Origin of the sequence: Bacillus sp. SJ-10 (genome assembly GCF_002843505.1) — a bacterium.
Taxonomy (GTDB): domain Bacteria; phylum Bacillota; class Bacilli; order Bacillales; family Bacillaceae; genus Bacillus; species Bacillus velezensis.
In genome coordinates this window covers 875,687-933,357 of sequence record NZ_CP025258.1, presented here as the reverse complement: position 1 = coordinate 933,357, position 57,671 = coordinate 875,687, and the positions used below count along the sequence as shown (strand labels likewise).

The 57,671-nt window shown below is 47.5% G+C and carries 55 protein-coding genes, 3 riboswitches and 1 other annotated feature (1 of these 59 cut by a window edge); of the genes, 30 read left to right on the top strand and 25 right to left on the bottom strand.

Going from position 1 to position 57,671, the window contains the following annotated elements; translation table 11 throughout:
• A protein-coding gene (locus tag CXL14_RS04730) for a S8 family peptidase (protein WP_014419205.1) crosses the window boundary here: on the top strand, positions 1-1,049 show its 3' portion. Its footprint begins 697 nt before the window's first position; only the last 1,049 of its 1,746 coding nucleotides appear in the window; the start codon falls outside the window, past its left edge; the stop codon is at positions 1,047-1,049.
• A 57-nt stretch (positions 1,050-1,106) separates the two neighbouring features.
• On the opposite strand, the gene CXL14_RS04725 is transcribed toward CXL14_RS04730, so the two are convergent.
• Positions 1,107-1,967, bottom strand: a complete 861-nt coding sequence (locus CXL14_RS04725) for a glycosyltransferase family 8 protein (protein ID WP_007407730.1) — start codon at positions 1,965-1,967, stop codon at positions 1,107-1,109.
• A gap of 178 nt (positions 1,968-2,145) precedes the next feature.
• On the opposite strand from CXL14_RS04725, the gene CXL14_RS04720 reads away from it, so the two are divergent.
• Complete coding sequence (locus tag CXL14_RS04720; protein WP_014419207.1) at positions 2,146-2,643, top strand: MarR family winged helix-turn-helix transcriptional regulator; 498 nt, start codon at positions 2,146-2,148, stop codon at positions 2,641-2,643.
• Positions 2,640-2,851, top strand: a binding site (T-box leader). It overlaps the preceding gene by 4 nt.
• Before the next feature lie 45 nt (positions 2,852-2,896).
• Positions 2,897-4,141 (top strand): tyrosine--tRNA ligase, encoded by a 1,245-nt coding sequence (tyrS, locus tag CXL14_RS04715; RefSeq protein WP_088056380.1) that lies wholly within the window; start codon positions 2,897-2,899, stop codon positions 4,139-4,141.
• Positions 4,142-4,197: 56 nt separating this feature from the next.
• Here tyrS and CXL14_RS04710 read toward each other — a convergent pair whose 3' ends face one another.
• Positions 4,198-4,830: a GTP pyrophosphokinase YwaC gene (locus CXL14_RS04710; RefSeq protein WP_007407732.1), complete on the bottom strand. Its 633-nt coding sequence runs from the start codon at positions 4,828-4,830 to the stop codon at positions 4,198-4,200.
• Positions 4,831-4,961: 131 nt separating this feature from the next.
• Complete coding sequence (locus tag CXL14_RS04705) at positions 4,962-5,897, bottom strand: 1,4-dihydroxy-2-naphthoate polyprenyltransferase (protein ID WP_014419209.1); 936 nt, start codon at positions 5,895-5,897, stop codon at positions 4,962-4,964.
• 443 nt (positions 5,898-6,340) lie between these two features.
• On the opposite strand from CXL14_RS04705, the gene CXL14_RS04690 reads away from it, so the two are divergent.
• The 6 genes from CXL14_RS04690 to CXL14_RS04665 all read left to right on the top strand — a co-directional run bounded on the left by CXL14_RS04690 (position 6,341) and on the right by CXL14_RS04665 (position 11,902).
• On the top strand, positions 6,341-6,490 hold the full coding sequence (locus tag CXL14_RS04690) for a teichoic acid D-Ala incorporation-associated protein DltX (RefSeq protein ID WP_003150882.1): 150 nt from the start codon (positions 6,341-6,343) through the stop codon (positions 6,488-6,490).
• A gap of 15 nt (positions 6,491-6,505) precedes the next feature.
• Positions 6,506-8,017 (top strand): D-alanine--poly(phosphoribitol) ligase subunit DltA, encoded by a 1,512-nt coding sequence (gene dltA / locus CXL14_RS04685; protein ID WP_021494731.1) that lies wholly within the window; start codon positions 6,506-6,508, stop codon positions 8,015-8,017.
• Positions 8,014-9,195, top strand: coding sequence for a D-alanyl-lipoteichoic acid biosynthesis protein DltB (gene dltB / locus CXL14_RS04680; protein ID WP_012118762.1), 1,182 nt, complete (start codon positions 8,014-8,016; stop codon positions 9,193-9,195). Before dltA ends, dltB begins: the two co-directional genes overlap by 4 nt.
• A 16-nt stretch (positions 9,196-9,211) precedes the next feature.
• Positions 9,212-9,448, top strand: a complete 237-nt coding sequence (gene dltC, locus CXL14_RS04675; RefSeq protein WP_003150875.1) for a D-alanine--poly(phosphoribitol) ligase subunit 2 — start codon at positions 9,212-9,214, stop codon at positions 9,446-9,448.
• Positions 9,449-10,627, top strand: coding sequence for a D-alanyl-lipoteichoic acid biosynthesis protein DltD (gene dltD, locus CXL14_RS04670; RefSeq protein ID WP_014419211.1), 1,179 nt, complete (start codon positions 9,449-9,451; stop codon positions 10,625-10,627).
• Between the two features lie 183 nt (positions 10,628-10,810).
• The gene (locus CXL14_RS04665; RefSeq protein ID WP_025650062.1) at positions 10,811-11,902 is read left to right on the top strand and encodes a branched-chain amino acid aminotransferase; all 1,092 of its coding nucleotides are present in this window, start codon (positions 10,811-10,813) and stop codon (positions 11,900-11,902) included.
• A gap of 41 nt (positions 11,903-11,943) precedes the next feature.
• Here the strand turns inward: CXL14_RS04665 and licH are convergent, their stop codons facing one another.
• From licH to CXL14_RS04635, 7 genes are all read right to left on the bottom strand, one after another.
• Entirely contained in the window at positions 11,944-13,272 is a 1,329-nt protein-coding gene (gene licH / locus CXL14_RS04660; protein WP_014419213.1) for a 6-phospho-beta-glucosidase LicH, read from the bottom strand.
• The gene (licA, locus tag CXL14_RS04655; RefSeq protein ID WP_003150867.1) at positions 13,269-13,601 is read right to left on the bottom strand and encodes a PTS lichenan transporter subunit IIA; all 333 of its coding nucleotides are present in this window, start codon (positions 13,599-13,601) and stop codon (positions 13,269-13,271) included. Before licA ends, licH begins: the two co-directional genes overlap by 4 nt.
• An 18-nt stretch (positions 13,602-13,619) precedes the next feature.
• Positions 13,620-14,978: a PTS cellobiose transporter subunit IIC gene (celB, locus tag CXL14_RS04650; protein WP_007407740.1), complete on the bottom strand. Its 1,359-nt coding sequence runs from the start codon at positions 14,976-14,978 to the stop codon at positions 13,620-13,622.
• Positions 14,979-14,993: 15 nt separating this feature from the next.
• Entirely contained in the window at positions 14,994-15,302 is a 309-nt protein-coding gene (gene licB / locus CXL14_RS04645) for a PTS lichenan transporter subunit IIB (RefSeq protein ID WP_003150863.1), read from the bottom strand.
• Positions 15,303-15,400: 98 nt separating this feature from the next.
• The gene (gene licR / locus CXL14_RS04640) at positions 15,401-17,356 is read right to left on the bottom strand and encodes a transcriptional regulator LicR (RefSeq protein ID WP_038461685.1); all 1,956 of its coding nucleotides are present in this window, start codon (positions 17,354-17,356) and stop codon (positions 15,401-15,403) included.
• A gap of 146 nt (positions 17,357-17,502) precedes the next feature.
• Positions 17,503-17,637 (bottom strand): hypothetical protein, encoded by a 135-nt coding sequence (locus CXL14_RS20385; protein WP_369719122.1) that lies wholly within the window; start codon positions 17,635-17,637, stop codon positions 17,503-17,505.
• Positions 17,638-17,688: 51 nt separating this feature from the next.
• Complete coding sequence (locus CXL14_RS04635; protein WP_014419216.1) at positions 17,689-18,279, bottom strand: DNA-3-methyladenine glycosylase; 591 nt, start codon at positions 18,277-18,279, stop codon at positions 17,689-17,691.
• 242 nt (positions 18,280-18,521) lie between these two features.
• On the opposite strand from CXL14_RS04635, the gene CXL14_RS04625 reads away from it, so the two are divergent.
• From CXL14_RS04625 to katX, 13 genes are all read left to right on the top strand, one after another.
• Positions 18,522-19,520 carry a FecCD family ABC transporter permease gene (locus tag CXL14_RS04625; protein ID WP_042635747.1) on the top strand — a complete coding sequence of 333 codons (999 nt, stop codon included), beginning with the start codon at positions 18,522-18,524 and terminating at the stop codon, positions 19,518-19,520.
• Entirely contained in the window at positions 19,521-20,534 is a 1,014-nt protein-coding gene (locus CXL14_RS04620) for a FecCD family ABC transporter permease (RefSeq protein WP_101287701.1), read from the top strand.
• A gap of 16 nt (positions 20,535-20,550) precedes the next feature.
• Positions 20,551-21,447 carry an ABC transporter substrate-binding protein gene (locus CXL14_RS04615; protein WP_007407746.1) on the top strand — a complete coding sequence of 299 codons (897 nt, stop codon included), beginning with the start codon at positions 20,551-20,553 and terminating at the stop codon, positions 21,445-21,447.
• 102 nt (positions 21,448-21,549) lie between these two features.
• Positions 21,550-21,900, top strand: a complete 351-nt coding sequence (locus CXL14_RS04610) for an ArsR/SmtB family transcription factor (protein WP_014419219.1) — start codon at positions 21,550-21,552, stop codon at positions 21,898-21,900.
• A 13-nt stretch (positions 21,901-21,913) separates the two neighbouring features.
• Positions 21,914-23,212 carry an arsenical efflux pump membrane protein ArsB gene (locus CXL14_RS04605; protein WP_007407748.1) on the top strand — a complete coding sequence of 433 codons (1,299 nt, stop codon included), beginning with the start codon at positions 21,914-21,916 and terminating at the stop codon, positions 23,210-23,212.
• A gap of 153 nt (positions 23,213-23,365) precedes the next feature.
• Positions 23,366-23,677 carry a PTS sugar transporter subunit IIB gene (locus CXL14_RS04600; RefSeq protein ID WP_032863851.1) on the top strand — a complete coding sequence of 104 codons (312 nt, stop codon included), beginning with the start codon at positions 23,366-23,368 and terminating at the stop codon, positions 23,675-23,677.
• Positions 23,678-23,691: 14 nt separating this feature from the next.
• A complete protein-coding gene (locus CXL14_RS04595) occupies positions 23,692-24,009 on the top strand; it encodes a PTS lactose/cellobiose transporter subunit IIA (RefSeq protein ID WP_003150849.1) in 318 nt (105 codons plus the stop codon).
• Between the two features lie 18 nt (positions 24,010-24,027).
• Complete coding sequence (gene celB / locus CXL14_RS04590) at positions 24,028-25,347, top strand: PTS cellobiose transporter subunit IIC (protein WP_014419222.1); 1,320 nt, start codon at positions 24,028-24,030, stop codon at positions 25,345-25,347.
• 29 nt (positions 25,348-25,376) lie between these two features.
• Positions 25,377-26,777, top strand: coding sequence for a glycoside hydrolase family 1 protein (locus tag CXL14_RS04585; protein ID WP_014419223.1), 1,401 nt, complete (start codon positions 25,377-25,379; stop codon positions 26,775-26,777).
• Between the two features lie 19 nt (positions 26,778-26,796).
• Positions 26,797-27,678: an ROK family protein gene (locus CXL14_RS04580; RefSeq protein WP_014419224.1), complete on the top strand. Its 882-nt coding sequence runs from the start codon at positions 26,797-26,799 to the stop codon at positions 27,676-27,678.
• Positions 27,675-28,619 carry a mannose-6-phosphate isomerase, class I gene (gene manA / locus CXL14_RS04575; protein ID WP_014419225.1) on the top strand — a complete coding sequence of 315 codons (945 nt, stop codon included), beginning with the start codon at positions 27,675-27,677 and terminating at the stop codon, positions 28,617-28,619. The genes CXL14_RS04580 and manA overlap by 4 nt, the downstream gene beginning before the upstream one ends.
• 19 nt (positions 28,620-28,638) lie before the next feature.
• A complete protein-coding gene (locus tag CXL14_RS04570) occupies positions 28,639-29,721 on the top strand; it encodes a glycosyl hydrolase (RefSeq protein ID WP_014419226.1) in 1,083 nt (360 codons plus the stop codon).
• 77 nt (positions 29,722-29,798) lie between these two features.
• Positions 29,799-31,412: a catalase KatX gene (katX, locus tag CXL14_RS04565; protein ID WP_014419227.1), complete on the top strand. Its 1,614-nt coding sequence runs from the start codon at positions 29,799-29,801 to the stop codon at positions 31,410-31,412.
• Positions 31,413-31,451: 39 nt separating this feature from the next.
• Here katX and CXL14_RS04560 read toward each other — a convergent pair whose 3' ends face one another.
• Positions 31,452-32,438 carry a choloylglycine hydrolase family protein gene (locus CXL14_RS04560; protein ID WP_014419228.1) on the bottom strand — a complete coding sequence of 329 codons (987 nt, stop codon included), beginning with the start codon at positions 32,436-32,438 and terminating at the stop codon, positions 31,452-31,454.
• A 316-nt stretch (positions 32,439-32,754) separates the two neighbouring features.
• Between CXL14_RS04560 and CXL14_RS04555 the strand changes: the two genes are divergently transcribed.
• On the top strand, positions 32,755-34,113 hold the full coding sequence (locus tag CXL14_RS04555; protein WP_014419229.1) for a purine-cytosine permease family protein: 1,359 nt from the start codon (positions 32,755-32,757) through the stop codon (positions 34,111-34,113).
• Positions 34,114-34,126: 13 nt separating this feature from the next.
• Here CXL14_RS04555 and CXL14_RS04550 read toward each other — a convergent pair whose 3' ends face one another.
• From CXL14_RS04550 to CXL14_RS04530, 5 genes are all read right to left on the bottom strand, one after another.
• Complete coding sequence (locus CXL14_RS04550; protein ID WP_014419230.1) at positions 34,127-34,957, bottom strand: NAD(P)H-hydrate dehydratase; 831 nt, start codon at positions 34,955-34,957, stop codon at positions 34,127-34,129.
• A 91-nt stretch (positions 34,958-35,048) separates the two neighbouring features.
• Positions 35,049-36,779 (bottom strand): thiol reductant ABC exporter subunit CydC, encoded by a 1,731-nt coding sequence (gene cydC, locus CXL14_RS04545; RefSeq protein WP_014419231.1) that lies wholly within the window; start codon positions 36,777-36,779, stop codon positions 35,049-35,051.
• Positions 36,776-38,479 (bottom strand): thiol reductant ABC exporter subunit CydD, encoded by a 1,704-nt coding sequence (cydD, locus tag CXL14_RS04540; protein WP_014419232.1) that lies wholly within the window; start codon positions 38,477-38,479, stop codon positions 36,776-36,778. The genes cydC and cydD overlap by 4 nt, the downstream gene beginning before the upstream one ends.
• Entirely contained in the window at positions 38,479-39,495 is a 1,017-nt protein-coding gene (cydB, locus tag CXL14_RS04535; protein WP_014722010.1) for a cytochrome d ubiquinol oxidase subunit II, read from the bottom strand. The genes cydD and cydB overlap by 1 nt, the downstream gene beginning before the upstream one ends.
• Complete coding sequence (locus CXL14_RS04530; protein ID WP_007614697.1) at positions 39,479-40,885, bottom strand: cytochrome ubiquinol oxidase subunit I; 1,407 nt, start codon at positions 40,883-40,885, stop codon at positions 39,479-39,481. Before CXL14_RS04530 ends, cydB begins: the two co-directional genes overlap by 17 nt.
• A 501-nt stretch (positions 40,886-41,386) precedes the next feature.
• Here CXL14_RS04530 and CXL14_RS04525 point away from each other — a divergent pair.
• The gene (locus CXL14_RS04525; protein ID WP_012118784.1) at positions 41,387-42,730 is read left to right on the top strand and encodes a citrate/malate transporter CimH; all 1,344 of its coding nucleotides are present in this window, start codon (positions 41,387-41,389) and stop codon (positions 42,728-42,730) included.
• A gap of 35 nt (positions 42,731-42,765) precedes the next feature.
• On the opposite strand, the gene CXL14_RS04520 is transcribed toward CXL14_RS04525, so the two are convergent.
• From CXL14_RS04520 to CXL14_RS04505, 4 genes are all read right to left on the bottom strand, one after another.
• A complete protein-coding gene (locus CXL14_RS04520; RefSeq protein ID WP_014419234.1) occupies positions 42,766-43,608 on the bottom strand; it encodes a polysaccharide deacetylase family protein in 843 nt (280 codons plus the stop codon).
• Positions 43,609-43,707: 99 nt separating this feature from the next.
• Entirely contained in the window at positions 43,708-44,808 is a 1,101-nt protein-coding gene (locus CXL14_RS04515; RefSeq protein ID WP_014419235.1) for an ABC transporter ATP-binding protein, read from the bottom strand.
• A gap of 117 nt (positions 44,809-44,925) precedes the next feature.
• Positions 44,926-45,819, bottom strand: coding sequence for a PucR family transcriptional regulator (locus tag CXL14_RS04510; RefSeq protein ID WP_014419236.1), 894 nt, complete (start codon positions 45,817-45,819; stop codon positions 44,926-44,928).
• Between the two features lie 165 nt (positions 45,820-45,984).
• Positions 45,985-46,821, bottom strand: coding sequence for a YitT family protein (locus CXL14_RS04505; protein ID WP_003150818.1), 837 nt, complete (start codon positions 46,819-46,821; stop codon positions 45,985-45,987).
• A gap of 65 nt (positions 46,822-46,886) precedes the next feature.
• Positions 46,887-46,988: riboswitch (guanidine-I (ykkC/yxkD leader) on the bottom strand.
• Positions 46,989-47,333: 345 nt separating this feature from the next.
• On the opposite strand from CXL14_RS04505, the gene CXL14_RS04500 reads away from it, so the two are divergent.
• Positions 47,334-47,873: a DUF4352 domain-containing protein gene (locus tag CXL14_RS04500; protein WP_119834765.1), complete on the top strand. Its 540-nt coding sequence runs from the start codon at positions 47,334-47,336 to the stop codon at positions 47,871-47,873.
• A 46-nt stretch (positions 47,874-47,919) separates the two neighbouring features.
• On the opposite strand, the gene galE is transcribed toward CXL14_RS04500, so the two are convergent.
• On the bottom strand, positions 47,920-48,936 hold the full coding sequence (gene galE, locus CXL14_RS04495) for a UDP-glucose 4-epimerase GalE (RefSeq protein WP_014419237.1): 1,017 nt from the start codon (positions 48,934-48,936) through the stop codon (positions 47,920-47,922).
• 210 nt (positions 48,937-49,146) lie between these two features.
• Here galE and pepT point away from each other — a divergent pair, with 210 nt between their 5' ends.
• From pepT to CXL14_RS04480, 4 genes are all read left to right on the top strand, one after another.
• A complete protein-coding gene (gene pepT, locus CXL14_RS04490) occupies positions 49,147-50,379 on the top strand; it encodes a peptidase T (protein WP_014419238.1) in 1,233 nt (410 codons plus the stop codon).
• Positions 50,380-50,955: 576 nt separating this feature from the next.
• Positions 50,956-51,123 (top strand): hypothetical protein, encoded by a 168-nt coding sequence (locus CXL14_RS20140; RefSeq protein ID WP_003150808.1) that lies wholly within the window; start codon positions 50,956-50,958, stop codon positions 51,121-51,123.
• A gap of 103 nt (positions 51,124-51,226) precedes the next feature.
• Positions 51,227-51,703 (top strand): LURP-one-related/scramblase family protein, encoded by a 477-nt coding sequence (locus CXL14_RS04485; protein ID WP_014419239.1) that lies wholly within the window; start codon positions 51,227-51,229, stop codon positions 51,701-51,703.
• Positions 51,704-51,786: 83 nt separating this feature from the next.
• Positions 51,787-51,873, top strand: a riboswitch (SAM riboswitch).
• Between the two features lie 77 nt (positions 51,874-51,950).
• Complete coding sequence (locus CXL14_RS04480; RefSeq protein WP_014419240.1) at positions 51,951-53,087, top strand: 5-methyltetrahydropteroyltriglutamate--homocysteine S-methyltransferase; 1,137 nt, start codon at positions 51,951-51,953, stop codon at positions 53,085-53,087.
• 33 nt (positions 53,088-53,120) lie between these two features.
• Here the strand turns inward: CXL14_RS04480 and CXL14_RS04475 are convergent, their stop codons facing one another.
• A complete protein-coding gene (locus CXL14_RS04475) occupies positions 53,121-54,002 on the bottom strand; it encodes a methyltransferase domain-containing protein (RefSeq protein WP_014419241.1) in 882 nt (293 codons plus the stop codon).
• 363 nt (positions 54,003-54,365) lie between these two features.
• Positions 54,366-54,466: riboswitch (purine riboswitch) on the top strand.
• Positions 54,467-54,601: 135 nt separating this feature from the next.
• Here CXL14_RS04475 and CXL14_RS04470 point away from each other — a divergent pair.
• A complete protein-coding gene (locus CXL14_RS04470; protein WP_014419242.1) occupies positions 54,602-55,795 on the top strand; it encodes a NupC/NupG family nucleoside CNT transporter in 1,194 nt (397 codons plus the stop codon).
• Between the two features lie 47 nt (positions 55,796-55,842).
• On the opposite strand, the gene CXL14_RS04465 is transcribed toward CXL14_RS04470, so the two are convergent.
• From CXL14_RS04465 to CXL14_RS04455, 3 genes are all read right to left on the bottom strand, one after another.
• On the bottom strand, positions 55,843-56,517 hold the full coding sequence (locus CXL14_RS04465) for a DUF3298 and DUF4163 domain-containing protein (RefSeq protein ID WP_089072475.1): 675 nt from the start codon (positions 56,515-56,517) through the stop codon (positions 55,843-55,845).
• Positions 56,518-56,657: 140 nt separating this feature from the next.
• The gene (locus CXL14_RS04460; protein WP_046341506.1) at positions 56,658-56,906 is read right to left on the bottom strand and encodes a hypothetical protein; all 249 of its coding nucleotides are present in this window, start codon (positions 56,904-56,906) and stop codon (positions 56,658-56,660) included.
• 74 nt (positions 56,907-56,980) lie between these two features.
• Complete coding sequence (locus CXL14_RS04455; protein WP_014419244.1) at positions 56,981-57,664, bottom strand: hypothetical protein; 684 nt, start codon at positions 57,662-57,664, stop codon at positions 56,981-56,983.
• Between the last annotated feature and the right edge of the window lie 7 nt (positions 57,665-57,671).

The window sequence follows — 57,671 nt, the reverse complement described above, 5'->3', positions numbered from 1 at the left end:
GAACTAACGCAGACAGCAAAATTCTTCACGACGCCGTAGACAAAGCATACAAAAAAGGAATCGTGATCGTAGCCGCCGCAGGAAACAACGGCAACAAAAAACCCGTCAATTATCCGGGCGCCTACAGCAGCGTAACGGCAGTCTCAGCGTCAACTGAAAAAAACGGGCTCGCGGCTTTTTCCACGACCGGAAAACAAATTGAATTTGCCGCACCCGGCACCAATATTACGAGCACGTATCTGAATCAAATGTACGCCGCGGCTGACGGCACATCTCAAGCCGCGCCGCACGTCACCGGCATGTTCGCGCTGCTCAGGCAGAAATATCCCGAGGAAACAAATACACAGCTCCGGCAGCAGATGCAGCAAAACATCAAAGATCTGGGCGCTCCCGGACGTGACAGCCGATTCGGGTACGGCCTGGTGCAATATCACGTAAAGCAAAAGAGTTTCGCCGAACGGGCCGTAATAAAAGCGGAAAAGACGAAAAAACAGGCAGATATCAATCAAGCAAAAACGGCAGTCAGCAAGCTGTCCAAGTCAAAGGGAAAAACCGCTCTCGAGGCGCGGATCAATAAAGTTCAGACGGCAAGAAATGTGACGGACGCAAGAGACAAAGTCCGGACTGCCGAAAAACAAAAGAAAAAAACCGCCGTCAATGCCGCACAAAGCGCCATCCGCAAATTACCGGCCGGTTCAGAGAAAAAAGGGCTGCAAAAGCGGCTTAACGCTGTCAACTCAAGCCTTTTGAAAACAGCTGAGGCCAGCGTCAAGCAGGCGGAAAAAAAGACCTCTGAGGCCAGCACCGCAAAAGCCCAAAAAGCAGTCAGCGAAATCCAGCCGGGAAAAGAAAAAACCGCTCTGGAAAAACGGCTTGACCGGATAAAAGATAAACTCAACCGGCAGCAGGCTAGAGACAAAGTAAAAGCGGCTGAAAAAACCAAGACGAAAAAAGCAAAATCAGCGGCGCAAACGGCAGTCAGCCGGTTGAAGCCGTCTGCCGAAAAGACCAGTCTGCAAAAACGCGTGCGTGCGATTCGGGTGAAATAATAAAAAAAACGCTTGAGAGCCGGATAGCGGCTTCACAAGCGTTTTCATCACACCTGCCTATTGGTTCATGGCCGGGCGGTCAATCGTGTTCCATTTCGTAAAGGACATATATCGGAAATAATGATCACGATACGGGTGCGAGGTGCCTGTATTCCAAGGCTTGTCGCTGCCGCAGAAATGGACGATGGCCGGTTCGGCACGTGTTTCTCTGTAACGGATACGGTCGATCAGTTCAGGAGGCGTTTTCTCATTCATGATAATATGCGTCTGCGCGTTCCAGCGCGGATGCAGTTCATGCCATTGATCATATAAGATCGCGTTAAGCGCGTCCTGATCATGAAACACGAGAAAATCCTCCGAGCTGTTTTCGTTGATAAAATCAATCACCTTTTCGGAAATATTTTGTTTTCTCCAAGGTTCGAAATCTATAATCATAATGCCGGAATTAAAATACTTGGCAGTGTCGCTGATATTCATTTTTTTCAGTCTTTCATGCTGTCCGGCGTCTTCTACCGCCGCAACTATTGCCGGGGAAATATCCAAGTCCCATAAAACCGAAATATCTTCCATCACAATTGCATCGCAATCAATGTAAATCATCCGCTTTACGGACTCATCCTTAATTAAATCAGGGATGGAAATGCGGTAATAAGCCGCTTTTGTAATGTGGCTGCTTTCGACTGCATGCTTGTATTGATCAGCGTCTACTTCTAAAAATTCAAGCGGCGTCCCGAATGACATCGCGGTCTGTTCAAGCTTGTCCTTGTTTTCGGCAGTAATTCCGCCGTCGATCACATATAATTTCGCATCCCTTGTTTTATCCATATTCATCAATAAAGAAGCGAACATCCCACCCAAATGACGAGCATAATGATCATCGGCACATGATACGATATGCATTGTTTCATTCTTTCCCACTGATATTCATCTCCCTTTTTGTTGTACAAATGTCTTTCCCTTTTTTTAAAAAGTAAACCTCGATCTTACACATTTTTTCTGCGGGAATGTGCTGTTTGCGATTTGATATCTTTTGCATTCTCTGTTAAAATTCATTTCATAGCTAATGATTCTGACAATAATAAGGAGCATGACGCCATTGACGAATCGCAACGATGCCGGATCAGACAATAAGAAGCCGAACAGGCCTTTTTCCGATCTATCCGGCCGAAACAAAGAGGCGGCCTATATTGCCGCTGCACTCTATCGGTCCGCCCAGCAGCTCCGTGTAAAAATGGAGAAAGAGGTGCTGTCGGCACACAAATTATCATGGACGGCGTTTTCCATCCTGTATGACCTTTGTGAATGGGAAACGCTTGATACAAGAAGGATAGCCGCTCTATCCGGAATTACCGCGGCGACGGCGAGCAATGTCCTGAACACTTTGGAGAAGAAGGGCTTATGCAGCAGACAAACGAACAAAAGAGACCGCAGGCTTGTATTCGTCAGTATTACCGATGAGGGCAGAAAGGTTATTGAAGACCTTTACCCCGACTTTCATCAGGGGGAAATTGAACTGACGGCCTGTCTGGATAAACAGGAACAAAAAACGCTGTCCGCCCTGCTGCAAAAAATCGCTGACAATTTCATAACATAGCAGCTATGACGGGAATCAGTAACGGATTGTCTCCCTGTTTCAGAGAGCCGGCGGATGGTGCAAGCCGGCACAAAGACAAACGTGAATTACCTCCCTGAGCTTTCTTTGTGAACTTCAGTAGCAAAGAACGGGAAACCGTTATTCGAATGAGCGGAAGACGTCGTCTTCAATCAGGGTGGTACCGCGTGCATACAGCCACGTCCCTTTTGGGATGCGGCTTTTTTGTTTGGCTAAAAAAAGGAGGATGTAAAAGATGGAATCAATCACTTTAACGAATGATCAGGAAAAAGAAGTGCAAAGGCAGCTGGATTTGTACATGACCGGCGCCGCGGACGTCATACCGCCTGAAGAATTGAGAAATAAAATCGCCAAATCAGTGACATCCGGCAAGCCGCTGAATATTAAACTCGGCCTTGATCCGTCCGCACCCGACGTCCACTTGGGCCATACCGTCGTGTTAAACAAACTGCGCCAATTTCAAGAAAACGGCCATATCATACAGCTTGTTATCGGGGACTTTACCGGAAAAATCGGTGATCCGACGGGGAAGTCGCAAGCCAGAAAACAGCTGACTGATGAAGAAGTCCAGCACAATGCCAAAACCTACTTTGAACAGTTTGGCAAGGTGCTGGATCAAGACAAAGTTGAACTTCACTGCAACTCAAAATGGCTGAAGACATTGAATCTGGAAGATGTGATTGAATTAGCGGGGAAAATTACTGTCGCCCGTCTGATGGAGCGCGACGACTTTGAGGAGCGCATCGCCATGCAAAAACCGATCTCACTTCACGAATTCTTTTACCCGCTGATGCAGGGTTACGATTCTGTCGTTCTCGAAAGCGATATCGAACTCGGCGGTACGGACCAGCATTTTAACGTGCTGATGGGCCGCCATTTCCAAGAACGCTACAAAAAAGAAAAGCAGGTCGTCATCCTCATGCCGCTTTTGGAGGGTCTTGACGGCGTTGAAAAAATGTCTAAATCAAAAAACAACTACATCGGTATTGACGAGCATCCGAACGACATGTACGGCAAAACGATGTCATTGCCGGACAGCCTGATGAAAACATATATTCATTTAGCGACAGACTTAGAGCCTGCGGAGAAAAAACAGATGGAGAAGGATTTGGAATCAGGAAAGCTTCATCCGAGAGATGCCAAAATGATCTTAGCGGGTACAATCGTCAGAATGTACCACGGCAGGAAAGCGGCGGATGCGGCAGAACAGCATTTCAAACGTGTCTTCCAGCAAAACAGCCTGCCTGAAGATATGAAAACCGTCATATGGGACGGAGAAAAGACCGTGCCCCTTATTGAGCTGCTCGTCACGATTGGACTCTTTTCTTCAAAAAGCGAAGCACGCCGTATGATTCAAAACGGCGGAGTCAAAGTGAACGGGGAGAAAACGGATGCCCTTCATACCGTCATTACCGCAGAAGACGGCATGACGATTCAGGTGGGCAAGCGAAAATTTGTACAGCTGCGCGTAAACGGATAAATAAACAGCCGGACTGCACATAAAAGCGGTCCGGCTGTTTGTGATGCGTCAATCGTTTAATCGACTTCTTTCTTAATCCCAAGCATCTTTTCGTCTAAATAATGGGCGATGTCCGCTGCTTCCTTCAGCTCGTCGGTCAGATGCTTTGGGACTTCGTTATTTAATTTGTAATAAATTTTATGTTCAAGACTCGCCCAAAAATCCATGGCGATGGTGCGGATTTGAATTTCCGCCTTCACATATTCCACACGATTCGTCAAATAAACGGGAATTTCAATAATCAAATGCAGGCTGCGGTAGCCGTTCGGCTTCGGATGTTTGATATAATCCTTCACCTTTACGATCTTCAGGTCCTTATGCTGCTTCAAAACCTCAGCGACATTATAAATATCGGAAATAAAGGAACAGATAATCCTGACACCCGCAATATCATGAATATGCTCTTTCATTTCCTGCGTCGTCACATCGCAGCCTTTGCGCATCAGTTTATTGACGATACTCTCGAAACTTTTTACGCGTGATTTTGTATGCTCGATCGGGTTATGCCCGTGAATCAAATTATATTCCTGGCTGATGATCGAAAACTTCGTATCCAGCTCATCTAAAGCGAATTTATAAACTAATAATTCATTTTTCCAATCTTCCATGACCGTTTTCAAATCATCCATATGGGCTGTTGACAAGTCCATTTTTTTCATCTCCTTGCTTTGCTGTCCGTATATAAGACGGGTCAGTCCTCAGTCAGGTTCTTTACAAAATCATGAAGATTATTTCATAAAAAAAAGCAAATGCCGGTTATGGCATTTGCCTTTTCATTTGATCAGCGGAAATAACTGATCAGGAGTCCGATTGAAAGCAGGAATCCGAAAAATGTATTGGTTTGCGCCGTTGATTTCATCGCAATAATCATGTTCATCGGCATTTCGTTTTTCACAAAGCCTTTCACGGCCTGAACGGGTTTCGGCACGCTCAGGAAGACCAGGAACAGCCACGGGCTTGTGTAACCCATGATGACAAGACCGACGATCCAGATGTAAGCGATGGCAAAAGATGCGGCCAGTATCATGACGGCTCCTCTATGCCCCATCAAAATGGCCAGCGTTTTACGTCCGCCCTTTTTATCTTCCTCAATATCACGGATATTGTTGGACAGGTTAATCGCTCCGACCAAGATGGCAATCGGGATGGAAATCAAAATGCTCTGTTCATTAATTCTGCCTGTCTGAATGAAGAAAGAAATAAGGACAAATACAGAGCCCATGCAAATGCCGGAGAACAGTTCCCCGAACGGTGTATACGCAATCGGCAGCGGGCCGCCCGTATACAGATAGCCGATCAGCATGCCGGCAAGGCCGATAACCGCAAGCCACCAGCTGCTGCTTATGCAGATATAAACACCGAGCACGAGGGCAATCGCATAAGAGCCGAGCGCCAGCTGCAAAATTGTTTTCGGCTTCATGCCGTGGCGGACGATCGCTCCGCCGATACCGACGGAATCCTCCGTATCTAAACCGCGTTTAAAATCGTAATATTCATTGAATAAGTTCGTGGCGATCTGAATCCAAAGGCAGGAAAACAGCATGGCCAAAAACAGCAGGAAATCAACCTTTACGTAAAACATCGCCAATACGGTGCCGAGAAGTACGGGCACAAACGATGCCGTCAATGTATGAGGGCGGGTTAGCTGCCACAAAATGCGGCCCATGCTTTCTTTCTCGGGCGTCTTTTGGCTGCCCCCCATATTGTTTTGATTCATTTTCCTCTTCCTTTCTATTAAAAGGCTTTCACAGTCAGCCGATAACAGTAGTGTTGAATTGGGGTTTTCACGTTTTCTGCTACCTTATCTATCATAATAATTTCTTCCTCATTTCACAAGATGCGGCGCTTTATCGGCTATCCTGCCGGAAACGGCTTTTCGCCCTTCTCCATTGGGGTTCGGCACAAGCCTGCGTAAGAAAAAGCCGCCAAAATTTTTTTACCTCGTTTATATTTACGATAAGTTAAAAATCCCGCCTGAACAGCGCCTTTTTAGTATGATCATTTGCCAATTTATACATGCGTGTTTTCCATCCTTTTGTTTCTCATTCATTTTTAAGGAAATTTTAAGCTTAGGATATTAGACATATTTTGAAACTTTTTGTTAATCTAATCGTCATATACTGGTGTAATTATTGAATACGCGGGGAAGGAATTTTGAATATGATGCAAAAATTAAAACGTGCTTATGAAAATACATTGATCAAATGGACGTTTCATACGGGCTTTTATTTTCTGATATTAGTATTGCTCTTTTGGATGTATGGATTTCATACAGCGAATACCGGCACTTATATTTACAACGATTTCTAATCGGGGAGGATAACTATGAAACTACTTGATGCTATAAAAACATACGCAGACGCCAAGCCGCAGGCCGAAGCGTTTCGTTCCTTAGATCATTCCCTCACTTACGGGGAATTATGGGATTTGTCGGAGCGGGTTGCGTCCGGCATTCAAAAACATACAGCTGACGGTTCGAAAGCGCCTGTCCTGGTTTACGGACATATGGAGCCGAATATGATCGTTTCTTTCTTAGGAAGCGTCAAAGCGGGCCGCCCTTACATCCCTGTCGATGTTTCCATTCCGGCGGAGCGGATCGTCAAAATCATTGAAAGCTCAGGCGCAGAGCTGCTTATCACCATATCGGGCGATGCAGTCGATACGGGAAGCAATCTGATTAAAACCGTTACGCCCGAAGAGCTTGCAGCTGACGGAGATGCAGACCTCAGCCGTGAGAACTGGGTAAAAGAGCTGGACACATTTTACATTATTTACACGTCCGGCAGCACGGGAAATCCGAAGGGCGTGCAGATATCGGCTGATAACCTGCAAAGCTTCACTGACTGGATCTGCAGGGATTTTCCTGTGGGCGATGGTAAGACATTCTTAAACCAAGCGCCGTTTTCTTTTGATTTATCTGTCATGGACATTTTCCCTTCGCTTCAAACGGGAGGTACGCTGCATTGCGTAACGAAAGACAAAATCAATAAACCGAAAGTACTATTTGAAGAACTGGAGAAATCCAAACTGAACGTCTGGACATCGACGCCGTCTTTCGTCCAAATGTGTCTGATGGACCCCGGCTTTACGCAGGAGCTCCTGCCTGAGACAGAAGTATTTATGTTTTGCGGAGAAGCGCTTCCGGCTGCCGTGGCACAGGAACTGTTAAACCGTTTTCCGAAGGCCCGCGTATTCAATACATACGGCCCGACTGAAACAACGGTTGCCGTCACCTCCGTTGAAATTACGCAGCAGATCATCGATGAACATGAATCTCTGCCCGTCGGTTTTGCAAAACCCGATATGAATATCTTCATCATGGATGAAAACGGGAATAAGCTTCCGGACGGAGAAAAAGGGGAAATCATCATCGCGGGCCCGAGCGTGAGCAAAGGCTATCTCGGAGAGCCTTCTCTGACGGAAAAAGCGTTTTTCCCGATCGACGGCCAGTGGGCATATCACACGGGTGATGCCGGTTATGTTCAGGATGGTCAGATTTTCTGCCAAGGACGCCTTGATTTCCAGATTAAGCTTCACGGCTACCGCATGGAGCTGGAGGAAATCGAAGTACATGTAAGGCAGTCTCAATATGTGCGCACGGCGGTTGTCATCCCGTATCAGCCTAACGGACCTGTCGAATATTTAATTGCCGCCATCGTGCCTGAAAAACATGATTTTGAAAAAGAATTCCAGCTGACAAGCGCCATTAAGAAAGAACTGGCCGCTTCGCTTCCGGCCTACATGATTCCGAGAAAATTCATTTATCAGGATCACATCCAAATGACTGCGAACGGAAAAATCGACCGTAAACGCATTGGCGAAGAGGTTCTTGTATGACGCCTTACAGCTCGTTTTTCTTCTTTATCTTACTTGGAATCCTTCTTTTGCCGACGATTATTTTAGGGCTGAACGGCAAGAGATTCCAAGGATACAACATGTTTATATCCATCATCGTATTGGCTTTGATTTTCGCGCATGATCTGCACGGCGTGATCGCACTATGTATCTTTACGCTGTGGCAGGTGCTTTTAATCAGGGGTTATCTCGCTTACAGACTGAAAGCCAACAGCGGCTTTGTCTTCAGTATGGCCGTGATCGCGTCCATTTTACCCCTGTTTTTATCTAAATTATGGCCGTTTTTCTTTCCGCCGGCGCCTCATCACCCGGTTCATAACCTGATCAGTTTCTTAGGAATTTCTTATTTGACATTTAAAGGCGTCCAGCTGATCATGGAAACGAGAGACGGGCTGATTAAAGAAAAAATGCCGCTTCACCGCCTTTTGTACTTTATTATGTTTTTCCCGACCATTTCTTCCGGTCCGATCGACAGATACCGCAGATTTGCCAAGGACGAACAGAAAGTATGGACAAAGGGAGAATACGCTGATTTACTGTATACCGGCATTCATAAAATTTTTATCGGTTTCTTATACAAATTCATTATCGGATATGCGATTAACACGTATTTCATTATGAATCTGTCCCATATCACCCACAGCAAACTGTGGGGTAATGTGCTGTACATGTACGGATACAGCTTGTACCTGTTTTTTGATTTTGCGGGTTACACGATGTTTGCCGTCGGTGTAAGCTATATCATGGGCATCAAATCTCCGGAAAACTTTAATAAGCCGTTTATCAGCAAAAACATTAAAGACTTCTGGAACCGCTGGCACATGTCCTTATCCTTCTGGTTCAGAGACTACGTATTTATGCGCTTTGTTTTCTGGATGACAAAGAAAAAATGGATAAAGAACCGGATGGCCGTCTCGAACATCGGGTATTTCCTGCTGTTCATGCTGATGGGCGTCTGGCACGGACTCGCCCTGCAATATATTGTATACGGCCTGTACCACGCCGTATTAATGACCGGGTATAACTTTTTTGAGAAATGGAATAAGAAATACAAGTGGCTGCCCGCCAATCGTTTTACGGCCTTTTTAGCCATCGTCATCACATTCCATTTCGTATGTTTCGGATTTTATATTTTCTCAGGAAAACCATTTCATCACTAAAGGAGATTGAAAACACATGGAATTTAAACAGGAAGTATTAGACGTATTAGCTGAAGTTTGTCAGGAGGACGCTGTGAAAGAAAATCCTGATATTGAAATCTTTGAAGAAGGACTGCTTGATTCTTTCGGAACTGTAGAGCTGCTTGTCGCCATCGAAAACCGCTTCGGCATTACAGTGCCGATCACTGAATTTGACCGTGACGAGTGGAATACGCCAAACAACATTGTAAACAAACTGACTGAGTTGAAGTAAATGAAAAAGCGTTTCTTTGGACCAATTATTTTAGCGTTCGTCCTGTTTGTCGGAGCTATCGCAGTTCCGGCTTCATGGCTTACGCGCTTCATTCCTGAAAAACGTGTCGAAGAGTCGGCGGCAGCCTTAAATCCGAATATGTTCCAGGGGCTCTATCTGCAAAATAAAATGTTCGAAGACTCGAAGTATCTGCCGATTTTCGGTTCTTCCGAGCTTTCAAGACTGGATGAGTTTCATCCGTCCAACTATTTCCAAGTGAACAACCAAGGCTTTACGCCTTATCTTGTCGGAAAAGGCGGGGACCAATCCTTGATACACGCCGTAAACTTTGCGGCGCATTATCAGCAGCTGAAAGGCAAAAAGCTGGTATTCATTGTTTCTCCGCAATGGTTTATCAAAAAAGGTTCTGATGAACAGCACTTTGCGCCGAATTTTTCATCACTTCAGGCATTGGATTTAGCATTTAATAACCAGATTGATCCCGCGGTCAAAAAGAACATGATGAAGCGCATGCTCCGTTTTAAAGTCGTTCAGCATGATGCCGTCCTTTCTGAATTGTACAAGGGAATGGTCAACGGACAATCATGGAAAGTGAAAGCGGTCATGCCGGCTGCCAAAGCTTATTATTCTCTGCTTGAGAAAAAAGATCTTTATTATTCAATGGGAGAAACCGAGGGCCCTGAACGGACGATCTCTGAAAACCTGAAAGGGAAATCGTGGTCAGAGTTAAAAACAGCCGCCGCTCAATTAGGAGAACGGAGCTCCAAGTCCAATCCTTTCTATATCGATGACGCTTCTTATAAAAAGATTAAGAAGAAAGTAAAGAGAGTGAAAGGGATCAACAAAGGAAGAACGTACGCCAAATCAGTCGAATATCACGACTTTGAGGATATGCTGGACATTCTGAAAGATGCCGGCGCTGAACCGATGTTCGTGGTTATTCCGGTCAACGGAAAATGGTATGACTACACCGGCTTCCCGAAAAAAGGCCGGACTGATTACTACAAAAAAGTCACTAAGCAAATTAAAGCGAAGGGCTTTCAGGTTGCCGACTTATCCGGGCACGAATATGATCCGTACTTTATGAAAGACACCATCCATATCGCCTGGAAGGGCTGGGTGTACGTCGATAAAGCAATGGAGCAGTTTTACAAAACCGGCAAGGTGACGGTTCACTGAGCACGGTGATGACAGAATACGTAAAAACGAACACGCAGGGGGCATTCTCTCCCCTGCTTTTTATGTGATTTGATTTTTTCACAAATTTGAGGAAAACTATTGCGAATATTTGTTGAAGGTATACAATAGAATATAAATTATTTTCAAATAAGTTTGACAATAACACCAATAGGGAGACAGAACATTATGAAACAAGACATTCGTGTTGAATTGACTTCAGCCAAAAAACCGAAACCGGACCCCCATGACCTTGCGTTCGGCAGAATTTTCACCGACCATATGTTTGTTATGGATTACGATGCCGATCAAGGCTGGTACGATCCGAGAATTATCCCTTATCAGTCCATCTCAATGGATCCTGCGGCCATGGTTTATCATTACGGCCAAACCGTTTTTGAAGGGCTTAAAGCGTATGTAACGAAGGATCAGGAAGTGCTTCTGTTCAGACCGGAGAAAAATATGGAGCGCCTGAACCAGTCAAATGACCGCCTTTGCATCCCGCTCATTGATGAAGAGCTTGTTCTTGAAGGTCTGAAACAGCTCGTAGCCATCGACAAAGACTGGATTCCGAAAGCGGAAGGCACTTCCCTTTATATCCGTCCGTTTATTATTGCGACTGAGCCTTTCCTCGGTGTAGCGGCATCCCATACGTACAAGCTGTTTATCATTCTTTCCCCGGTCGGCTCTTATTACAAAGAAGGCATTAAACCGGTGAAAATCGCCGTGGAAAACGAATTCGTGCGCGCCGTCAAAGGCGGCACCGGAAACGCGAAAACCGCCGGCAACTACGCATCAAGTCTGAAAGCGCAGCAGGTTGCGGAAGAAAAGGGATTTTCCCAGGTTTTATGGCTTGACGGCATTGAGAAAAAATACATCGAAGAAGTCGGCAGCATGAACATCTTCTTCAAAATCAGCGGCGAGATCGTGACGCCGGAGCTGAACGGAAGCATTCTTGAAGGAATTACGAGAAATTCCGTCATCACCCTTCTCAAACATTGGGGACTGACTGTGTCTGAGCGAAAGATTTCGATCGATGAAATCATCCAGGCGCATCGTGACGGCCGATTGGAAGAAACATTCGGAACCGGTACGGCGGCGGTCATTTCTCCGGTCGGCGAACTGATCTGGAATGATGAAAGTCTTGTCATCGGCAGCGGTGAAACCGGAGAGATCTCGAAGAAATTGTACGATACCATTACAGGCATTCAAAAAGGCGCGGAAGCCGACGTGTTCGGCTGGACGACAGAAGTCGCCTCACTAAGCGAATCAAAATAAGCAAAAAACCCGGAAGCGAATCCGGGTTTTTTTTACTGCTCTTATGCTTCAATCGACTTAAAGAAATGAGGCAGATGTTCTTTGTGGGCCTCAAGCATTTCATCCAGAATGGCCTTTGCCACGGAGTCTGACGGGACGAGAGGGTTGATCGTCATCGCAAGTAGCGCCGTTTGATAATCTCCCGTGACGGCTGCTTCAGCGGCGACACGCTCAAATGATTTGATTTGCTGGACGAGTCCGCGGACAGACACCGGCAGATCACCGACGGCGATCGGTTTCGGACCGTCTTTCGTCATGACACAGTTCACTTCGACCGCTGAGTCATTCGGAATGCTGGCGATCGCGCCGTTGTTTATCGTATTGACGGGCTGGATATCATGTTTGTCGTTATAGATGGAGCTGATCAGGTTGCAGGCCGCGTCACTGTAGTACGCTCCGCCCCGTTTTTCAAGCTGCGGCGGTTTGATGGCGAGATTCGGATCTTTGTACAGTTCGAACAGTTCTTTCTCAACCTTCTGCACGACCTCGGCGCGTGTGCCCTCCGTCTGTGACGCTTCTATTTCATGCTCGAGCATTTCTTTCGTTTTGAAATAATAGCGGTGGTAGCCGCAAGGAATCAGATCGAGCGCCTTCAGGAATTCAGGCTCCCATTCCGCTCCTGAAATATTTTTCATCGTCATGGCGTTTTTCGGGTCTCCCATGGCTTCAATGACTTGATCTTTCACGCTGACGCCGTCTAAGAAAACATCTAATCCGAAGACCATGTGATTCAGCCCGGCAAATTGCACTTCGATCCGGCTGACATCCACATCCAATGCTTTTGCGACGCCCATTTTAATGCCGATCGGCACATTGCAGAGGCCGACGACTTTTGTGAGATTCGAGTAGCGGAGCAAGGCCTCGGTAACCATGCCGGCAGGGTTTGTGAAATTCACGAGCCATGCATTCGGACAAAGCTCTTCAATGTCTTTCGCGATTTCCAGAATAACCGGGATGGTGCGCAGCCCTTTGAATAAACCGCCCGGACCGTTTGTCTCCTGGCCGATTACGCCGTATTTTAACGGAATCCGTTCGTCTTTGGCGCGGGCCTCAAGAAGGCCGACGCGGAATTGAGTCGTTACGAAATCCGCATCCTTCAAGGCTTCTCTCCGGTCAAGCGTCAGGTGAATCTCTATCGGAACACCCGCTTTTTCGACCATGCGTTTTGCAAGCGTGCCGACGATATTGAGTTTTTTCTCGCCTTCAGGAATGTCGACGAGCCATAATTCTCTGACAGGCAGTTCCTCATAGCGCTTAATGATGCCTTCCACAAGCTCCGGTGTATAGCTTGAACCTCCGCCGATCGTTACAATTTTAATTCCTTTTGTCATATTTTTGCTCCCCCTTGCAGACTCACTTTTTCATAAATCTCGACTAACTCTGCGGCCAAGTCTTTCACGGTCATGGCATTCATTAAATGATCTTGCGCATGCACCATTAAAAGCGTCATGTCTGTTTTTTCTCCGCCGGCTTCATTTTGGATCAATTCTGTCTGATAATGATGAGCTTCGGTCAGTTCCCTTGCGGCTTCCTGAAGCTTTTCCTCCGCCATGGCTCTGTCCCCCCGCTTTGCGGCGGCAATGGCTTCCATTGATGCGCTTCTGCCGTTGCCGCCATGCAGGATGATCTGAAAAATGGTCTGTTCCATTTTTTCATTCATGTGTTTCACTCCCTTTCTCTACAGCACGGCTTTTTCGTCTCCCTGTACGGCTGGCGCCTGCGATTGTTCAAGTTCGTTTTCTTCTTTCAGCTTTTGCGAATCCCACATTCTGAAGAACGGATAGTACACGATAAAGGCTGTGATGATATTAATCGCCTGCATGACAGCCCCTGATATTTTTCCGCCCGTGGCAAGATAGCCGGAGAAAATCGGCGGCATCGTCCATGGGACGGCAATGCCGGCAGGTTTGGCGACGAGGCCGGTGCTCATACCGATATAGGTAAGGACCAGTGTGACAAGCGGTGTGATAATGAACGGAATGAGAAGCATCGGGTTCATGACGATCGGCATTCCGAAAATAATCGGCTCATTAATATTAAAGACGGCCGGCCCGATGGCGAGTTTCCCAAGCTGCTTCATCTGCTTGCTTCGCGAACGGAGAAACATGGTGACCACGAGCGCCAGTGTCGCGCCGCTTCCGCCGATGTTGATCCAGATTTCAAAGAACTGCTGGGTGAAAATATTCGGAAGCGCATCGCCCGCCTGAAACGCAATCCGGTTGGCATCCATCGCTCCGAACCAGATCGGCGCCATGACGCCGCCGACTATGTTCGCCCCGTGTAATCCGCACGCCCACAAGAGCATTTGAACCGCTTCGGCTATCAGGCTTCCGCCGAGACTTCCCCCAAGAATCGAGAGCGGCGTCCCCAGTACAACGCTTACAATGTTATGAAGGCTTTCAAACGGCGTCGCTTCGACAATTAAACGCGCACCCCAGATCAGAAAGATGACGGCAAAGCCGGGAATTAAGGCGACAAACGATTTGCTGACCGCCGGAGGCACGCCGTCCGGCATTTTGAAGACGAAATTCCGCTGGATGATCAAGCGGTAAATTTCCGTCGACAGCATGGCGATGATCATCGCGACAAACAGCCCTTTGCTTCCCATGAGAGACAGCGGGATGCCGCCGCCCACCATGATTTCCTCTTTGGCGCCGGAAGGCAGAAACGGAACTTTGTACGGCGTTGCCAAGAGAAACGCCGCCAAAGATATCGCACCGGCCGATAATGCGTCCACCCCGTATTTTTCGGCCAGGCGGTAGGCGATTCCGAAAGCGGCGACAAGACCCATGATTTCAAAGGTCGCATCAACCGGATATTGCAGTTTTTGAGACCAAGCGCTTCCGAACGTCTTTGCCATGAAATCCGCATATCCCGGAATCGGCAGGTTGCCGATGATCAGAAAAAACGAACCGATGATGATAAGCGGCATGGTGAGGATGATCCCGTCACGCAATGCTTGCAGATGCCGCTGGGAGGCAATTTTTCCGGCAATGGGCATGACTTTCTCTTCTAAAAACTGGTTCACCTTATTCACACGGCCCGCCCCTTTCTACGATGCGTTTCCGAGCTGTTCTGCTGATTTCAGAACCTCCGCTCCGTTGCAAGTGCCGTAATGGACGGTATTGATGACTTCAACCGGCACTCCTTTTGATTCACCCAATTTTTTCAGCTGCGGAAGCAAATAACGGACTTGAGGCCCAAGCAGCAATACGTCCGCTTTATCAATATGCTGGTTGACTGAATCGCCTGACACCGCCCAGATTTTATATTCTTTTCCTTGTTCCTGCGCGCTTTTTTCCATCTTGGTGACGAGTAAGCTTGTAGACATCCCTGCTGCACAAACGAGTAATATATTCATGTAAAAGACCTCCTGAAAGTTTGATATTTTGTATGTCTCGATGTTAGTACCATCATATTATGAAATCGCTTTCATAACTACTCAGGCTTTTTCCGCTGCTAACGGAAAAAAGGTGTATCCCGGTCTTTCTCTGATCGTTTGTCTCTGAATACTCGTAAAACCTCCTGATAGGTTGTGCATTTTAAGAGACGGCTTACCGCGGCCGGATCATCTAACATGCCGCCGAGCCATTTGTACATATGCTGGAGGTCGGCTTTGCTTTCTTTCTCGACGCAGAGCAGGCAGACAAATTGGACACGCTTATCCGCCCAGTCAATCGGTTTCTTCAGCGTGCATACCGCCCAAAACGTCGTGTCTGTCTGCGGAACGAGCGGGTGCGGAATCGCCGTAAGATTGCCGAAACTCGTAGGAGAAATCGCTTCCCTTTCAAAAATAGAATCGGTCAGAGAATCAGAAGCAAGGCCGGCTTCTGCAACCTGCTGTCCGAGAAAACGGATGACGTCCTCCTTCGTCTCCAGATCCTGCTGCAAAAATACCAGCTCCGGTTTCAGAAAGTTCAATTGTTCCCGCTTTTCTTCCAGCATGGCGTCGATTTTTGTAAAATCCCCGCCGCCCAACAGCGTATGAACCTTCAATACGGGAACGGGCAGGTCTTTTTTGATCGGCACTGTACTGACCACAAAATCAATCGACTCAAAGGAAAGCTGGTCAAGGCTGCAGTAATCAGCCGTTCCGACGATTTCAAGACGCTTTGCGAACCGGGAACGGAGCTTTTCTCTTAAAAGCTGCGCGCTGCCGGCGCCGGACGCACAAACAATCAGACAGCGTTTAGGCGGCCGTTCCGTCTTTCTCCTTTCAATGGCGGCTCCGAAATGAAGCGCCAAATATCCGATCTCATTTTCATGAATATCAATGCCGGTTTGCTCCTTGATCACGATTCCCGCAATCACTCCCGCTTCAAATGCGAGCGGATAATTTTCCTTTATGGCGGAGAGCATCGGGTTTCTCAGGTTCATTCCGTACCGGTTTCGGTTAATCGCCGGCTTGATGTGGAGCGCAAGACCCGCTTTCAGCTCATTGTCGTCCGTGATTCCGAGCTTCAGCTCCCGCTCAATGGCTTCGATCATGGCCTCCGTCAAACGGCTGGTTTCCCCGTCTATCAGCCTTGTAAGCTCTTTTCCTTCCAATTGTGACTGGGTCATGCGCTTTGTCCCGAGCAGGTGAATGGCGATATAGGCGGTTTCCTGTTCGGGAAAGGTGACCGAAAGCGCAGATTCAAGCTCTTTTACGATGGCTTCCGCTGACTGATATTCTGTTTCAAGCTTAATATCATGAAGATCTTCCGGGATGAGAGATACATAGTTTTCTGTCCGGATTCGTTTGCAGGCAATGGCAATATGGATGATGAGATTGTTCAGGCCGAAGAAAGAAAGCGGGATCTTGTGGTTTCGAACCTGCTTCATAATGGCTGTGCGGATCACGTGAATGTCGTCTTTCGGCAGAATACCGGCCTTTTCACTCAGGAGATCAGGCTCAGGCTCGCGGTCGTCCACTAAGTATTCCGCCATACAATAACGGAGGCGGAGCTCTTCGCCGCGCAGCTTAAAGCCGTAGTTCGGCCTTGTTTCCAAAATGATGTCATAGGGGCGGAGCCGTTTTTTGACTTCTTTTAAATCAGATTGAAGTGTGGATTTACTGATGAACAGTTCTTCCGCCAAGTCATCCAGCTTGAGGTAGCCGTCGGCCAGAAGCATTCTTTTCATAAGGTAATCTAACCGTTCACCGGGAAAAATCGGCACGGTGCTGTTCTGCTGGAAATTGTCCTGAAGCCAGTTTTTAAACGGCTGCTCATTCCGGATCAGCAGCTTATAGCCGCTCCCTCTGACAGATTGAATGGATGCGCCGTGTTTTTCTACAATGGTTTGCAGTTCCTTTATGTCATTGCGGACCGTCCGCGTCGTTACCTTTACATTTGCAGCGATGACTGAGCTTGTAACCGGTGTTTCAGCAGCTAAAAGCAAGCGCAGAAGTTCACGAAGCCGCCCATGAAGCATGAGAAAAACCTCCTATCAGATCAGATGCAGACGTGAAAAATGGGCAAAAAGAATGAGGAAGGGGTAAATGTATGTAAATTCTATAATGGGGAGGATTTCAAGTCAATGCGGCAATCCGATGCCAGGCCCGTAAAAAAACAGCCGGATCAGCCGGCTGTTCGGGATGCGGACATGCGGTTCCGCTTAGATGCCTTCCGTTCTTTTATGATTTTTCTGATGATCGGATAGATGACGGGCGCCCATTTGATAATCGTTTTGAAAAATTTTTTCAATGTCTGAATCCCCTTTCTTTTACCTTGTCTTTCCCCTCTTATCAGCGTTTATAAACATGGTCAGCGTGAGACATACCGGTTCCCCGTCACCCAATAGCGCCACGGATAATCCCGGGCTTCTCCGCTGTTGTCAATCCCGATTCTCGGGCCTGTTGATATATGCTCAGGCGTAAAGCCCTCCGTAATATACAGCGGCGGTTCCGTGATCATGCCGCCGTAGTCGTTCATTGAAATGCCCATCGCCTTCGTCAGTTTTCCCGGGCCGTTTGTCCGCTCTCTCGGGGGTCTGCCCGGTCTCCTGCTCTCCATCAGGAACTGTCCTTCATGAGGCTCCGCCGCCCTGATTAACACGGCCTGCGGAATGCCGATGTCCGCGGCGACGACGTTCATTAATGTATGAGTGTGCATGACGTATGTATAAATGCGGCCCGCCTCATGGAACATAATTTCCGTCCGTTTCGTGCGCCGGTTGCCGAAGCTGTGCGCCGCCCGGTCATCCGCTCCCATATAAGCTTCCGTTTCCACGATAAAACCTGAAGCCGTTCCCTCGTCCGTCTCCTTCACCAAGAGACAGCCGAGCAATAAAGGGGCAAGCTCCACTGACGGTCTCTGGTAAAATTCAATCGGCAAAGGCTTTCGTTCTCCCGCCATTTGCCTCCCTCCTTTCTGAATATAGCGATTTCCTCTTTCACGTTTTTCACTTCTTTTTTACAATATAAACATGAGAGAAAAAAAGGACATCATTGTTAAACGCTCTATTGCGTTTTGAAAATCAGCTCGGTATAATATGATGGTTCAAATGAAAATGATTCTCATATTCAATAAATACCGGACAATGATCATAAAAGTAGGTGAATTGATTTTTGAGCGATTCTGTCACGTCCGCAAACCGTCTGATCAGCATCTTAAAAAACGGGGTTTTCTTCCTGATCGCGGTGATCGGGCTGCTTGTATCTATTTTTTTCGCTGTCTCATTCGGCGCGAAAGACATTACTTTACATACGGTTTGGTCGGCTGTTGCTGATTATAATCCGAACATAACGGGCCAGCAGATCATTCATGAATTGCGTCTTCCGAGGGTGCTCGGGGCGGCCGTTACAGGAGCCGCTTTTGCTGCAGCCGGCGCCCTCATGCAGGGTGTCACGAGAAACCCGCTTGCCGATTCGGGTGTCTTAGGCGTAAACGCGGGCGCCATGTTTGTTGTTGCGCTCAGCTTTGCTTTTTTCCCTCATTTGTCATACGCCCTGCTGATGGTGATGTCATTTTTGGGAGCACTGGCAAGCACCGGCTTGATTTTCTTTATCAGTGCGGCGGGAAAAGGCAGCATGACACCTTTAAAGGTGACGCTTGCCGGAGCGGTCGTGGCCGCTCTTTTACATTCACTCAGTACCGGTGTGGCGATTTATTACGATTTAAGCCAGGATTTGGCCTTCTGGTACGCCGGCGGGGTGTCAGGGATCAAGTGGGCTCATTTACAAGTCCTAGTTCCCGTGATTGCGGTCTTCATCATTCTCGCGACATTCATGGGCCGGTCCGTCACCCTTCTCTCAATGGGAAATGACGTGGCGGCGAATTTAGGAGTGAACACGGCTCTGACGCGTGCCGCCGGATTAATGATCGCTGTCGTTCTTGCCGGTGTGTCTGTTTCCGCTGCGGGCGCGATCGGCTTCGTCGGGCTGGTCATTCCCCATATCGCGCGAAAGATCGTCGGCGTTACGTACAGGCTGATTATTCCGATGTCCGCGTTACTCGGCGCGATTCTATTGATTTTGGCCGACCTGGCCTCGCGCACGGTCAGTCCCCCGAGAGAATTGGCGATAGGCATTATGGTCGCACTTGTCGGTGTCCCTTTCTTTCTTTATATTGCCCGCAAGGAAGGGAGAGACTTATAAATGAAAGTGCAGAAAGAAACAAAAAAAGCGGCGGTGGCAGGACTCATTCTGCTGGTCATCGCCGTTTGCATGATTCTGATCGGGCTGCATACGGGCTCATTCCGGCTTTCTCCTCTCACCGTGGGAAAAACGCTGTTCGGATACGGCACGTTTCAAAGCACAACCGTTTTATTCGATTACCGGCTTCCCCGGATTCTGGTGACGATGCTGGCCGGCATCGGTTTAGGAGTGTCGGGCGCTATTTTGCAGGGTGTATCCCGAAATCCGCTTGCCGATCCGGGCATTCTCGGACTGCATGCCGGCGCTTCCTTCGGTTTGATGATGTATATCACATTCTTTCATTCCTTGGAGGCGCAAGCGTCGATGTTCATCCCGCTGTTTACGTTTGCGGGCGGAACACTCGCCGCCCTGCTGATCGTAGTGCTTACGTACGACAGGCTGAACGGTTTTTTAACGATCCGCATGCTGTTAGTCGGGATCGCCGTTTCCGCGGGCTTCAGCGCCGTTACATTGTTTATGTCGCTGCGCCTGAATGAAGAAACTTATACATTCGCTTCCCGCTGGCTGGTGGGAAACGTCTGGGGCAGGGATTGGATTCACGTGTGGTCGCTATTGCCCTGGATCGGCATTCTCGCACCGCTTGCATGGCTGAACGCCCGCTCTTTGAATATTTTAATGCTCGGTGACCAGGCAGCCGCGGGGCTTGGCGCACACGTGCAGAGAAAAAGGATCATGCTGATCGCCATAGCGGTCGGCTTGTCCTGCGCGAGTGTGGCGATGGCCGGCGGAATCGGCTTTATCGGCTTTGCCGCCCCTCACTTGGCAAGACGGCTCGTCGGCACCATGCATCAGCATATTATTCCGATTGCAGGATTAATCGGACTTGTCATTCTTGTCGCGGCAGACACCATCGGCCGGTCTTTGTTTCAGCCGAACGCCATTCCGGCCGGCGTGGTTGCGGCAGCCATCGGCGCGCCGTATTTTCTCTATCTCGTCATGAAAATCAAATCATAAAACAAGGAGTATTCCCATGAAAAAAATAATTGCGCTCGTCAGTTTCATGTGTATTTTCTTACTGGCTGCCTGCCAATCCGATTCAACACAGCCGGAGTCAAAAAAGAAATCCGGCGATCATAAAATCGCTTCGATGTCCATTCACCTGACAAATGATCTGCTGGCTCTCGGCGTTACACCTGCCGGTTCCGTCGTGGGCGGAGAATTAAAAGATTTTCTCCCTCATGTGAAAAATCAGCTGAAAGACACGAAAAAACTCGGCCCTGCCTCAGATCCGGATATGGAAGCTTTACTTGAGCTGAACCCTGACAACATTTATCTTGATAAAGAATTTGCGGGAAAAGATGTGTCAAAATACAAGAAAATCGGAAACACACACGTTTTCGACCTTGATAAAGGCACTTGGCGCGATCATTTAAAAGACATCGGAAAAATCGTCAACCGTGAAAAAGAAGCGAAAACATTTATTCAGGATTACGAAGATGAAACAAAACAAGTCAGATCCATGATGAATAAGGAATTAGGGAAAAACGCCAAAGTCATGGCGATCCGCGTGAACGCAAAAGAGCTTCGCGTCTTCAGCACACGCCGCCCGATGGGACCGATTCTGTTTGACGATCTGAAGCTGAAACCGGCTGACGGCATTAAAGAAATGAACACCTCCCGCCCTTATGAAGTCATTTCTCAAGAAGTGCTGCCTGATTACAACGCAGATGCGATTTTCGTCGTCGTTAACAGAGACGACAAGTCACAGCAAGCCTATAAAGAATTGCAAAAAAGCGCTGTATGGAAAGGGCTGAAGGCCGTGAAAGCAAACCACGTCTATAAAATTGCCGATCAGCCTTGGCTTGATTATTCAGCACTGGGAAATAAATTAGCAATGGATGAAGCGAAAAAACTGTTCCAAAAATAAACATGAGCCGGTTTTGCAAAAATTGCAAGGCCGGCTTTTTTATATTGTCGTTTACTTATATAAACAACCGCTTATATAATAGTGTGAAAAAGGAGTGAGCGCATGGAACGGCGGCATCATGCTTTAAGTTCCGGAGGGATCAGCCAGTGCCTCAAGCTTCTAAGCGACCCGACGAGGCTTTTGATGCTGAAGCTTCTGGAGGATAAGGAATATTGTGTCTGCGAGCTGACGGCTATTTTTGATATAAGTCAGCCCGGCATCAGCCAGCACTTGCGGAAATTAAAGAACGCCGGCCTTGTGCGGGAAAGACGCGAGGGCCAGTGGCGGTACTATGCCATTCATCCGTCCGGTCCGGAATACGCGCTGGTTTGCTCGATTCTGCAGCAGATAGATGAAAAGGACGAAGTTTTACAGACATTGCGGCAAAAAGAAGTCACTGTTACATGCCGGTAAGGGGGATATATTCTTGGGAGTTGCGGTTTTATCAGCGCTGATTTTTGTGCTGACACTTGTGTTTGTCATATGGCAGCCGAAACATGTATCAATCGGCTGGTCTGCCTGCGGCGGAGCGGTCCTCGCTTTGATCGCCGGAGCAGTCAGCCTGCACGATATCGCGGAAGTGACGGGAATCGTCTGGAATGCGACGCTTGCCTTTATCGCCATTATTATCATTTCATTGATTCTTGACAGCATCGGTTTTTTTGAATGGGCCGCGCTGCATATGGCCATGGCGGCCAAAGGCAGCGGGCTGCGGATGTTTCTCTATGTGTCGGTCTTAGGAGCTGTTGTCTCCGCCCTGTTTGCCAATGACGGAGCGGCGCTCATTTTGACGCCGATCGTACTGGCGATGGTGCGGGCTTTGAATTTACCTGAAAAGCTGGTTTTTCCGTTTATTATCGCCGGAGGATTCATCGCCGACACCACCTCGCTTCCGCTCGTTGTAAGCAATTTGGTCAATATTGTATCCGCCGATTACTTTCATATCGGGTACATTGAATATGCATCACGCATGCTGGTGCCCAACCTTTTTTCTCTGGCGGCAAGCATTTTGGTGCTGTATCTCTATTTCAGAAAAAACATTCCGAAACGGTATGACACCGGTCTTGTGAAACATCCGGCATCCGCGATTAAGGATGAACGCCTTTTCCGGTTATCGTGGGCTGTGCTGGCCGTTTTATTGATCGGATATTTCGTCAGCGAACTGCTGTCGATACCCGTTTCCTTCGTTGCCGGCTCCATCGCGGTCATTTTTCTCATTCTGGCGCAGCGAAGCCCCGCCGTCCCTGCGAAACAAGTCATCAAGGACGCCCCGTGGGCCATCGTGTTTTTTTCTGTCGGCATGTATGTTGTCGTGTACGGCTTGCGGAATGCCGGACTGACGGATCTTCTTTCTCAGCTTATTCAGAAAGCGGCGGATCACGGACTGTTTGCGGGCACACTCGGAATGGGTTTTATCGCTGCGATCCTGTCCTCCGTTATGAATAACCTGCCGACGGTGATGATTGACGCCATAGCCATCAGCGGAACGGACACTCACGGGCTGATGAGAGAAGCATTGATTTACGCGAATGTTATCGGTTCGGACCTTGGGCCGAAAATCACGCCGATCGGATCGCTGGCGACATTGTTATGGCTCCACGTGCTGAGCCGGAAAAACGTGAAAATTTCCTGGGGAATGTATTTCAAGACAGGTCTGATATTAACCATTCCGACGTTATTCATCACCCTGATCGGACTTTATTTATGGCTGTTATGGCTCGCTTGAGATGAAAAACCTTTTAAGTTGAATCTTAAAAGGTTTTTTTGTGTCAAAAATCCGAAAAGTAAAACTTTTATATTTTAAAAGTATAGACATTTAATTTCAAAAGATTATAATATTCATGAAAACGTTTTAACTTTATGAAAGAAGGGATTCCACATGAAAAGAATTTTATTAGCCTGCAGCTCAGGCATGTCCACCAGCCTTCTTGTTACGAAAATGCAGAATTACGCCCGCTCCATCGGTGAGGAAGCCGAGATTTGGGCAGTCGGACAGGATAAAGCAAAAGAAGCGATGAAAGATGCAGACGTCGTACTGATCGGCCCGCAGATGAGTTTTTTAAAAGGTGAGCTTCAAAAAGAGGCGGACCCGCTTCACATCACCGTTGATGTGATTGACATGATGGCTTACGGCATGGGAGACGGCAAAAAAGCATACGAACAGGCCGTTACCTTAATAGAGAACAAATAAAGGAGGCGATAAGCATGGAAACGTACACGGATGAACAGATCAGTTTTCAGCTGATTCTTCACAGCGGTAATGCCCGCAGCTGTATTATTCAATCGATACGCGCTTATAAAGACGGCCGGCCAGATGAGTCAGACACCTTTCTGACAAAGGCTGAAGAAGAACTGGGGAAAGCGCACGACATCCATTTTCAGATGATTCAAAAAGAAGCCGGCGGCGCCAAGACGGATGTCTCCCTGCTTTTTATGCATGCTGAAGACCACTTAATGTCAGCGCTCTCAATGAAAGAGCTGGTTAAAGAAATGCTCGACTTATTTCAATCAAAGAATTTATAAAAAGCCGGGGGTGAAGACGTGTTTGAGAAAATCAGCCAATTCCTTGTTCCGATCGCGGGCAAATTAAACAATAACCGCTACTTGCAAGTCTTACGGGATGCTTTTATGCTGGCGTTTCCGCTGACCATTTTCGGTTCGGTGTTCGTCGTGCTGACGAACCTGCCGTTTTTAAACAAAATCATGAGCAGCTCCGCACTGTCTGTCTTTCAATCCGGATTTGGCGGCGCTTCGACGGCGACGATGGGGATTATGTCCATTTTTATCGTCTTCGGGATCGGCTATTACCTTTCCAAAAGCTACGAAGTGGAGGCCGTATTCGGCGGAGCGATCGCATTGGTTTCTTTTCTGCTGCTCACCCCGTTCGTCTTAGAGCCGGAAACGGGCAAAGCGGTCGCAGGCGTCATTCCGGTTGACCGGCTTGGAGCAAAAGGAATGTTTCTCGGCATGATAACCGCGTTTTTGTCAGGTGAAATCTACAGAAGAATCGTCCAGAGAAACTTAACGATTAAGATGCCTGCCGGTGTTCCTCCGGCTGTTGCTAAATCGTTCGCCGCATTGATTCCGGCTTTTATCACGCTTACCGTCTTCCTCTTGATCAATGCGGCTGTCACCCAGATCTTTCACACCAATCTGCATGATGTCATTTATCATACGGTTCAAGCCCCGCTTGTCGGACTTGGAAGCGGCATCATTCCTACATTAATCGCTGTTTTCTTTATTCAGATTTTATGGTTTTTCGGACTTCACGGACAAATCATTATCAATTCCGTGATGGACCCGATTTGGAATACATTACAGGTCGAAAATTTGGCTGCGTATACAGCGGGAAAAGAGATTCCCCATATTATTTCTAAGCCGTTTATGGAGATTTACACCGTCGGAATGGGCGGAACCGGAATGACATTGGCCATAGTGATCGCCATCTTGCTTTTTATGAAAAGCAAACAGATGAAACAGATATCCAAACTCGGTCTCGCGCCGGGCATTTTCAACGTCAATGAGCCGGTTATTTTCGGTTTGCCGATTGTGATGAACCCGATCATTATCATTCCGTGGGTCATCGCACCGATGGTTGTCACACTTGTCACCTACCTGGCCATGTCGGCGGGGATCGTGCCCCCTCCTACCGGCGTGACCGTGCCTTGGACCGTCCCCCTATTCATTAACGGGATTATGGCGACCAATTCCGTCATGGGCGGCATTATGCAGCTGGTCAACCTCTGTATTGTGTTTGTCATCTGGTTCCCGTTTCTTAAAGCGCTGGACAAATTAAACATGGCAAAGGAAAAAGAAGCTGAGACCGAGAAGCATGCCCGGGATGACAGCATGAGTATGTAATCAAAATCGCAGTAAGGGAGAGAAATCAATTGACTGAATCAAATATTCAATATCGTTTTCCGGAAGGATTCTGGTGGGGGTCTTCCGCCTCCGCCACCCAAACAGAAGGCGCCGCTGACAGAGACGGAAAAAGCCAAAACATATGGGATTACTGGTATGAAAAAGAGCCGAGCCGTTTTTTTAACGGCGTCGGCCCCGGCGACACGTCACGTTTTTACGATCAATACAAGGAGGATATCCGGCTGATGAAAGAAATCGGCCACAACTCCTTCCGGCTGTCTATTTCCTGGTCAAGATTGATTCCGGACGGAACTGGCGAGGTCAATCAGAAAGCGGTCGCGTTTTATCAGGACGTCATCGATGAAATGCTTGCCCATCACATTGAGCCGTTTGTCAATTTGTTTCACTTTGACATGCCGCTCGCCCTTCAGCGTAAGGGGGGATGGGTCAGCCGGAACACCGTTGACGCGTTTGAACATTACGCCAAAACATGCTTTTCGCTATTCGGTGACAAGGTGAAAAAATGGTTCACTCACAACGAGCCGATTGTGCCGATTGAAGGCGGCTACTTATACGACTTTCACTACCCGAATCACGTTAATTTTCAAGAAGCAGTGCAGGCCGGCTTCCATACCCTGCTGTCGAATGCAAGGGCTGTCAAAGCCTACAGAGAATTGAAACAGGACGGACAAATCGGAATCATTCTGAATCTGACGCCTTCTTATCCGAGAAGCTCACATCCTGAAGATCTGAAAGCGTCCCGGATTGCCGACGCCTTTTTCAACCGCTCATTTTTAGATCCCGCCGTAAAGGGCGAATTTCCTGAGGAGCTTGTCGAGATTCTCAAGGCGGAAGGCTTTCTGCCGCATTATGAGAAAGAAGATCTCCGCCTCATTCAGGAGCATACGGTTGACCTCTTAGGCGTGAACTACTACCAGCCGAGGCGCGTCAAGGCAAAAGAACATGTTCCGAATCCGCATGCCCCTTTCCTGCCTGAGCGTTTCTTCGATCCGTATGTCATGCCCGGCCGTAAAATGAACCCTCATCGCGGGTGGGAAATTTACGAAAAAGGAATCTACGACATTCTCACAAATCTCAGAGAACATTACGGAAATATCGAGTGTTTTATTTCTGAGAACGGCATGGGAGTAGAAGGCGAGGAACGCTTCCGCGATGAAAACGGCATCATTCAGGATGATTACAGGATTGAATTTATCCAGGAACATCTGAAATGGGTGCATCGGGCCATCGGAGAAGGTTCAAATGTAAAAGGCTATCACCTGTGGACTTTCATGGACAACTGGTCTTGGACAAACGCTTATAAAAACCGCTACGGCTTTGTATCTGTCAATCTGGAAAACGGGGGCGAACGGACCGTCAAAAAAAGCGGCCGCTGGTTCAAAGCCGTTTCCGATCAAAACGGATTTTAACAGATGAGGAGGGACGGCCATGCTTGGAGGTATTGAAGCCGGCGGCACGAAATTTGTCTGTGCCGCCGGACAAAGAGACGGCACCATTCTGGACAGAGTAGAGTTTCCGACGGGAGAACCGGATGACACACTCAGACAGGTGATCCGTTACTTTAAAGATTTCCCGATAGAAGCCATCGGCATCGGGTCGTTCGGACCGATTGATATCCGTCCCGACAGTCAAACATACGGGCGCATCACCGCGACGCCGAAGACAGCCTGGCGGAACTGCCCTATTCTTCAAACGATCAAAAGCGCTCTGGATATTCCCGCAGGCTTCACCACCGACGTTAATGCGGCGGCGCTTGGAGAAGCTTCTTTCGGCGCGGCCAAAAACGCGGACAGCTGCCTCTATTTGACGGTCGGCACAGGTATCGGCGCGGGCGGCATTATGAACGGCAGATTTGTTCAAGGGCTGTCTCATCCTGAAATGGGCCACATTTATGTCAGAAGACATCCGGACGACGGCTACAAAGGCAATTGCCCGTACCATACAGATTGTCTGGAAGGCCTCGCGGCAGGCCCCGCCATTGAGAAACGCTGGGGGAAAAAAGCAGTTCTGCTCACGGATCAGCAGGAAGTGTGGGAGCTTGAGGGCTATTATATTGCCGAAGCGCTTGTGCAGTATATTCTCATACTTTCGCCGGAAAAGATCATCCTCGGCGGGGGCGTCATGAAGCAGCATCAGCTGTTCTCTTCTATCCGTCAGCACGTGAAAAAACGGCTGAATCAATATATTGATCTGCCCGACATTGAAAACCGCATCGTCCCCCCTCAATTAGGCATTCACTCCGGCGCGGCCGGTTCGCTCGTATTGGCGGAGCGCGCATTAAAGGCGGCAAACCGGGAGGCGGAAAAATGACGAAACTCTTATTTTTGGAACCGGTTTTTAAAGAAAGATTATGGGGCGGGACGAAGCTGCGCGATACATTCGGGTATGAGTTTCCTTCTGAGCGGACGGGAGAGTGCTGGGCGATTTCAGCTCATCCGCACGGCACATCCATCGTGCGGAACGGGCCTTTTTCCGGAACATCATTACACCGTCTCTGGAATGAACACCCTGACCTGTTCGGACATCCGAAAGAAGAAGCCTTTCCCCTGCTCACAAAAATTCTCGACGCAAATATGGACTTATCCGTACAGGTTCATCCGGATGACGTATATGCACATCGGCATGAAAACGGAGAACTCGGAAAAACGGAATGCTGGTACATATTGGACTGCAAAAAAGAGGCGGAGCTCATTTTAGGGCACCGCGCCCAAACGAGAGAAGACTTCGTTCGGCACATTGAACGAAACGAGTGGGATCACCTGCTCCGCCGCATCCCCATTAAGCCCGGCGACTTTTTCTATGTCCCGAGCGGCACACTGCACGCTTTATGTGAAGGTACGCTCGTTCTTGAAATCCAGCAAAGCTCTGATGCCACCTACCGGCTTTACGACTATGACCGGACGGATGGGAACGGGAATAAACGCGAGCTTCATCTTCAGAAAGCAATTGACGTAACAAGTATTCCGCATACCGATGAAAATGTAAAAAGCACAAAGCATCGGATCGGAAATGCTCTTATTACAACACTTGCCGAAACACCTTTCTTTTCAGTTTATCAATGGGATGTGAGCGGGAAAGCATCATTCCCCGCACCCGGCCGTTATTTACTCGCAAGCGTCATTAAAGGACGCGGAGAACTGGATGGATGCCCCATTCACAAAGGCGATCACTTTATCGTGCCGGCGGATTCCGGAGATTTTGTTATAGAAGGAGATTGTGAGGTTATCGTTTCACATCCTTCATCATCTTAAAAATCAGGAGGTCTTTTTTATGCTCAAAAAGTTAGCAGTCTGCCTGTCTATCGTTTTATTACTCTTAGGAGCCGCCAGTCCGATATCGGCTCACACCGTTTATCCCGTAAACCCAAATGCCCAGCAGACGACAAAAGATATCATGAACTGGCTGGCGCACCTGCCCAACCGTTCAGAAAACAGGGTCATGTCCGGTGCGTTCGGCGGGTACAGCGATGTCACTTTTTCAATGACAGAGGAAAACCGCTTGAAAAACGCGACGGGACAGTCTCCCGCCATCTACGGCTGTGACTATGGGAGAGGATGGCTGGAAACAGCGGATATCACCGATACTATCGATTACAGCTGCAACAGCAGCTTGATCTCATACTGGAAAAGCGGCGGCCTCCCTCAGGTCAGCCTGCATCTCGCAAATCCGGCTTTTCCATCCGGAAACTATAAAACGGCCATCTCAAACAGCCAGTACAAAAACATCCTGGACCCTTCAACTGTTGAAGGAAAACGGCTTGAGGCGCTACTCAGCAAAATCGCCGACGGCCTTACTCAGCTGAAAAATCAAGGCGTCACCGTTCTGTTCAGGCCGCTTCACGAAATGAACGGCGAGTGGTTCTGGTGGGGGCTGACAGGCTACAACCAAAAAGACACGGAAAGAATCTCGCTGTACAAAGAGCTTTACAAGAAGATATACCGCTATATGACAGAGACAAGAGGATTGGATAACCTTTTGTGGGTGTATTCGCCGGATGCCAACAGAGACTTTAAAACAGACTTCTACCCAGGCTCATCTTATGTGGATATTACCGGTCTGGACGCTTACTTCACTGATCCGTATGCGATATCAGGCTATGATGAAATGCTGTCTCTGAAAAAACCGTTTGCCTTTGCCGAAACCGGTCCGTCCGGCAATATCGGAAACTTTGATTATGCTGCTTTTATCAATGCGATCAGGCAAAAGTATCCCGAGACCACGTACTTTTTGACATGGGATGAACAATTAAGTCCGGCGGCCAATCAAGGCGCGCAAAGCCTTTATCAAAACAGCTGGACGCTGAACAAGGGCGAAATATGGAACGGCGGGTCCTTGACGCCAATCGCGGAATAACCGCTTCTTTTGAAAATCGGTTTTAAAAAACGGCTCTGCTGGGCATATTGTTACCGTTCAAAAAGGAGGGTTCAACAATGGAAAATAACAAAAACAGCGAAGAAACGCTTTCCAGTAAGACGACCGGTAAAGGCGAGTCAGAAGACACGCTGACAAACCGGCAGGGCCATCCGGTCACTGACAACCAGAATGTCAGGACAGTCGGCAATAGAGGACCGACGACATTGGAGAATTATGATTTTTTGGAGAAAATCAGCCACTTTGACCGCGAACGGATTCCCGAGCGCGTCGTTCACGCGCGCGGCGCCGGCGCACACGGATACTTTGAGGCGTACGGAAGTTTTGGAGACGAGGAGATTTCTAAATACACAAGAGCGAAAGTGTTTCAAAAGAAAGGAACGAAAACTCCGGCGTTTGTGCGGTTTTCTACCGTCAACCACGGAAAGCATTCCCCGGAAACATTGCGTGATCCCCGGGGTTTTGCCGTTAAGCTTTATACCGAAGACGGCAACTGGGATCTGGTCGGCAACAACTTGAAAATCTTTTTTATCCGTGATCCGCTGAAGTTCCCGGATCTTGTGCACGCATTTCAGCCTGATCCCGTTACGAACATTCAGGACGGCGAGCGTATTTTCGACTTCATTTCCCAATCACCCGAAGCGACTCATATGATCACTTTCTTGTTTTCGCCGTGGGGCATCCCGGCCAACTACCGGCAAATGCAGGGCTCAGGCGTACATGCCTACAAATGGGTCAATGAAGAAGGAAAAGCCGTGCTCGTCAAATATCACTTTGAACCGAAACAGGGCATCCGCAACCTGACACAGAAGGAAGCGGAAGAGATTCAGGGGAAAAACTTTAACCATGCGACACAGGATTTGTATGAAGCGATTGAAAAAGGCGATTACCCTGAATGGGAAGTGTATGCGCAAATCATGACTGATGACGAACACCCCGAGCTGGATTTTGATCCGCTTGATCCGACCAAGCTGTGGTATAAAGACGATTTTCCTTGGAAGCCGATCGGTAAATTGGTTCTGAACAAAAACCCGGAAAACTACCATGCCGAGGTGGAACAGGCCTCATTCGGAACGGGCGTGCTTGTGGACGGCCTTGATTTTTCAGATGACAAATTACTTCAGGGGCGGACATTCGCCTATTCAGATACCCAGCGGTACCGGGTCGGTGCAAATTACCTGCAGCTTCCGATCAACTCGCCGAAAAAGCATGTCGCCACCAACCAGGAAGGCGGGCAAATGCAGTATCGGGTCGATCGGGCAGAAGGACAAAACCCGCACGTCAACTATGAGCCGTCCATTATGGGAGGACTCAACGAAGCAAAGCAGGATGGGAAAGACCATACACCTCATGTCGAAGGCGATGTGAAGCGGGAAGCGATCGACCGGTCGAATCATTTCGGCCAAGCCGGAGAAACATACCGCAGATTTTCGGAATTTGAACGGAACGAATTGATCACAAACTTGGTCAATACGCTTTCTTCCTGCCGGAAAGACATTCAGGATCAAATGATTGAGAATTTCACAAAAGCTGATCCGGACTACGGAAAACGTGTTGCGGAAGGGCTGAAAAAGGTTTCCGAAAACAACAGCAACGGGCCGATCGGCACTACTGATACGGAACAGGCTGCAAAGCAGGCTGAACAGGAAAGCCATCCGTCTGATCCGTATTAAGTAAAAAAACAGGACAATCGCGTCCTGTTTTTTTTTGGGCTAATTCAGCTCCTGTATATTCTGCTCCGCCGCGGCCGCAAATACTTTCGGCTCCGGACGTTCAAGATCTTCATGGAATAAACTTACTTTGTGAATCTGCCGGTTGTCGTACAGATGAAAGTAGTAGTTACCGCTGTCACAGCACATGACCGACGTATACTGCGTATAATCAATTTCATTCTCCTCTGTGATCACCGCGCCTTTTGGAATATTCACATTGGACAGCACGTGAAAAGCGGCTGTAACGCCATCCGTTTCATGAGCGGCAGGCTCTAAATGCTCTTTCAGATAAGCAGCTCTGATGAATCGGGATGGCGGCGTGTAATCACCGGGAAGCCCGATCGTTCCAGATCCTTGGCCGAAAGCGGTTAATGTCATTCCGCCCAATGTTTTGCTTTCTGACTGCTGCGGCCTGATTCCGATATAATGGCGCAGATTGGTCACATGCCAAGGAAATTCCGGACTGTTGGTCATCACTCCGGGTTTGTTGTCATATACTTTCATTCCCTCCGGTGTCGGCTCGATGACAATGCAGCCGCCCGTGCGGTCTGATAAAATCCAATGAAGAGGCAGCACCGTATCCAATAACATTAACTTCTTCTCTACAATCGTCAGCATTGAGAGCTTTTCCTTTATGTCTTCAAGAGATTCACAGTTTGATAAGGCCCAGGTGACAAACTCATGAGGAGCGATGTGACAGGTGCCCTCCCGTTCCGCTTTCTCGTATCCCGCAAAGCCCGGAAAATACAGCGTCGCACACGACAGCCCTTTTTCATTTACGCCGTCGGCAAACAGAACATTGCCGAGATTTCTCCCCATGCCGATAAATGCGTATTTCGTCTTATGCATCCTGCCGTCAGCTTCGCTTTTCCAGCTGTACTGACGAGGGTAAAGCACGACGTCCGTACCGAGCTGAAATGCAAAATCCATCGTTCGCGCCAATAGGTGATTACCGTCTGTCGTTTTCAATGTAAGACTTGTACACATATCATCCATCCCCTTTTCATTAATGAAATTTACACAAAGTAAACTATTCTTTCAGCTTAACGAATAATGGCTCCATTCGTCAAAAGATTGACACATTTCTCCTTAATACATATTAGTCCGTAAGCATATCCATGCCTTTTAAACCCTGGCAAATCGCTTTGGCGGCAGTGTTTGTTCCGTTTTCCAAAAAAACTTTTGAACGGCTGTCAGCGAGGCTTTACAATGTTTTTCCTGCATGCTGGAATTTGTAAACGGCAGGTCAATCTGTTAAGCTATGTTTTTATGTTAAAGAAGAACATACGGAGGAGATTATCTATTGAAAGTAGAAAGGCGAACGATTGAACATATTCCGCATGACGAAAGACACGGAAAGGCTAAAGATTTATTCCCCGTCTGGTTCGGGGCTAATATGCATATTACGACGTTAGTCACAGGCACACTGCCCGTTACAATGGGACTCGATCTCTTTTGGAGTATCGCCGCCATTATTATCGGGACCTTTATCGGCGCAATCTTTATGGCGTCTCATTCCGCACAAGGACCTCAGCTCGGAATTCCGCAAATGATTCAAAGCCGCGCGCAGTTCGGCGTGATCGGAGCGATTCTGCCCCTCTTTTTGGTCATGTTTATCTACCTGGGCTTCTTTGCGAGCAGTACGATTCTCGCAGCCGGTACATTGAGCAGCTTTGTACCGATTCCGGCTTCATGGTGTATTATCGGCTTAAGCGCCATCTGTTTTTTACTCACGATCTACGGTCATGATCTGATTCACAAAATGCAGAAAATCCTCTCTTGGACCTCCTTTGCCGTTTTTTTTGCTGCAACGATTCTTATTTTTCAACTGCCGATTCCTTCAGGAAGCTGGGTGCCCGGCTCATTAGATCTGCCTGTTTTTCTAGTGGCGGTCAGCGCGGTGGCCACATGGCAGCTGGCATATGCGCCATATGTCGCAGATTATTCCCGTTATCTGCCGGTCAAAACACCGGCATCGCATACCTTTTGGTACAGCTACGCAGGTACGTCAGTCAGTTCCATCTGGATGATGCTTCTCGGCGCCATTTTGACGACGGCGCTCCCGGAATTTACCGCTAATGCGGGAAATGAGATTGTCCGATTGTTCGGTCCGTTTTCCTTTATTATGCTGATCATCGTCCTGTTCGGACAAATGGCGATCAACGTCTTTAATTTATACGGAGCCTTTATGTCAACCACGACTACTTTGGAGCCGTTTTTAAAACTGAAGGTGACGCCGAAAACGCGAGTGGTAATGATCCTTTGTGTGACGGCAGCGGGTACTGTATTAAGTCTCTTGGGCCAAAGCAATTTCATGGAACTGTTTTTAAATTTCATCTTTTTCATCAGTTATTTCTTAATTCCATGGACGGCGATCAACCTCGTGGATTACTATTTTATCCGACGCGGAAAATACCACGTCAAATCGATGTTTGACGTCAACGGGCAATACGGCAGGGTCAATTGGATTACAGCGGCCGCCTTCGTTTTGTCGATTATATTAGAAATCCCGTTCATCAATACATCCTTTTACATCGGGCCGCTCGCTGAAATATTCGGCGGAGGCGACATTGCCTGGGTCATCGGCCTGGCCGTTCCGTCGCTGCTGTATTATGTCCTGATGAAATCAAGGGTAAAACAAAAAGAGGCGCCTTCCCTATGAAGACGCCTTTTCTTTATTCATATTCCTTCCATACACGCGGCAGCAGTTCAGAAAGTTCGTGCGCCAATAAGGTATGGGCGGAGCGCTCTTTCGTCCATAATTCCGCACATTCGCCGTGGAGGCGGACGGCGTTCAATACGGCATGTTTCGGGTCTTGATGACAGCACAGCATGCCGAGAATCATTCCCGTCAGCGTGTCGCCGGTCCCGCCTTTTGCAAGCGCGCCGTTTCCGGTTGTATTCCTGCGGCATTCCCCGTCGGGAAAAGCGATAATGGTTTCGTTTCCTTTCAGGACAATCGTGGCATGAAGCCGCTCCGCCCATTCCGCGGCATATCCCGCTCTGTTCTGCTGAATCTCTTGAATCGGAAGGCCTGTCATTCTGGAAAATTCGCCGGGATGAGGCGTCAAGATCACGGGGGCTTTCCTCTTTGGATAGGTTCTTTTCGTTATGGCGCCCGCGTCCAGTATGACGGGATAATCGGCAGAAAGCAGCTGATCAGCCGCCTGCTGCACTTCGTCTGTTTGAAGAAGGCCCGGCCCGATGGCAGCGGCCCGGATGGTTTCCCCGGGCTGGCCCGCCGCGGCTTTTTTCCAGCCGTCCCGCCAGTACGTTGCTTCCGGCAGCACCGGGACGATAAGCGGAATGACGCCTGCCGATGTACCGATGACGAGCTTGCCGACACCGCTTCTCATCGCGCCCAATCCGGCCAGAAGGGCGGCTCCCGGCATGTCATCGCTCCCGGCCAGCAATAACGCCGTCCCGAACGTTCCTTTATGGCTGTCTGCCTCCCGTTGCGGCAGCGTATCTTTCACATCCTGTTCCGTCCAATCCATTATATTCATCTCTGTACCTCCTCTTCTGTCTCCTATTTATATTCCAAACAAGAAGAGATTTTAAACCGCACAAAAAAAACAGCCGCTCGTTTGCGGCTGTTTATGTTCTGATCGGAACATCAAGACGGTAAAGCTTCCGGTACCGTTCGTTTTCTGCAAGCAGCTCTTGATGGGTTCCTTCCATTTCTGCTTTTCCATTTTCTAAAAAGACGATTTTATCAGCTGTTTCCACACCCGCTAAATGGTGTGTAATCCAGAGGATCGTTTTCTCTTTAAAGACATCAAAAATCGTATCAAGCAATTCGCGTTCAGTGACCGCATCAAGGCCGACCGTCGGTTCATCAAGGATAATGACCGGCGTGTCTTGGAGCAGAATACGGGCAAGCGCGATCCGCTGCCGTTCCCCGCCTGAGAAACGAATCCCCGTCTCCTGCACGGACGTTTCATATCCGTCAGGCAGTGATTCAATATAATCATGCAGCTTCACTTGCCGCGCCGCACGCTTAACATCTTCATCACTCGCCTTGCCGTTTCCGAGCCGGATATTGTTCATAATGCTCGTGTTAAAGAGATGAGGTTTCTGATTCAAAACGGCCACCGCTGAGGAAATCTGCTCCTGCACGGCCGCAGTTTCCAGCCCGTTCAGCATCACTTTGCCCGAATCGGGAACTAAGGCGCCTTCAATTAAAGCGAGAGAGGTCGACTTACCGGAACCGCTCCTGCCGAGCAACGCCATTTTTTCACCTTGGCGGAGAGTGAAGGAAAAACGGTCAAGCACATGACTGTGCTGATCATAAGAAAACGTCACGTTATCAAATGTAAGTGTCACATCAGATACATCCAGTTTCTCATCCGTCTGCTTCACCTCACGACTTCGCAGCTCCGGAGCCGCCTTACTCATTCTTTTGATGGAATCCTGATAAGAAGGCACTTCCGTCAGCGCATCCGAAAGGGGCAGAAACGCCTCCGTCAATGGAAATACGACAAGCACAAAGGCCGCGATCATCGTGTTGGCGATGCTGCCGTCCGCATACTGACCCGCCGTCCAGAACAGCATGATCAATATGAAGCCGCCGACAAGACATTGCGCGGCGAGATCACGCCATCTTGTAAACCGCTGACGTTTGCTTTCAAGGTCAAACCATGCCTTCTCTTTCTCTTCATAAGAGGAAATAAAGGCCGCCTGGCGTCCCGAAAACATCCAGTCGCTCACGCCGAGCACGGCATCTGTCAGCCGGCTGTAGAGCATATTCCGGCCGCTTTTCAGCCTCATGTTTTTCGCTCTCGTCACAAGAAGCGACACAACCGGAAACAATACAACCAATATAAACAGGTAAATCGCCGCAAAAGCGGCAAACGGCCAGGAAAAAAAGCCGAGTCCGATAACGGAGGCCGCATACAGCAGCAAAGCGGAAACCGCCGGGAAAATCGTTTTTAAAAACGCATCCTGCAAATGCTCAATATCCTCAGCCAAAATGCCGAGCATGTCGCCCGTCCGAAAACGGGATGAAAGCATGAGCGAGGCCGGCTCCAGCATATTGTAAAGCCGCACCCTCATGTCGGACACGATTTTCAAAATGATATGGTGCCCCGTCAGACGCTCGGCGTACCGTGAGACTGAACGGGCAATCCCGAAGGTGCGCACGGCCACAATCGGAACGTACACCAGCAGGATATTCTCAGGCCTTGTCGCCGACTTAGAGATCAAAAAACCGGAAGTGAACATGAGAAAGGCCGCCGAAAAAATCGTCACCGCGCCTAAAAAAATCACAAGAACAAACAAACGGGCATTTTGCTTCATATACGGCAGAATCCATTCTTCTTTTCTCATGTTCTTTCCCCCAGTTGCACCTTTACAAGTTTGGCGTATACGCCTTGTTTCGCCATCAATTCGTCGTGGGTGCCGATTTCCGCCACCGCGCCGTCATCAAGCACGATAATTTCGTCCATCTCAAGCATCCAGTGAAGACGGTGAGTGGCCAGAAAAACAAGTTTGTTTTCAAACAGGTCTTTCATCGTTTCTTTTATTTCATATTCTGTTTCAATATCAAGGTGAGCGGTCGGCTCATCCAAAAGGAGAATCGGCCGGTTTCCTAAAAAGGCTCTGGCCAGCGCGACACGCTGAGCCTGCCCTCCGCTAAGCGCCCGTCCGCCCTCGCCGATCCGGCCGTCAAGGCCGCCGGGCAGATCACGGATCAGTCCGGAAAGACCCGCTGAATCAGCGGCGCGCGCCGTTTCCTCACGGGAAGCATCAGGATGATAAAACCGGATATTATTCAAAAGCGTGTCATCAAAAATGTACGGATGCTGCGGAATATAAAGCAGCTGCTTCTGCCAGCCGTCCGACTGCAGATGCGAGCGGGATTCACCGTTTACCTTGATCTCACCGGACGCAGGCTCTAAAAAGCCGCCCAGCACATCAATGAGTGTCGATTTTCCCGAACCGCTTTCCCCGATAATTCCGATTTTCTTCTTCCCTTTAAAGGACAGATGAAATTCAGACATCGATTCTCGGACGGACAAACGCGTAAGCTGTAATTCATCCCCGTCAGTCCACGTATCAAGTTCGAGCGGCTTTTCTTCTTTAAAACCGGGCTGCGCCAAAATCGTTTGAATGGTTTTCCCCGCCTCCTGCCCGTTTAACGTCGCGTGGTAATCATTTCCCACTTCGCGGACCGGGAGAAAATATTCAGGCGCGAGAATGAGCGCGGTCAGTGCCGGCCCGAGCAGAATTTGTCCGTCTATCAGCCGCAAGCCGAGAAACACCGCCACTGTCGCCACCGACAGCATCGTAAAGAAATCCAGGGCGAATGATGATAAAAACGCGACCCGGAGCGTGCTCATCGTCGCCTTACGGTATCTCTCACTGACATGAAAGATGTTTTTACTGTGTGATTTGCTTAATCCTAAAAACCGCAATGTCTCCAGTCCGCGAAGCGAATCCACGAAATGATTGGAAAGCGTCTGATAGGACTTCCATTGGCGATCGGCTTTTTTCTGTGCGACAAGTCCGAGCAGAATCATAAATACAATCAAAATCGGAAGCGCAAGAATCAGAATCAATGCCGATGTTTTATCCTGAAAAAACACGTAAATAACAACGGCCGCCGGTACAATCGCCATGCTGACCATTTTCGGCAGAAACAGCTCTAAATAACGGCGGAACTGGCTGATGCCTTCCATCGCCAGCGTCACCATCCGGCCCGTCCCCTCTTTTTTCGCAAAGCGGGGGCCGAGACGGAACAATTGCTCAAGAAATCTTTTTCTTAAGTCTGCGCCGGTTTGCGCGGCATATTGGTACACGATTTTCTGCCGGACCGTTGTCACCGCATGCCGGACCAAAAACGCAAGCAGGAAAAAGCCGATAACCGGATAAAGAGAAGCAATCCGCTTCCCGTTAAATAATCCGGTTACCGCCTGGCTCAGCCATTCCGCCTGCAAGATGATGGCGGCCGTTTGTATAATCGTTAATCCCGTAATGATCGCAAGAATCCGCTTCATTCCTTTATAAAGAAACAGGTCTTTTCCCATTAATAAGTCATAGGCTCCTTATGGCTGACGCGTTTCCGGAAGACATAATAGCTCCAGATCTGACTGCCGATAACAAACGGCAGCAGAGTCAGTGCGACAATTGTCATGACCTTAAGTGAATAATCACCGGAAGACGCGTTAGCTACTGTTAAGTCATACGCGCTTTTCAGCGAGCTGACCATGACGCGCGGGAACAGAGAGATAAAAATCATCGCAACTGTCAAAGCAAGACCCGCGCCGGTCATACCGAATGCCCAGCCGTCTTTTTTCTTGCTCATGAACACAACGGCAAGAACGTTGCAGATGACAATCAGCACGAATACCGGAATCGTGATGTTTGCCCGGCGTGTAAACATATCCGTATCGTATGCAGACATCGCAAAGAAAGCAAGTACAACAAGAAAGATAACACCGATTACGCGTTTTGCCATTTTTCTCGCACGCTCTTGTAAATCACCGATCGTGCGCAGGGTGATAAACATTAAACCGTGCAGGAATGAAAGAAGGGTGACGGCTGCTCCGCCAAGAACGGAATACACGTTCACAATATCTGAAAAACCTGCGTGAATGTTCATATGTCCGTCAATCGGCACACCGCGGAACAAGCTTGTGAAAATAAGTCCGAATACAAATGGCGGGATAAGGCTGCCGAAGAAAATCACCCAGTCCCATGTTTTGACCCATTTCAGATTATTCACTTGGCCGCGGAATTCAAATGCCACGCCGCGCCCCATCAAGGCAAGAAGAATGATGATAAACGGAATGTAATATCCGCTCAGCATCGTCGCATACCAGTTCGGGAATGCCGCGAAGATCGCTCCCGTACCTGTGATAAGCCACACCTCATTCGCATCCCAGAACGGGCCGATGGTGTTAACCAGCACTCTGCGTTCTAATTCATTATGGCCAAGAAATCGGGTCGAAATGCCGACACCGAAATCAAAACCCTCTAAAAAGAAAAATCCGACAAACAAAACTGAAACGAGTATAAACCAAAGATCATGAAGTGACCCCATGGTAGACCTCCTGACTGAACGGATCCGTTGATACAGGAACATCCTTATGATCATCATGGTCCGCACCTTTTTTAATTTCACGAACGAATAGGAAAACAAGCAGAGCGCCTAAAATCAAGTACATGACGCCGAAGCTGATAATTGAAAACAGCAGAGATCCCGTCGTTACGTTAGGAGAAACGGATTGTGCGGTCGTCAATTGTCCCATGACCGTCCACGGCTGGCGGCCGATTTCAGTCATAATCCAACCGGCAGAGTTCGCAATGAATGGGAATGCGATCAGTGCGATCATGCCCCGTAAATACCACTTGCTTGTATGAAGCTTTTTGCGGCGGTTCAGAATAAAGCCGGCAATCGCGGCAAAAATCATAAGCGCGCCCGCGCCCGCCATAATGCGGAAACTCCAGAACGTCGTTTTAACAGGCGGGATATAGTCGCCTTTTCCGTACGTTTTTTCGTATTCTTTTTGAAGTGTTTTCATCCCTTTCACACTGCCGCTGAACTTCTGGTAAGCCAAGTAGCTGAGTGCGTAAGGAATTGAAATTTCTGATGTGTTTTTTTCTTTATTCGTATCAATATTCGCAAAAGCCGTCCACGCGGCAGGATCACCGCTGTCATCCCAAAGCGCTTCACTGGCAGCCATTTTCATCGGCTGCGATTCCATTAAATGCTCAGCCTGCATATGTCCGCTGAACGCAACGCCGATACCGGCGATCAGACCGACAATCATCGAAAGCTTGAAAGATTTATGGAAGAAAGGCACTTCTTTTTTCTTCAATAATTTAAATGCGCTGACACCGGCGATAAAGAAAGCACCCGTCGCAAGCGCCCCGAAAATGACGTGAGGGAATTCAACCCAAAGCTGAGGATTTGTCAAAAGCGCCCCGAAATCATTCATTTCCGCGCGGCCGTTTTTAATCGCAAAGCCGACCGGCTCCTGCATGAATGAGTTTGCCGTCAAAATCCAGAAAGATGACATAATCGTTCCGAAGGACACAAGCCAAATGCAAAGCAAATGCACTTTTTTAGATAAACGGTCCCAGCCGAAAATCCATAATCCGATAAAAATAGACTCCATAAAAAACGCCAAAAGCGCTTCAACCGCAAGCGGAGCTCCAAATACGTCTCCGACAAAACGGGAATAATCAGACCAGTTCAGACCGAACTGGAATTCCTGAAGAATCCCTGTGACGACGCCGACAGCAAAGTTAATTAAAAAGAGATGCCCCCAAAATTTAGCCATTTTGAGATAGGTCTCTTGTTTTTTGACAACATAAAGCGTCTCCATCAAAGCAACCATAAACACAAGCCCGATAGACAAAGGCACAAACAAGAAGTGAAACAATGTTGTAGATGCAAATTGAATGCGGGCTAATACCAACTCACTCATGATGTTTTTCCTCCAATCTGGTAAATTGCTCAACATTTCACAAACATAACGAGATCATTGCTCGGTATTTCACAAAAAATGATATATTTGCTCAATGTTTCACAAATTCGTCAAAACTATTGAAATATCAGCCTGTACACCCTGGGGGACAGCGGCTGTCATAGAAATGATTCAATATCATTACTTTACAACGATTCAGCCTAAAAAAAAAGATCAATATACCTAAAATCAGGCTGAAATTGTGACCGATTATTGTCGGATTTGTAGAGATTTTATGTCAGCGCTTAGGATATTTGTCCCTTTGATATCGTACCTCTTTTTTATTCGTGTGGCGAACAAAATGCTTTTCTCGGCGAAAAAGCCCGCCAAATCGCCATTTTGAGAAAGAAAATGTGAAGAAAGCATGTCCTCTAGTAAATTCATAATATATGAACAATTTAAATTTTTTAGTATACTTAAATGGGGATATTTTTTCACTACATAACGACTGGGGGAACAAGCATGGGAGAACTTCAACCAAAATTGCAAACGGATTCAATCCAAAAACAGGAACGGACTGATAACTGGTTTGCCAGAGCAATGAATATAAGAATCGGCATTATTCCTCTTCCTATCTATATCCTGCTTTTCTTGCTTATTACGGTGTTTGTCATGAGCCGTGATGTAAAAAGCGACATTCTGACATCAATTGCCGTCATGAGTTTTTTCGGATTTACCTTCGGCCAGATCGGAAAATCCATTCCGATCGTGCGGTCCATCGGCGGCCCTGCTATTCTCGCAACCTTTATTCCATCCGCTGTCGTCTACTACCACCTGCTTCCGAAAGACATTATTACTTCAACAACAGAATTCACGGAAAGCTCCAACTTTCTCTATCTATTTATTGCCGGTATCGTCGTCGGCAGTATTCTCGGGATGAAAAGAGAGACGCTCGTCAAAGCTTTCGTCAAGATTTTTATTCCGCTGATCGCCGGCTCGATCGCGGCCGCCATCGTCGGCTTATGCGTCGGGACGCTGCTCGGGCTCGGCTTTCAGCACACGCTGCTTTATATTGTCGTTCCGATTATGGCGGGGGGTGTCGGTGAAGGCGCGATTCCTTTATCCATCGGCTACTCCGATATTATGCCGATGTCCCAGGGAGACGCCTTTGCGCTTGTGCTGCCGTCCATCATGCTCGGCAGCCTGTGCGCCATTATGTTATCGGGTTTGCTGAATGTCATCGGGAAACGCAAACCGGAATGGACGGGCAACGGGAAGGTTGATAAGTCTGATCATTCCGCTCCCGCATTGGAACAGCCGGCCAATGATAAAACGTTTGATTTGTCCTTTTTCGCTTCGGGCGGTATTTTAGCGGTTTCCCTCTATTTGGTCGGCATGCTGGCGCATGATTTCTTTCAGCTTCCGGCTCCTGTCGTGATGCTCGTCCTTGCCGTTCTCATTAAGCTGTTCAGGCTGGCGCCGGCTTCGATTGAAAACGGAGCCTTCGGCGTCTCGCGCTTTTTCTCGACAGCCGTGACCTATCCGCTCTTATTTGCGATCGGCGTTTCAATGACACCGTGGGACAAGCTGATTGCGGCGTTTACGATCAGCAACATCATTACCATTTTATCAATCGTCGTCACGATGATGGCCGTCGGTTTTCTGACCGGAAAATGGCTGAATCTGTACCCGATTGAGACGGCGATTATTAATGCCTGCCATTCCGGCCAGGGCGGCACCGGCGACGTCGCGATCTTGAGCGCCGCTGAACGGCTTGAGCTTATGCCGTTCGCCCAAGTGTCGACCAGGATCGGCGGAGCGATTACCGTGAGCGTCACCCTTCTGCTGCTTCATCAATTCTATTAAACTGAAAAAAGCCTCCGCATGATGCGGAGGCTCTGTTATTTCATCACATTTTGAATATAAGAGCCGAATGCCGCGCCGGACATGCCCGGCGACACACGGACGCGGTGAAGCCCGTAAAGCCCCTGATCTCTTGACGCCGCTCCCGGCTCCGTCGTGACCGCCATACGGTAGCCTGACGCGGCGGCGGCTTTTAATGTTTCCTTATTATATCGTCCGACAGGGTAGCTGATCATAGACGTCCGCTGTCCGAACATTTGATCAAATAAACGCTTAGAGTCCTTCATTTCACGTCGCTGCTGCTGCGGTGTGAGCCCGTTCAATTCGAGATGGTTCATCGTATGGCTCTGAATGGAAATGCCGTGGGCGGCCATCTCCTTCATCTGCTTCTCAGTCAGATGATTCTTATGCCCGATAAAGTTTCCGATCATAAAGATTGTCGCTTTCATCTTGTATTTCTTTAAAATGGGATAGGCCGCTTTCACATTGTCGGTATAGCCGTCATCAAATGTGATCAGAACACATTTTTCACGCGGCTCCTTATCCTCCGTCAGCATCAGATAGGCCTCTTCAGGAGTCATCGTATAATAGCCGTGATCATGAAGCCACTTCATATGCTGCCGGAATTCTTCCTTCGGCACACGCAGGCTGTTTCCCTCTGAAATGCTGTGGTACATCAGAATCGGCAGTCTTGCCGTTCCTTTCGTTTGAACCCAGGCGGACGTATCCGGCTGCTTTTTGATTTGGCGCTTTACAGATTTTTTATCGTGGTGCGCTTCTGCCTTCGGAATGCTTTGTTCGGCGCTTGCCTCATGGCCCGAGCAGGCGGCAAGCGTAAACACGGCAGCCAAAAGGCACATGCACATGATTATGCGTTTCATCGTTTTCCTGCTTTCTGTCTTCTATTTACTTTTTATATCGGTTATGCGTCATAAATTGTTACATCAAAAAAGCCGGACATCCAGCTGTCCGGCTTTGCGTTATGAGCGGATTCTGATTTCTGTTTCACTGTCAAAAAAGTGAGCCTTATTCATGTCGAAAGCGACGGTCAATTCCTCACCGGCATGAATGTCATGGCGGGCGTCAATCCGGGCGATAAAATCCTGATCCCCGATCCGGGAATAAACCATAATTTCTGACCCGAGCAATTCCGCGACATTGATTTTAGCTGTGATGGATGAATTCTTATAGGATTCTACCACAATCAGCTCGTCATGTATGTCTTCCGGGCGGATGCCGAAGATAACATCTTTGCCGGCATACCCTTTTTCCCGGAGCATTTTCATTTTCCCTTCCGGCACGCCGAGAGCGGCCGAACCGATCTGAATGGCGCCGTCCGTCAGCTTTCCTTTGAAAAAGTTCATCGCTGGGGAGCCGATAAACCCGCCGACAAATACGTTTTCGGGATGTTCATACACGTCTTTCGGGGTGCCGATCTGCTGAATTTTTCCGTCCTTCATGACTACGATGCGTGTCGCCATCGTCAGTGCTTCTGTTTGGTCGTGCGTCACATAGATTGTGGTTGTTTGCAGCCTTTGATGCAGCTTAATAATTTCTGCCCGCATCTGCACCCGAAGCTTTGCGTCCAGATTTGACAGCGGCTCATCCATTAAAAACACTTTGGCGTCCCTGACAATCGCCCGTCCTAATGCAACCCGCTGCCGCTGACCGCCGGAGAGCGCTTTCGGTTTGCGGTGCAGATACTCTGTGAGCCCCAGCATTTTTGCCGCTTCTTCGACCCGTTTTTTAATCTCCGGTTTCGGCATCTTCCTCAGCTTCAGACCGAAAGCGATATTATCATAGACCGTCATGTGCGGATATAACGCATAGTTTTGAAACACCATGGCAATATCCCTGTCTTTAGGAGCGATGTCATTCACTCTCGTGTCACCGATATAGAAATCGCCCTTCGTAATGTCTTCCAGCCCGGCAACCATCCTCAATGTTGTCGACTTGCCGCACCCCGACGGACCGACAAACACGATAAATTCTTTATCTTTAATATGAAGGTTAAAATCATCGACAGCCGCCTCTTTTTGATCGTAATACTTATAAATATGCTCCAGCCGAAGTTCCGCCATGTCATCTCCCCCTTTTTTGTAAACGCTTTCTTAAATAGGATTGTAACAGTGTCAGACGGCGGCGGATATAGGCAATGTTCATAAAAAAAGTCCGCTGCCTTCGTGCACATTTCCCATTTAATGTGATTTTTCATACTGCAGACAAATGAAATAAGCCAGCAGGGCGCCCTGATATGTCTTAATATCAATACCCGAGCGTTCCGCAAATTTATCAATCCGATATTGAAGACTGTTGCGGTGCAAATGCAGTTTTTTCGATGTGAGCGACATGTTCGAGTTATGTTCAATAAAAGTCTGAATCGTATGCTTCAGCTCCGGTTCTTTCTGAAACAGCAGCGCCGCTTCTTCGTGAAGCAAGGCTGAGAGCTTTTCTCTGCTTTCTTCCATGAGCAAGGCCGGAAATACCGTTTCCGCGGTCAGCGTGCTCAGCTGCGGGAGATAACGCCGGCCAATCTGACAATATTGCTGTTCTCTCCGATAATGAAGGCGCAGACGTTCTCCCGCGCCATAATACCTTCCGATGAAAAAACGGACACTGAAATAAAAATCGGCTTCGAGAATCTTCACAAAAGATGCGATGTCATCCGAATCTGGCGCTTCCAGCTTTTCTTCCTCCACAATCACGCCTTGATCCCTTCCCGTCCGGACAACTGTATATGAAACCGGCCAGAAATGGCGCAGCGCTTCCGTAAATGCCCCCCAGTCGCGTTCTCCCAATAAGTCATAATGGATAAAACGGACACGAGGCTCCTTGACATCAGGCACCGGACCTTCTTCCAGCAGAAACCGCCGCCACCTCTTTGCTGCCGCCGTCTCCGGAAAAAAAACGCCTTTTTCTTCAGCGGGCGCCAAAAATGATTCCAGAAGCAGTTTCTCCTTCGGGGTAATATCCTCCTTCGGAATGGCGACATAGACCCGCCTTTTCTCATCATAAAAGCAAAAGACATCCTCCGCCGTACAGCACGTATCAGACAACACAGCCCTCGGGTAAATTGCCAATAACGGGTTCATATGCGCTCCTTTCTATCGCTCTATCATATTTTCAGTATAAAACGTCCGGCCGATTGTATCCACTTCGTTTTAAGAAACAGCTTTCAGGCTATTTCCCGGGAAACGGATATAACCGCTTCTGCCGGCATAAGAAAAAAACCCTCCGCGCCGGCAGAGGGATTCTTTTTATTTAGAGATATCGACGAAGCCTTCGCCAAAGACGTCACGCACATCATGAACAATGACAAACGCTTTTGTATCACAGCTTTTAATAATTTTTTTGAGCATGGAAAGCTCTTGTTTCTGGATGACGATATATAAAATTTCCTTCGACTGCCCCGTGTAATTTCCTTTACCCGACAGCAGCGTAACCCCTCTGTCCATAAGCGTGTTGACCTGTTCAGCGATTTCGTGCTTATGCTCAGATATAATCGTCACCGCTTTTTTCGTATTCAGGCCTTCAATGATAAAGTCCATTACCTTCGTTCCGATGTACAGCATGACAATGGTAAACATCATTTTTTCCGCACCGATGATGAAATAAGAACTGAAGACGACAATCAGATCAAAGAACAAAAGCGCATAGCTGATGTTCCAATCGAGATATTTGTTCGCAATCCTCGCCAAAATGGCAGAACCCGCAGTCGTGCCTCCGACTCGAATAATGATCCCGATTCCGACACCGGCAAACACACCCGCAAAAATAGTATTAATAATGAGTTCATGTGAAGGCGAGTGCCAATCATGCGTCAGATGCAGAAACAGTGAGTTGGCAACAACGGTAATGATCGTATAAAGCGTTGTTTTTCCGTCTAAAAATTTATATCCGATAATCAATAAGATCCCGTTCAAAATGATATTCGTCACCCCGGGCGACCATTCAAACACATAGTACAAGATCAGGGTGATTCCCGTTACCCCGCCCTCTCCAAGATCATTCGGAATGGCGAATAAGTTAACGGCCAAAGCAAAGATAAAAGCTCCAATAATCAGCATCAGCACATCCAGCAATCTCTTTTTCATCCCAGACACTCCTTTTTTATAAAATCAAAAAAGCCCGGGAGAGCACTCTTCATCAAAAGAGCAGAAACTCCCGGGCTTTTATCCCAACGTGTCACAGCAGGAACCTGCTGTGTGTTTTCTCTCGGTCCAGACCAATTCAGCATTGCGGAACCCTAGAAAACCACTGTTTTTTATGTTCAGTTTTTGTATATCTTTCAAGATTATACGGGAAATCACGAACATGTTCAACCACTCTTTTTTCAATAAATCTATAAAAAATCCGAACGATCTGCCGATACTAAAAAAGACCCTTAAAATACATGACTAAAAAACCATTAAAATACTTTTTTCTCAAAATATTATTGACTATAGGTTATTTTACAGGCATTATAGTATGTAGTTTTTAAGAAATAGTTTACATAGGAGGAAATATTATGGCAGGCAACCTGGTGTCTTGTAAGGCATGCGGCAAAGAAATCGCTAAAGGCGTTAAAAAATGCCCAAACTGCGGTAAAGATCAGAGAAACTTTTTTATGAGACATAAAATTATCACATTGCTTCTGGCAGTAGTGGTTATTATCATTCTCGTAAACATCGGCGGCGGAGGCGGATCTTCATCATCTAAAACCGCGTCTTCAAAAGCTGCGGAATCCAAGGAAAAACTGTATAACATCGGTGACACTGTTAAGACTGAGAAAACTGAAGTTACTGTTACCAAAGTGGAAAAAAGAGATTCAGTAGGCTCTCAATTTGTCGAGAAAAAAGCGTCTGACGGCGGCGTTATCGTAGCTGTTCAATACACAGTTAAAAATGTTTCAAACAAGCCGTTAAGCTCTTTCTCCATTCCAAGAGCGAAATTAGTAGATTCTAAAGGAACATCCTATGATTCAGATATTGATGCTTCTTCAAGCTATGCAACAGAAACAAAAGTAGACAACAGTAAAATTTTAAGTGACTTGAACCCGAACATTAAAGTTACTGACGTAAAAGCTTTTGAAGTTGATAAAAACGCATACTCTAAAGGCACTTGGAAATTAAAGTTCAGCAACGATGTTGAAGTGAAAATTAAATAATGACCGTAATAAAAGAGACCTTCACCATTTGAAGGTCTCTTTCTTTTTACACCTTTTGGTACCCGTTCACATTGGAGGACTGCCACTTCCAAGAGTCGGCGCACATTTCTTCAAGCCCGCGCTTTGCTTCCCAGCCTAATTCAGCCTTCGCTTTTGCCGGGTCTGCGAAGCATGCGGCGATGTCTCCCGGGCGCCGGGCGGCAAAACGGTACGGCACTTCTTTTCCTGATACTTTTTCAAACGCCTTGACCATCTCAAGGACGCTGTAGCCTCTTCCCGTGCCGAGATTATAGGCATCCGCGCCTGTTGTGTTCAGCACCTTCTCAAGCGCTCTGACGTGGCCCTCGGCAAGGTCAACGACATGGATGTAATCCCGCACGCCGGTGCCGTCCTTTGTCGGATAATCATTGCCGAACACCTGCAATTGCTCAAGCTTGCCGACAGCGACTTGGGCGACGTACGGCATTAAATTATTCGGGATGCCGTTCGGGTCTTCTCCGATCCGGCCGCTCGGGTGCGCGCCGAACGGATTAAAGTAGCGGAGCAGCGCAATGCTCCATTCAGAGTCCGCTTTATGCAGATCGCGTAAAATCTGTTCCAGCATCAGCTTTGTCTGCCCGTAAGGATTGGTCGCGCTTAATGGAAAATCCTCAGTGATCGGCGTTGTTTCCGGAACGCCGTAAACCGTCGCTGAAGAACTGAAGACGATTTTTTTCACACCGTGTGCCTGCATGGCTTCACATAAAATAAACGTCCCCGTCAGATTATTATGATAATAACGGAGCGGAACAGCCACAGACTCACCGACCGCTTTTAATCCCGCAAAATGAATGACGGCTTCAATCTCATTTTCAGCAAACACCCGGTGAACGGCATCACGGTCAAGGAGATCCGCTTCATAAAACACAAGCCCTTTTCCGGTAATGTCTTTCACACGCTCCAATGCTTCCGGTGAACTATTTGACAGATTATCCAGAACCACGATGTCATAGCCGCCGTTTAACAGCTCGACACATGTGTGGCTTCCGATATAACCCGCTCCGCCTGTCACTAAAATCGCCATGAAGAAAGCCTCCTCTATTGAATGAATTGACCATATTATATCGGTTTTTTCTTTCTCAAACATCCATTTCCAAAAAGTTTAATCGTTTAGTCATCGTTTCTTCATAATTTGTTTTCATTCGCGTAAAACACAGAGCCCTCGAATCAAACCGGTTGTGAAATAGAAATCCCTCCCCCGCGCATGGTAAGATAAGACAAAGGAGATGACGGTATGAAAAATGAAATCATTGAACGCTTTACCTCTTACGTAAAAGTCGATACACAGTCTGACGAAAACAATGAAAACTGCCCTTCAACCCCCGGCCAGCTGACATTGGCCAACATGCTGGCAGATGAATTAAAGTCGATCGGCATGACAGAAATCACAGTCGATGACAATGGGTACGTCATGGCGACTCTGCCGGCGAATACGGATAAAGACGTGCCGACTGTCGGTTTTCTGGCTCACGTGGACACCGCGACCGATTTTACCGGAAAAAATGTGAATCCTCAGATTATTGAGAGCTACGACGGACATGATATCGTTTTGAATGACAAACTCAATGTCGTCCTGTCGCCTGAGCAATTCCCGGAGCTCTCCCGCTATAAAGGCCAGACGCTGATCACAACAGACGGCACGACGCTGCTCGGAGCCGACAACAAAGCGGGCATTGCCGAAATTATGACGGCAATGGCATACTTGATCAAACATCCGGACATCAAACACGGAACGATCCGGGTCGCGTTCACGCCCGATGAAGAAATCGGCAGAGGCCCTCACAAATTCGATGTCGGCCGCTTCAACGCCGCATTCGCCTACACGATAGACGGAGGCCCCCTCGGCGAACTGCAATATGAAAGCTTTAACGCAGCCGCCGCAAAGCTGACTTGTTACGGAAAAAGCGTCCACCCGGGAACGGCGAAAAACAAAATGGTCAACGCTTCAAAAATCGCGATGGAATTTCATCACGCGCTGCCGAAAGAAGAAGCGCCGGAATATACGGAAGGGTATGAAGGCTTCTATCATTTACTTTCCATGAACGGAGACGTTTCTGAAGCCGCCCTGTCGTACATCATCAGAGACTTTGACAGAGACCGCTTTGCAGAACGAAAAGAATATATGCAGAAAACCGCCGATGCGCTGGCGGCCAAATACGGCAAGGAAAGCATCAAGCTTGAACTGCGTGATCAATATTACAACATGAGAGAAAAAATCGAACCGGTCAAAGAGATAGTCGATGTCGCCTATCAAGCCATGAAAAACCTCGACATCGAACCGATTATCGAACCGATCCGGGGCGGAACCGACGGATCACAGCTCTCTTACATGGGGCTGCCGACACCGAACATTTTTACGGGCGGCCAAAACTTCCACGGAAAATATGAATACATTTCCGTCGATCATATGGAAAAGGCGGTAAACGTCATTGTTGAAATCGCCAGGCTCTTTGAAGAGCGCGCTTAAAACCAAAGCCCCCTGCTTTGGTTTTTTTCTTTCACATGAAACCTTTCCTCCTTTCTTTCCGTATATAAGGTATGAAATGGAAAGAAGGAGTGAAGACTATGGCAAGAGGGACTGTAGCGAAAGAATTAAAAAAAACCTTAAAAGACCCGCGTGTTCTGGAGACGAAATCAAACCCTTTTAAAAAGCTGCGGAAAATGTTCAAACGATTTTTTTAAGATAACATCTCGTTTTCTTTAAAAAAATAAAGAAAGCGCTGTCATTCCGCAGTCATCTGTTAGAAGCAGTTATTTTGCATATTATAAGGTTTTTTAGGGTACTGAATAACACAAGGCAAACGAAAACAACGAAGTGGTTAATTAGACTCTTACAAAAAATAGTGAAAAAGTTATATAAACGATCATCATTCATCAGCCGATACAATCTATAGAACCACAACAAGAGCAAAATTTCTTCAACCCATAGTCATTTTTACGGAAAATGACGTTATTTTTTAAAAAAGTGACAATTGTTTGAATACTTTTCGTTTGTTTTTTCGTACAATAATAATACCAAAACTTTTTTTGGGAGGTATGTAAAATGATGCTACTTATTTTTGCTGCTTTGACAGGGTATCTTGTTTTCTCTTTCAGTAAGGACAACCGCCGGAAAACGCCAAAGACAAGCCCGCTGGTGACAGCTGCCGACACGAATAACATCATTGATTTAAATGCGATCCGTCAAAAACGCCGGATGCCGCTATCATAAAAACGACAGCTGCCGCAAAATCGGCAGCCTTTTTTTTATGCACCCGGCCGATATGAAACCATCCGCCTCCTTTTTTCGTACAACATAAAAAAGGAGTTTTTTTATGTACCATTTTTATATCAAAGAGCGGATGTTGACGTTTAAGAATCGTTTTCAAGTGTTTCTTGAAAGCGGGAAAGAAGTCTACAATGTTGAAGGAAAGCTGTTTTCATTCGGTGATGAACTGAAGCTGACTGATTTGGACGGCCGCACGCTCGCCAGCGTCAATCAGAAACTGATGTCGCTCGTTCCCCGTTACGAGATTTCCGTCAGCGGCAAACCCGTCTGCCAAGTCATCAAGAAAGTCACGTTATTCAAACCGAAATTTGAAATTTCCGGACTCGGCTGGGATCTTACCGGCGATGTGTGGGGCCGGAATTTTCAAGTGACAGACGGAAAATCAAACCGGATGACCGTCAGTAAATCATGGATGAGCTGGGGCGATTCCTATCATTTGCAGATTGAAAAGGAAGAGGATATCGTTCTTTGTCTCGCGATCGCCATTGTGATAGATATGATTCTATTTGAGGGTGATAAATAAAATATTTATCGAAATATATTGACAATATGAGAAAACATACTAAGATTAAGAGTATTACAGTTTATTCTGAAAAATAGCATATTTCCTTATCAAGAGAGGTGGAGGGACTGGCCCTATGATACCCGGCAACCGCTGTTCAGCAGAATGGTGCTAAATCCTGAAGATAAGGTTGAGATTTGCGGACGCAAGCTCTTCCCTATCCGAGGGAAGAGCTTTTTATATTTCATCAGGAAAGAAGGAATCGTTCATGTCACAGCAAAACACAGAACAACCATTGCATACGCTTCTAAGAAAAAACCCGCCGTTTCGCGCGGATCAGGTCGGAAGCCTGCTGCGGCCGGCGGCTGTGAAGCAAGCCCGCCTGCAAAGAGCGACGGGTGAGATTTCGGCAGAACAGCTGCGCGAAATCGAAAACAGAGAAATCATCCGCAGTGTGGAAAAGCAGAAAGAAACCGGCCTCAATGTCGTGACTGACGGCGAATTCCGCCGTGCCTGGTGGCATTTTGATTTTCTCGAAAACTTAGACGGCGTCGAAGCATTTACGCCTGAAAGCGGCATTCAGTTTCACAACGTACAGACGAAAGCGCGCGGCATTAAAGTAACGGGAGATATTGATTTTTCTCAGCATCCGATGCTCGAAGATTATAAATTCCTGCACAGCATTGCCGGCGATGCTGTTCCGAAAATGACCATCCCAAGTCCGAATATGCTGTTTTTCCGCGGAAAATTGGAAAAAGCGTCCTACCAGAATGATTACAAACAATTTCAGCACGATGTGTCAAAGGCGTATAAAAAAGCGATTCAAGCTTTCTATGACGCCGGGTGCCGCTACCTTCAGCTCGATGACACCGCATGGGCCGTTTTCTTATCGGAAGCGGGGCTTCGTCAGATTGAAGCTTTCGGCACAACGCCGGATGAGCTGCGCAAGCTGTTTGCCGCTTCCATTAATGACGCCATCAAGGACCGCCCTGACGATCTGAAGGTTACGATGCATATCTGCCGCGGCAACTTCCAATCCACATGGACGGCTGAAGGCGGCTATGATGCAGCGGCTGAAACGATTTTTGACGGGCTTGACCTTGACGGATTGTTCCTGGAATATGATGATTCCCGCTCCGGCGGCTTTGAACCGCTCCGCTATGTCAAACGCTCTGATCTTCAGCTTGTGCTTGGATTGATTACGTCGAAACATGGCGAACTTGAAGACAAGGACGCGATTAAACGCCGGATTGAAGAAGCTTCACAATATGTCAGCCTGGATCAGCTTTGCCTCAGCCCGCAATGCGGATTCGCCTCCACTGAGGAAGGAAACCTGATCACAGAAGAACAGCAATGGGCGAAACTGCGCCATGTCGTCAACATTGCCGGTGAAGTCTGGAAATAAAAAAAGACACGCGTTTAGCGTGTCTTTTCTGTTTTACAGCGGACCGGTTCCGATTAAAATATCGATATCTATCGTGACAGCAGCCTCTTTCCGGCTGATAAACCGCCGGATGCTGTCATCATTACATTTCCATGTTAAGGGCGTCATTTTCACAAGCCGCTCGAGGTCAGGCTGCGATAAGGTCTTCGTGTAACACAGCGGTTTGCGCTCAAAGGTTTGAAAGCCCGCTTGGAATCGTCCGGCCGCAGAATCGGCGGTGTCATTCCGCCGAGGACTGTCTCCGAAGAAGAATTCCCTTACTTCCTTCAAATAATCACGCCGCGGCACCGCTTTAATGACTGTGCCGCCCTTTTTTAAAAGCCTGCTGCATTCCTTGTAATTCCAAGGTGATAAAACGGACATTACGACATCAAAACAGCTGTCGGCAAACGGCGCATCCGCCACATCAGCGACGGCAAACACCATATGATTCCCGAAGGCCTTTGCGGCGTGCAGCACACCTTCTTTCGAGAGATCAATGCCGATTCCCGTCACGGAAAAAGCGGGCTGAAGCAATTTGCATACGGCGGCTAAATGAGAGCCTTCTCCGCACCCCGCATCCAATATCGCCGCCGGTTTATGCGGAGATTGCTTACGGCTGATGACGGCGGCGATCTCCTTTTGAACCGGCCCAAAAAATTCCCGGCTGTCAAAAAGCTCGCGTCTCGCTTCGAACAGCTGCCTGTCATAGCGGGTTTTGACCGATTTATTGAGGAAATTCACATATCCTTGTTTTGATATATCAAATGTATGCCCCTGTCCGCAAATCAAGCTTTTGTATTGTGAGACCGCCATGGCCGACCGGCATAGCGGACACCTGAACACGGACTGGCATGATTGCAGTAATTCCGCGCGTTTTCTTTTTATAGACGTCAAAAAAAACACCTCATTCATTCGTTATTCCGATGAAATGAAAAAGGCATAGACAAATAAACCTCGCCAAATTGGAAGGTTTAACCTATTTATCTATACCTCTCATTATCTGTAACGAATGAACTGAATGATCACGAAAATGACCCCTTTTCTGCCGTCTTTTGAAGGCTGTGCCCTCAGATCCATTTTATCAGCTGCATCCCGTCTTTACAATGAACCGGAACGGTTTTTGGGGGTATTTTAAACCTTTATTATCCAATTACTTATGAACATCCTTTATTTTCTTTATTTATAATATAAATTTATTATTTTGAAAATATCTAAAAAGGTTGATTTTCAAAAATTGAAACGATAAAATACTGCTATCTCATGTAATATCGTTATTCTTGTATATGATCAGTAATATGGTCTGATTGTTTCTACCTAGTGCCGTAAAAGACTAGACTACAAGAAAGTTTGCATAAATTTGAACGAGTGAAAAGCATATGACGCTGTCTATTCTTTTCTTTTGGCTCTTATTTATCACACTTTCTGGCTTTCAGGAATTTGTGACGAATAAGAGTTTTTTTTATTTCCATAATACCCTTATAGGAGTTGCTCACATGTACTTTTTATTGAACATTGTCGGTCTCATTGTTGTCATGGCTGTTGTTTTCTTATGCTCTCCCAACAAGAAGAAGATTAAATGGCGTCCGATTGTCATGCTCCTCGTCTTTGAGTTTCTGATTACTTGGTTTATGTTAGGGACAAAAGTCGGCGGCTTTGTCATCGGGAAGATCGGCGCGTTCTTTACATGGCTGATTTCCTGCGCCAGTCAAGGGATTGCGTTCGCTTTTCCGTCTGTTATGGCCAATCCGACGGTTGATTTTTTCTTCAGCGCATTGCTGCCGATTATCTTCGTCGTGACCTTCTTTGATATGCTGTCGTATTTCGGTATTCTGCCGTGGCTCATTGATAAAATCGGCTGGCTGATTTCTAAAATATCCCGTCTGCCGAAGCTGGAGAGCTTTTTCTCCATCCAGATGATGTTTTTAGGAAATACGGAAGCTTTAGCCGTCATCCGCCAGCAGCTTGCCGCCGTCAGCAACAATCGGCTTCTGACATTCGGGCTGATGAGCATGAGCAGCATCAGCGGCTCGATCATCGGATCGTACTTGACGATGGTTCCGTCCACTTATGTGTTTACAGCCATCCCGCTGAATTGCTTAAACGCGCTTTTAATCGCCAATATGCTGAATCCCGTGGACGTTTCTAAAGAGGACGATATTATATACGTTCCTTCAAAAGCGGAGAAAAAAGACTTCTTCTCCACGATTTCTAACAGTATGCTTGTCGGCATGAACATGGTCATTGTCATTTTAGCGATGGTGATCGGCTATGTGGCGTTAACGGCCGCGTTAAACGGCGTACTCGGACTGTTCATGCACGGTTTGACCATTCAAAAGATTTTCTCATACATCTTCAGTCCGTTTGCCTTCCTTCTCGGATTAGGCGGACATGACGCGATGTATGTCGCACAGCTGATGGGCATCAAGCTCGCGACAAATGAATTTGTGGCAATGGCCGATCTGAAAGGGCAGCTGAATTCACTTCCGCCGCACACGATTGCCGTGGCTACGACATTCCTGACATCATTCGCAAACTTCAGCACCATCGGTATGATCTACGGATCTTATCAATCTCTGCTTGATGGTGAAAAATCAGCCATCATCGGAAAAAACGTCTGGAAGCTGCTTGTCAGCGGAATTGCCGTTTCCTTATTGAGCGCGGCGATTGTCGGATTGTTTGTCTGGTAAAAGAAAAAAAGCGATACCGCTCCGTTTTGGAGTGATATCGCTTTTTTTTATTGATAGACGGATGCAGGTACGAAAACGTCCCGGATTCCTGCCGCGTACGGTCCGAGATCATATTGTCCGAACACAACGGCAATGCCGTTTTTCGTAAAGAAGAAAGGTCTTTCGTTATTCAGGATGATCTCCTGTTTTTTAATGTCCTGGTCAAACAGATCGTCATGTTTCTTGATGTAGCCGTAAAGATAGTCTCTCGTTTTGTTAGCTTTCGTTTTTGTATTCAGCACATTATCGAGTGTGACCCGTTTTTTTGCGGCCAGGTCGTAATTAAAGGTCTGAACGGATGTCAGCCCGTGTGCGCCGCCTGTGTAACTGTAGTCTTCCGTCTGAATGCTGAGCTTGCCGTCTTGATTATACTTCACCTTGAAATCTGCCTGGTATTCCGCTTTGTAGCCTTGTTTCTCACCGTCTTTTTTGTTTTTCACATATTCTTTGTACGATTGTTCAATATAACGTTTAAAGTCCTGATTGATTTTCTTTTCAAAAGATGAGTTTCCCGTATTTGTGACCTCGGGGTATGTCAGCTGCTTTACATGCTTATACGTATGGCTTTTGACAACGGGCTTTGCGGTTTGCGCGGCCTCGGCTGAAGGCGCGAAACCTCCGAACGGCGCGGCTGTCAGCACGGTTAAGAGCACAGCCGCCATCATTTTGAATGCCTTTTTCATCACAACTCCTCCTTTTCATTACCGTTCCCTTTTTGAAAACGGATTACACTCTATAGACAGCGCAGATCAGCAAATTGTTTCTGGGCCTTCTTTCACATTTTCTCCATGAAAAAAAGAGACATGGAAAATCCACGCCTCTTTTACCGTGAAGGTCTTTGCGCAATGGCTTCATAAACGGCTTCCGCCAAATCGGAGTTGCCGAACATCTCCAAAACGCCGATGACGGTTTGATCAGGAATCGGTTCTGATTCCTCCTTCGGCACGACAAGTTCTTCAGCCGTTTTTCGCAGCTCTTCGTTTAAAGGCTGTCCGGGATAAGCCTTGCTGTAAATGGCCATCGGATCAAGGTCATGATTGACGCACCATTGGGCAAACACCAAAATCATCATGTTTTCGTCACGCCGGTAATATTCTTCGAGTTGTTTTTCGGTAAACGGCTTCACTATGTATCCCTCTGCTTTTATTATTCTTCTACTTGAAGTTCCAAAGTTTCAATCTGTTTTCGAATAATTTGAATGTCTCTCTTAATTAATGTCCCCGGTACTATAATTTTTGCAGATTTGCCATTAGTAAGGGAAAAATCGAACCTTTGCATTTCAATAGTTCCTTGTTCTAACGCTTCTCTTGGAGTGCTGTTTTTTTTATCCATAAATGTTTCCTCTCTATTTGATTTTATTATTCTTTTATTTTTATGTATTATATTAGCGAATAAAGCTGACTCAATGAAAATCCTAGAGGCATATTCACTACTGTTATCTGAAATTTCATGATATGCATTTAAAATCTCAGGTAAATTATCTGGAATTGCTCCTTCACTTGAATACTTATTAAAAAGTTCAGCAAATAGTTCTGGTTGAAGAAATGCTGTTCTCAAAGCACTTTGAAAATCCTTCTCACTCATTGAATCAATTATCCTTTTGGAAAGCTGAGTCAGCTTATAATTACCAGAGGATCTTTCTAATAATCCAAAGTGTTTTAAGGATGCTATTTTGTTGCCTACAGCCCCGCTGTATTTTTTATATCCCAGAGCTTTTGTTATTAAGTCTTTTTCAATATCGCTATCTCCTGAATAACTTCTTATTAACTTAGCAAACTTTAAAGTATTTTCTAAATTAAATCGCGGAAATCCACGGCTTCTCTTTTTCATAAAACTC

Excerpts from the sequence above, each read along its gene's own strand:
- pepT (WP_014419238.1), top strand. The coding sequence starts at position 49,147 with ATGAAAAATGAAATCATTGAACGCTTTACCTCTTACGTAAAAGTCGAT.
- CXL14_RS04520 (WP_014419234.1), bottom strand. The coding sequence starts at position 43,608 with ATGAAACGCATAATCATGTGCATGTGCCTTTTGGCTGCCGTGTTTACG.
- licH (WP_014419213.1), bottom strand. The coding sequence starts at position 13,272 with ATGACAAAAGGAATTAAAATTGTAACGATCGGCGGAGGTTCAAGCTAT.
- dltD (WP_014419211.1), top strand. The coding sequence starts at position 9,449 with ATGAAAAAGCGTTTCTTTGGACCAATTATTTTAGCGTTCGTCCTGTTT.
- tyrS (WP_088056380.1), top strand. The coding sequence starts at position 2,897 with ATGGAATCAATCACTTTAACGAATGATCAGGAAAAAGAAGTGCAAAGG.
- CXL14_RS04510 (WP_014419236.1), bottom strand. The coding sequence starts at position 45,819 with ATGAACCCGTTATTGGCAATTTACCCGAGGGCTGTGTTGTCTGATACG.
- CXL14_RS04570 (WP_014419226.1), top strand. The coding sequence starts at position 28,639 with ATGCTCAAAAAGTTAGCAGTCTGCCTGTCTATCGTTTTATTACTCTTA.
- cydD (WP_014419232.1), bottom strand. The coding sequence starts at position 38,479 with ATGGGAAAAGACCTGTTTCTTTATAAAGGAATGAAGCGGATTCTTGCG.
- CXL14_RS04460 (WP_046341506.1), bottom strand. The coding sequence starts at position 56,906 with ATGATGATTTTGGTGTTTGCCCAATGGTGCGTCAATCATGACCTTGAT.
- CXL14_RS04600 (WP_032863851.1), top strand. The coding sequence starts at position 23,366 with ATGAAAAGAATTTTATTAGCCTGCAGCTCAGGCATGTCCACCAGCCTT.
- cydC (WP_014419231.1), bottom strand. The coding sequence starts at position 36,779 with ATGAGAAAAGAAGAATGGATTCTGCCGTATATGAAGCAAAATGCCCGT.
- CXL14_RS04455 (WP_014419244.1), bottom strand. The coding sequence starts at position 57,664 with ATGAAAAAGAGAAGCCGTGGATTTCCGCGATTTAATTTAGAAAATACT.
- CXL14_RS04595 (WP_003150849.1), top strand. The coding sequence starts at position 23,692 with ATGGAAACGTACACGGATGAACAGATCAGTTTTCAGCTGATTCTTCAC.
- dltB (WP_012118762.1), top strand. The coding sequence starts at position 8,014 with ATGACGCCTTACAGCTCGTTTTTCTTCTTTATCTTACTTGGAATCCTT.
- cydB (WP_014722010.1), bottom strand. The coding sequence starts at position 39,495 with ATGGGGTCACTTCATGATCTTTGGTTTATACTCGTTTCAGTTTTGTTT.
- CXL14_RS04710 (WP_007407732.1), bottom strand. The coding sequence starts at position 4,830 with ATGGACTTGTCAACAGCCCATATGGATGATTTGAAAACGGTCATGGAA.
- CXL14_RS04705 (WP_014419209.1), bottom strand. The coding sequence starts at position 5,897 with ATGAATCAAAACAATATGGGGGGCAGCCAAAAGACGCCCGAGAAAGAA.
- CXL14_RS04480 (WP_014419240.1), top strand. The coding sequence starts at position 51,951 with ATGTCACAGCAAAACACAGAACAACCATTGCATACGCTTCTAAGAAAA.
- CXL14_RS04620 (WP_101287701.1), top strand. The coding sequence starts at position 19,521 with ATGAAAGTGCAGAAAGAAACAAAAAAAGCGGCGGTGGCAGGACTCATT.
- CXL14_RS04465 (WP_089072475.1), bottom strand. The coding sequence starts at position 56,517 with ATGAAAAAGGCATTCAAAATGATGGCGGCTGTGCTCTTAACCGTGCTG.
- CXL14_RS04550 (WP_014419230.1), bottom strand. The coding sequence starts at position 34,957 with ATGAATATAATGGATTGGACGGAACAGGATGTGAAAGATACGCTGCCG.
- licR (WP_038461685.1), bottom strand. The coding sequence starts at position 17,356 with ATGCTTCATGGGCGGCTTCGTGAACTTCTGCGCTTGCTTTTAGCTGCT.
- CXL14_RS04505 (WP_003150818.1), bottom strand. The coding sequence starts at position 46,821 with ATGAAAAAGAGATTGCTGGATGTGCTGATGCTGATTATTGGAGCTTTT.
- CXL14_RS04515 (WP_014419235.1), bottom strand. The coding sequence starts at position 44,808 with ATGGCGGAACTTCGGCTGGAGCATATTTATAAGTATTACGATCAAAAA.
- CXL14_RS04525 (WP_012118784.1), top strand. The coding sequence starts at position 41,387 with ATGGGAGAACTTCAACCAAAATTGCAAACGGATTCAATCCAAAAACAG.
- dltC (WP_003150875.1), top strand. The coding sequence starts at position 9,212 with ATGGAATTTAAACAGGAAGTATTAGACGTATTAGCTGAAGTTTGTCAG.
- katX (WP_014419227.1), top strand. The coding sequence starts at position 29,799 with ATGGAAAATAACAAAAACAGCGAAGAAACGCTTTCCAGTAAGACGACC.
- CXL14_RS04485 (WP_014419239.1), top strand. The coding sequence starts at position 51,227 with ATGTACCATTTTTATATCAAAGAGCGGATGTTGACGTTTAAGAATCGT.
- CXL14_RS04615 (WP_007407746.1), top strand. The coding sequence starts at position 20,551 with ATGAAAAAAATAATTGCGCTCGTCAGTTTCATGTGTATTTTCTTACTG.
- licA (WP_003150867.1), bottom strand. The coding sequence starts at position 13,601 with ATGAATGAAAAAATGGAACAGACCATTTTTCAGATCATCCTGCATGGC.
- galE (WP_014419237.1), bottom strand. The coding sequence starts at position 48,936 with ATGGCGATTTTAGTGACAGGCGGAGCGGGTTATATCGGAAGCCACACA.
- CXL14_RS20140 (WP_003150808.1), top strand. The coding sequence starts at position 50,956 with ATGATGCTACTTATTTTTGCTGCTTTGACAGGGTATCTTGTTTTCTCT.
- CXL14_RS04610 (WP_014419219.1), top strand. The coding sequence starts at position 21,550 with ATGGAACGGCGGCATCATGCTTTAAGTTCCGGAGGGATCAGCCAGTGC.
- manA (WP_014419225.1), top strand. The coding sequence starts at position 27,675 with ATGACGAAACTCTTATTTTTGGAACCGGTTTTTAAAGAAAGATTATGG.
- CXL14_RS04635 (WP_014419216.1), bottom strand. The coding sequence starts at position 18,279 with ATGGCGGGAGAACGAAAGCCTTTGCCGATTGAATTTTACCAGAGACCG.
- CXL14_RS04500 (WP_119834765.1), top strand. The coding sequence starts at position 47,334 with ATGAGACATAAAATTATCACATTGCTTCTGGCAGTAGTGGTTATTATC.
- CXL14_RS04690 (WP_003150882.1), top strand. The coding sequence starts at position 6,341 with ATGATGCAAAAATTAAAACGTGCTTATGAAAATACATTGATCAAATGG.
- CXL14_RS04560 (WP_014419228.1), bottom strand. The coding sequence starts at position 32,438 with ATGTGTACAAGTCTTACATTGAAAACGACAGACGGTAATCACCTATTG.
- licB (WP_003150863.1), bottom strand. The coding sequence starts at position 15,302 with ATGAATATATTACTCGTTTGTGCAGCAGGGATGTCTACAAGCTTACTC.
- CXL14_RS04530 (WP_007614697.1), bottom strand. The coding sequence starts at position 40,885 with ATGAGTGAGTTGGTATTAGCCCGCATTCAATTTGCATCTACAACATTG.
- CXL14_RS04580 (WP_014419224.1), top strand. The coding sequence starts at position 26,797 with ATGCTTGGAGGTATTGAAGCCGGCGGCACGAAATTTGTCTGTGCCGCC.
- CXL14_RS04470 (WP_014419242.1), top strand. The coding sequence starts at position 54,602 with ATGTACTTTTTATTGAACATTGTCGGTCTCATTGTTGTCATGGCTGTT.
- dltA (WP_021494731.1), top strand. The coding sequence starts at position 6,506 with ATGAAACTACTTGATGCTATAAAAACATACGCAGACGCCAAGCCGCAG.